At 64.6% G+C, this 57,671-nt stretch carries 53 protein-coding genes and 1 tRNA gene (2 of these 54 cut by a window edge); 24 read left to right on the top strand and 30 right to left on the bottom strand.

Going from position 1 to position 57,671, the window contains the following annotated elements:
• The 8 genes from VN706_23510 to VN706_23475 form a co-directional block, all read right to left on the bottom strand.
• Positions 1 to 126: the beginning of a GNAT family N-acetyltransferase gene (locus VN706_23510; protein ID HXT18615.1), read on the bottom strand. The gene continues 261 nt to the left of window position 1, outside the view; 126 of the gene's 387 nt are visible here — the first part of the coding sequence; it begins with the start codon at positions 124 to 126; the stop codon falls past the left edge of the window.
• 66 nt (positions 127 to 192) lie between these two features.
• Complete coding sequence (locus VN706_23505; GenBank protein HXT18614.1) at positions 193 to 1,230, bottom strand: inorganic phosphate transporter; 1,038 nt, start codon at positions 1,228 to 1,230, stop codon at positions 193 to 195.
• A gap of 28 nt (positions 1,231 to 1,258) precedes the next feature.
• Positions 1,259 to 1,876, bottom strand: a complete 618-nt coding sequence (locus VN706_23500) for a DUF47 family protein (GenBank protein ID HXT18613.1) — start codon at positions 1,874 to 1,876, stop codon at positions 1,259 to 1,261.
• A gap of 105 nt (positions 1,877 to 1,981) precedes the next feature.
• A complete protein-coding gene (locus VN706_23495) occupies positions 1,982 to 2,686 on the bottom strand; it encodes an aquaporin (protein ID HXT18612.1) in 705 nt (234 codons plus the stop codon).
• A gap of 3 nt (positions 2,687 to 2,689) precedes the next feature.
• On the bottom strand, positions 2,690 to 3,448 hold the full coding sequence (locus VN706_23490; GenBank protein ID HXT18611.1) for a metallophosphoesterase family protein: 759 nt from the start codon (positions 3,446 to 3,448) through the stop codon (positions 2,690 to 2,692).
• A 28-nt stretch (positions 3,449 to 3,476) separates the two neighbouring features.
• The gene (gene arsN2, locus VN706_23485) at positions 3,477 to 3,971 is read right to left on the bottom strand and encodes an arsenic resistance N-acetyltransferase ArsN2 (GenBank protein HXT18610.1); all 495 of its coding nucleotides are present in this window, start codon (positions 3,969 to 3,971) and stop codon (positions 3,477 to 3,479) included.
• Positions 3,972 to 3,987: 16 nt separating this feature from the next.
• Positions 3,988 to 4,956 (bottom strand): arsenite methyltransferase, encoded by a 969-nt coding sequence (locus VN706_23480; GenBank protein HXT18609.1) that lies wholly within the window; start codon positions 4,954 to 4,956, stop codon positions 3,988 to 3,990.
• A 49-nt stretch (positions 4,957 to 5,005) separates the two neighbouring features.
• Positions 5,006 to 5,341, bottom strand: a complete 336-nt coding sequence (locus VN706_23475) for a metalloregulator ArsR/SmtB family transcription factor (GenBank protein ID HXT18608.1) — start codon at positions 5,339 to 5,341, stop codon at positions 5,006 to 5,008.
• 142 nt (positions 5,342 to 5,483) lie between these two features.
• Here VN706_23475 and VN706_23470 point away from each other — a divergent pair, with 142 nt between their 5' ends.
• Positions 5,484 to 5,858, top strand: a complete 375-nt coding sequence (locus tag VN706_23470; protein ID HXT18607.1) for a hypothetical protein — start codon at positions 5,484 to 5,486, stop codon at positions 5,856 to 5,858.
• A gap of 79 nt (positions 5,859 to 5,937) precedes the next feature.
• The gene (locus tag VN706_23465) at positions 5,938 to 6,405 is read left to right on the top strand and encodes a hypothetical protein (protein HXT18606.1); all 468 of its coding nucleotides are present in this window, start codon (positions 5,938 to 5,940) and stop codon (positions 6,403 to 6,405) included.
• Positions 6,406 to 6,432: 27 nt separating this feature from the next.
• Here VN706_23465 and VN706_23460 read toward each other — a convergent pair whose 3' ends face one another.
• Positions 6,433 to 7,215, bottom strand: a complete 783-nt coding sequence (locus VN706_23460; GenBank protein ID HXT18605.1) for a rhomboid family intramembrane serine protease — start codon at positions 7,213 to 7,215, stop codon at positions 6,433 to 6,435.
• Positions 7,216 to 7,386: 171 nt separating this feature from the next.
• Between VN706_23460 and dnaK the strand changes: the two genes are divergently transcribed.
• Entirely contained in the window at positions 7,387 to 9,402 is a 2,016-nt protein-coding gene (gene dnaK / locus VN706_23455) for a molecular chaperone DnaK (protein HXT18604.1), read from the top strand.
• A gap of 513 nt (positions 9,403 to 9,915) precedes the next feature.
• Positions 9,916 to 11,511 carry a trypsin-like peptidase domain-containing protein gene (locus tag VN706_23450; GenBank protein ID HXT18603.1) on the top strand — a complete coding sequence of 532 codons (1,596 nt, stop codon included), beginning with the start codon at positions 9,916 to 9,918 and terminating at the stop codon, positions 11,509 to 11,511.
• 132 nt (positions 11,512 to 11,643) lie between these two features.
• On the opposite strand, the gene VN706_23445 is transcribed toward VN706_23450, so the two are convergent.
• From VN706_23445 to VN706_23435, 3 genes are all read right to left on the bottom strand, one after another.
• The gene (locus tag VN706_23445; GenBank protein ID HXT18602.1) at positions 11,644 to 12,078 is read right to left on the bottom strand and encodes a hypothetical protein; all 435 of its coding nucleotides are present in this window, start codon (positions 12,076 to 12,078) and stop codon (positions 11,644 to 11,646) included.
• A 58-nt stretch (positions 12,079 to 12,136) separates the two neighbouring features.
• A tRNA-Leu gene (locus VN706_23440) sits at positions 12,137 to 12,218 on the bottom strand.
• Between the two features lie 55 nt (positions 12,219 to 12,273).
• On the bottom strand, positions 12,274 to 12,852 hold the full coding sequence (locus tag VN706_23435; GenBank protein ID HXT18601.1) for a hypothetical protein: 579 nt from the start codon (positions 12,850 to 12,852) through the stop codon (positions 12,274 to 12,276).
• 140 nt (positions 12,853 to 12,992) lie between these two features.
• Between VN706_23435 and tig the strand changes: the two genes are divergently transcribed.
• The 7 genes from tig to VN706_23400 all read left to right on the top strand — a co-directional run bounded on the left by tig (position 12,993) and on the right by VN706_23400 (position 21,252).
• Positions 12,993 to 14,231: a trigger factor gene (tig, locus tag VN706_23430; GenBank protein ID HXT18600.1), complete on the top strand. Its 1,239-nt coding sequence runs from the start codon at positions 12,993 to 12,995 to the stop codon at positions 14,229 to 14,231.
• 97 nt (positions 14,232 to 14,328) lie between these two features.
• Entirely contained in the window at positions 14,329 to 14,937 is a 609-nt protein-coding gene (locus VN706_23425) for an ATP-dependent Clp protease proteolytic subunit (protein ID HXT18599.1), read from the top strand.
• Between the two features lie 213 nt (positions 14,938 to 15,150).
• Positions 15,151 to 16,398, top strand: coding sequence for an ATP-dependent Clp protease ATP-binding subunit ClpX (gene clpX / locus VN706_23420; protein ID HXT18598.1), 1,248 nt, complete (start codon positions 15,151 to 15,153; stop codon positions 16,396 to 16,398).
• A gap of 297 nt (positions 16,399 to 16,695) precedes the next feature.
• A complete protein-coding gene (gene lon, locus VN706_23415; protein HXT18597.1) occupies positions 16,696 to 19,107 on the top strand; it encodes an endopeptidase La in 2,412 nt (803 codons plus the stop codon).
• Positions 19,107 to 19,763 (top strand): ribosome biogenesis GTP-binding protein YihA/YsxC, encoded by a 657-nt coding sequence (gene yihA, locus VN706_23410; protein ID HXT18596.1) that lies wholly within the window; start codon positions 19,107 to 19,109, stop codon positions 19,761 to 19,763. Before lon ends, yihA begins: the two co-directional genes overlap by 1 nt.
• Positions 19,745 to 20,410, top strand: a complete 666-nt coding sequence (locus VN706_23405) for a hypothetical protein (GenBank protein ID HXT18595.1) — start codon at positions 19,745 to 19,747, stop codon at positions 20,408 to 20,410. Before yihA ends, VN706_23405 begins: the two co-directional genes overlap by 19 nt.
• Before the next feature lie 5 nt (positions 20,411 to 20,415).
• Complete coding sequence (locus VN706_23400) at positions 20,416 to 21,252, top strand: acyltransferase (GenBank protein ID HXT18594.1); 837 nt, start codon at positions 20,416 to 20,418, stop codon at positions 21,250 to 21,252.
• A 3-nt stretch (positions 21,253 to 21,255) separates the two neighbouring features.
• Here the strand turns inward: VN706_23400 and VN706_23395 are convergent, their stop codons facing one another.
• From VN706_23395 to VN706_23380, 4 genes are read right to left on the bottom strand one after another with little or no spacing between them, the layout of a single operon-like run.
• Positions 21,256 to 22,191 (bottom strand): hypothetical protein, encoded by a 936-nt coding sequence (locus tag VN706_23395; protein ID HXT18593.1) that lies wholly within the window; start codon positions 22,189 to 22,191, stop codon positions 21,256 to 21,258.
• Between the two features lie 13 nt (positions 22,192 to 22,204).
• Positions 22,205 to 24,115: a hypothetical protein gene (locus tag VN706_23390; GenBank protein ID HXT18592.1), complete on the bottom strand. Its 1,911-nt coding sequence runs from the start codon at positions 24,113 to 24,115 to the stop codon at positions 22,205 to 22,207.
• Between the two features lies 1 nt (position 24,116).
• Positions 24,117 to 24,449 carry a hypothetical protein gene (locus VN706_23385; protein HXT18591.1) on the bottom strand — a complete coding sequence of 111 codons (333 nt, stop codon included), beginning with the start codon at positions 24,447 to 24,449 and terminating at the stop codon, positions 24,117 to 24,119.
• 59 nt (positions 24,450 to 24,508) lie between these two features.
• Entirely contained in the window at positions 24,509 to 25,696 is a 1,188-nt protein-coding gene (locus VN706_23380; GenBank protein HXT18590.1) for an ATPase, T2SS/T4P/T4SS family, read from the bottom strand.
• A 1,061-nt stretch (positions 25,697 to 26,757) separates the two neighbouring features.
• On the opposite strand from VN706_23380, the gene VN706_23375 reads away from it, so the two are divergent.
• Together VN706_23375 and VN706_23370 are read left to right on the top strand one after the other, a co-directional pair.
• Positions 26,758 to 28,062: a hypothetical protein gene (locus VN706_23375; GenBank protein HXT18589.1), complete on the top strand. Its 1,305-nt coding sequence runs from the start codon at positions 26,758 to 26,760 to the stop codon at positions 28,060 to 28,062.
• 325 nt (positions 28,063 to 28,387) lie between these two features.
• The gene (locus VN706_23370; GenBank protein HXT18588.1) at positions 28,388 to 28,672 is read left to right on the top strand and encodes a hypothetical protein; all 285 of its coding nucleotides are present in this window, start codon (positions 28,388 to 28,390) and stop codon (positions 28,670 to 28,672) included.
• 350 nt (positions 28,673 to 29,022) lie between these two features.
• On the opposite strand, the gene VN706_23365 is transcribed toward VN706_23370, so the two are convergent.
• From VN706_23365 to VN706_23350, 4 genes are all read right to left on the bottom strand, one after another.
• On the bottom strand, positions 29,023 to 29,730 hold the full coding sequence (locus tag VN706_23365; protein HXT18587.1) for an ATPase, T2SS/T4P/T4SS family: 708 nt from the start codon (positions 29,728 to 29,730) through the stop codon (positions 29,023 to 29,025).
• Between the two features lie 566 nt (positions 29,731 to 30,296).
• Positions 30,297 to 30,575, bottom strand: a complete 279-nt coding sequence (locus VN706_23360; protein HXT18586.1) for a hypothetical protein — start codon at positions 30,573 to 30,575, stop codon at positions 30,297 to 30,299.
• Positions 30,576 to 31,913: 1,338 nt separating this feature from the next.
• Entirely contained in the window at positions 31,914 to 33,575 is a 1,662-nt protein-coding gene (locus VN706_23355) for a GspE/PulE family protein (GenBank protein HXT18585.1), read from the bottom strand.
• Between the two features lie 245 nt (positions 33,576 to 33,820).
• Positions 33,821 to 35,935 carry a hypothetical protein gene (locus VN706_23350; GenBank protein ID HXT18584.1) on the bottom strand — a complete coding sequence of 705 codons (2,115 nt, stop codon included), beginning with the start codon at positions 35,933 to 35,935 and terminating at the stop codon, positions 33,821 to 33,823.
• A 135-nt stretch (positions 35,936 to 36,070) separates the two neighbouring features.
• Here VN706_23350 and VN706_23345 point away from each other — a divergent pair, with 135 nt between their 5' ends.
• The 3 genes from VN706_23345 to VN706_23335 all read left to right on the top strand — a co-directional run bounded on the left by VN706_23345 (position 36,071) and on the right by VN706_23335 (position 40,074).
• Complete coding sequence (locus VN706_23345; protein ID HXT18583.1) at positions 36,071 to 37,597, top strand: chorismate-binding protein; 1,527 nt, start codon at positions 36,071 to 36,073, stop codon at positions 37,595 to 37,597.
• Between the two features lie 102 nt (positions 37,598 to 37,699).
• Positions 37,700 to 39,283 carry an adenylate/guanylate cyclase domain-containing protein gene (locus VN706_23340; protein HXT18582.1) on the top strand — a complete coding sequence of 528 codons (1,584 nt, stop codon included), beginning with the start codon at positions 37,700 to 37,702 and terminating at the stop codon, positions 39,281 to 39,283.
• Between the two features lie 71 nt (positions 39,284 to 39,354).
• Entirely contained in the window at positions 39,355 to 40,074 is a 720-nt protein-coding gene (locus VN706_23335) for a lipopolysaccharide kinase InaA family protein (GenBank protein ID HXT18581.1), read from the top strand.
• On the opposite strand, the gene VN706_23330 is transcribed toward VN706_23335, so the two are convergent.
• Complete coding sequence (locus tag VN706_23330; protein ID HXT18580.1) at positions 40,047 to 41,135, bottom strand: glycosyltransferase; 1,089 nt, start codon at positions 41,133 to 41,135, stop codon at positions 40,047 to 40,049. The two genes, VN706_23335 and VN706_23330, sit on opposite strands and share 28 nt — an antisense overlap.
• A gap of 41 nt (positions 41,136 to 41,176) precedes the next feature.
• On the opposite strand from VN706_23330, the gene VN706_23325 reads away from it, so the two are divergent.
• Positions 41,177 to 42,172 carry a glycosyltransferase family 9 protein gene (locus VN706_23325; protein HXT18579.1) on the top strand — a complete coding sequence of 332 codons (996 nt, stop codon included), beginning with the start codon at positions 41,177 to 41,179 and terminating at the stop codon, positions 42,170 to 42,172.
• Positions 42,169 to 43,227 carry a glycosyltransferase family 9 protein gene (locus VN706_23320; protein HXT18578.1) on the top strand — a complete coding sequence of 353 codons (1,059 nt, stop codon included), beginning with the start codon at positions 42,169 to 42,171 and terminating at the stop codon, positions 43,225 to 43,227. The genes VN706_23325 and VN706_23320 overlap by 4 nt, the downstream gene beginning before the upstream one ends.
• On the opposite strand, the gene VN706_23315 is transcribed toward VN706_23320, so the two are convergent.
• On the bottom strand, positions 43,197 to 43,784 hold the full coding sequence (locus VN706_23315; protein HXT18577.1) for a nucleoside triphosphate pyrophosphatase: 588 nt from the start codon (positions 43,782 to 43,784) through the stop codon (positions 43,197 to 43,199). The two genes, VN706_23320 and VN706_23315, sit on opposite strands and share 31 nt — an antisense overlap.
• The gene (gene dtd, locus VN706_23310; GenBank protein ID HXT18576.1) at positions 43,781 to 44,218 is read right to left on the bottom strand and encodes a D-aminoacyl-tRNA deacylase; all 438 of its coding nucleotides are present in this window, start codon (positions 44,216 to 44,218) and stop codon (positions 43,781 to 43,783) included. Before dtd ends, VN706_23315 begins: the two co-directional genes overlap by 4 nt.
• A gap of 80 nt (positions 44,219 to 44,298) precedes the next feature.
• Here dtd and VN706_23305 point away from each other — a divergent pair, with 80 nt between their 5' ends.
• The gene (locus tag VN706_23305) at positions 44,299 to 44,634 is read left to right on the top strand and encodes a PilZ domain-containing protein (GenBank protein HXT18575.1); all 336 of its coding nucleotides are present in this window, start codon (positions 44,299 to 44,301) and stop codon (positions 44,632 to 44,634) included.
• Between the two features lie 182 nt (positions 44,635 to 44,816).
• Here VN706_23305 and VN706_23300 read toward each other — a convergent pair whose 3' ends face one another.
• Together VN706_23300 and VN706_23295 are read right to left on the bottom strand one after the other, a co-directional pair.
• Entirely contained in the window at positions 44,817 to 45,377 is a 561-nt protein-coding gene (locus tag VN706_23300; protein ID HXT18574.1) for a YceI family protein, read from the bottom strand.
• Between the two features lie 96 nt (positions 45,378 to 45,473).
• Positions 45,474 to 45,917, bottom strand: coding sequence for a MarR family transcriptional regulator (locus tag VN706_23295; protein HXT18573.1), 444 nt, complete (start codon positions 45,915 to 45,917; stop codon positions 45,474 to 45,476).
• A gap of 93 nt (positions 45,918 to 46,010) precedes the next feature.
• On the opposite strand from VN706_23295, the gene VN706_23290 reads away from it, so the two are divergent.
• Positions 46,011 to 46,673 (top strand): NAD(P)H-dependent oxidoreductase, encoded by a 663-nt coding sequence (locus VN706_23290; protein ID HXT18572.1) that lies wholly within the window; start codon positions 46,011 to 46,013, stop codon positions 46,671 to 46,673.
• A gap of 135 nt (positions 46,674 to 46,808) precedes the next feature.
• On the opposite strand, the gene glmS is transcribed toward VN706_23290, so the two are convergent.
• Both glmS and glmM read right to left on the bottom strand, forming a co-directional pair.
• On the bottom strand, positions 46,809 to 48,638 hold the full coding sequence (glmS, locus tag VN706_23285) for a glutamine--fructose-6-phosphate transaminase (isomerizing) (GenBank protein HXT18571.1): 1,830 nt from the start codon (positions 48,636 to 48,638) through the stop codon (positions 46,809 to 46,811).
• A gap of 63 nt (positions 48,639 to 48,701) precedes the next feature.
• Positions 48,702 to 50,072 (bottom strand): phosphoglucosamine mutase, encoded by a 1,371-nt coding sequence (gene glmM, locus VN706_23280; GenBank protein HXT18570.1) that lies wholly within the window; start codon positions 50,070 to 50,072, stop codon positions 48,702 to 48,704.
• Positions 50,073 to 50,386: 314 nt separating this feature from the next.
• Between glmM and VN706_23275 the strand changes: the two genes are divergently transcribed.
• Positions 50,387 to 51,775, top strand: coding sequence for an AMP-binding protein (locus VN706_23275; GenBank protein ID HXT18569.1), 1,389 nt, complete (start codon positions 50,387 to 50,389; stop codon positions 51,773 to 51,775).
• 16 nt (positions 51,776 to 51,791) lie between these two features.
• Here VN706_23275 and VN706_23270 read toward each other — a convergent pair whose 3' ends face one another.
• The 3 genes from VN706_23270 to VN706_23260 all read right to left on the bottom strand — a co-directional run bounded on the left by VN706_23270 (position 51,792) and on the right by VN706_23260 (position 54,833).
• Positions 51,792 to 52,841: a hypothetical protein gene (locus VN706_23270; GenBank protein HXT18568.1), complete on the bottom strand. Its 1,050-nt coding sequence runs from the start codon at positions 52,839 to 52,841 to the stop codon at positions 51,792 to 51,794.
• Between the two features lie 76 nt (positions 52,842 to 52,917).
• Entirely contained in the window at positions 52,918 to 53,703 is a 786-nt protein-coding gene (locus VN706_23265) for a helix-turn-helix domain-containing protein (GenBank protein HXT18567.1), read from the bottom strand.
• A gap of 20 nt (positions 53,704 to 53,723) precedes the next feature.
• On the bottom strand, positions 53,724 to 54,833 hold the full coding sequence (locus VN706_23260; protein ID HXT18566.1) for an HD domain-containing phosphohydrolase: 1,110 nt from the start codon (positions 54,831 to 54,833) through the stop codon (positions 53,724 to 53,726).
• Positions 54,834 to 54,907: 74 nt separating this feature from the next.
• Between VN706_23260 and VN706_23255 the strand changes: the two genes are divergently transcribed.
• The 3 genes from VN706_23255 to purD all read left to right on the top strand — a co-directional run.
• A complete protein-coding gene (locus VN706_23255) occupies positions 54,908 to 56,146 on the top strand; it encodes a PLP-dependent aspartate aminotransferase family protein (GenBank protein HXT18565.1) in 1,239 nt (412 codons plus the stop codon).
• Positions 56,147 to 56,276: 130 nt separating this feature from the next.
• On the top strand, positions 56,277 to 57,248 hold the full coding sequence (locus tag VN706_23250; protein ID HXT18564.1) for a M48 family metallopeptidase: 972 nt from the start codon (positions 56,277 to 56,279) through the stop codon (positions 57,246 to 57,248).
• Positions 57,233 to 57,671 carry the beginning of a phosphoribosylamine--glycine ligase gene (gene purD / locus VN706_23245; protein HXT18563.1) on the top strand. Its footprint extends 878 nt past the window's final position, so the window shows 439 of its 1,317 coding nt (coding positions 1–439); it begins with the start codon at positions 57,233 to 57,235; its stop codon lies beyond the right edge, outside the window. Before VN706_23250 ends, purD begins: the two co-directional genes overlap by 16 nt.

Here is a 57,671-nt window from a genome sequence, read left to right as displayed (position 1 = left end):
GAAGACGATCGTGTCGCCGCGGTGCTCGTAGGCCACCATGGCCACCTCGTCGTGTCCCGCGACGCGCGCCTCATATCGCGACGCATCCTCCGCGTTCGCGAACGTAATGTGTTGGCTCGATTCCATTCGTCCCGCCGGTTGCCGATATCGTAGTATATCGGCGATGGCCAGTCGTCGCGCGCCAGGGAAACGCTAGAGCGGCACGACGTGCGAAAGAATGAAGTACAACACCGCCGCCATGAGCGCGGACGCCGGAATCGTCAGGACCCACGCCCACACGATCCGCCCGGCGATTCCCCACCGCACCGCCGACAACCGCTGTGTCGCGCCGACGCCGACGATCGAACCCGTAATCGTGTGCGTGGTGCTCACCGGAATTCCAAAGTGCGTCGCCAACAGAATGGCGCTCGCGCCCGCGGTATCCGAGCAGAATCCGCCCACCGGACGCAGCTTCGTGATGCGCGACCCCATCGTGTGCACGATGCGCCAGCCGCCGAACAACGTCCCGAGCGCCATCGCGCTGTACGCGCCTAGCCGGACCCAATCCGGCACCGTGTCGTTGTTCGCCAGGTAGAGATGGTGCAGGAAGCCCGTCTGGATCGCGAACTTGTCCTTCACCGATACCAGCAGTCCGACGATGATGCCCATCGTCTTCTGCGCATCATTGCTGCCGTGCGAGTACGACAAGAGCGCCGAGCTGAAGAGCTGGCCCGGACGAAACAACTTGTCCACGCGCCGCGCCGGCAGACGCTGGAAAATCCAATACACGGACGTCATCAGCGTGAACCCGGCCGCCAGGCCGATCAGCGGCGAGACGACGATGAACGACAGCGTCTCGACCCACTGCTTTCCCCACGTGATGCCGATCAATCCCGCCTTCGCGATCGCCGCGCCGGCGTATCCGCCGATCAGCGCGTGCGAGGAGCTCGAGGGAATTCCAAACCACCACGTGATGAGATCCCAGGCGATCGCGCCGAGCAGCGCGGCGAGAATCACGTTCGGCGTGACGACGTGTTGATTGATCATCCCGCCGCCGATCGCTTTCGCCACCGCGAGCGAGCTCGTGAACGCCGCGGCGAAATTGAAGATCGCGGCCCAGATCACGGCCGCGAGTGGATTCAACACGCGCGTACCCACGATCGTGGCGATCGAGTTCGCCGAATCGTGAAAGCCGTTGAAGAAGTCGAAGCAAAACGCGATCAGAATGATCGCGAGGACGTAACCGATCACGCGCGGCGCTCGGAGCGAGGAGTCGGGATCACGCGTTCTTGAGCGAGATGCTCTGCAGCACCTGCGCGACGCCCATGCAGCTGTCGATCGCCCGCTCGAGCGTGTCGTACATCTCCTTCCACTTGATCACGTCGAGCGGATCCGGCGAACCCGCGAAGAGCGCACCGACCGCCTCGTGATAGATCGCGTCGCCTTCCTCCTCGAGATGCTTGATCAGCGCGACATGCTCGTTGACGAGCCGCGGCTTGCGCATCCCGGCGACCGCTGCCTGAATCTCCCCCGCCGCTCGGCACAGCACATTGGTGAGGTGCTTCGCCGGCGGCCGCACCTCGGTGATGTGAAGCATCGCGAAGCGGCGCGCGGTGCCGTCGAGCAGATCGATCACGTCGTCCAGCCGCGACGCGAGCGTGTGAATGTCCTCGCGGTCGATCGGCGTGATGAAGCTCTTGTCGATGCGCTGATTGACCGTGGCCGTGAGGAGGTCGGCCTTGTGCTCGATGTCCTTGATCTCCTTCACGTACGTATTGACGTTCTGCACGTCGCCGAACAGCGTGTCGAGGCGCTGCGCCGTGGTGGCGAGATGCGCCGCGAGCAGGTCGAAGAGTTCGAAGAACTGGTCGTCGCGTGGCAGAAGACGGCCGAGCATGGGACTCCCTGGGGGCGTGACACGATTCGTAACGCCAACGAAGTTAGCCCCCGCCTCCCCGCCGTCCAAGCGATACACGATCGCGACGGAAACGTCGTGCGTCAGTTACGTTGCTCGCTCGTCAATCGGCCCCTCGGTTCCCGTCGGCACATGGCCCATATCCGCCGATCGCACGAGCTCATACACGCGCATGCCCGCGATCATGCCGAGGATCGGCGCGGCCCAGTAGAGCCAGTGCGCGGTCCAGATCCCCGACGCCATCGCCGGGCCGAGCGACCGCGCCGGATTGAAGCTGCCGCCCGTCAGCGGCCCGGTCACCAACGCACCGGCGCCCACGGTGAGACCGATCGCAAACGGCGCAATCGACGCCGGCGATCGCGGATCGGTCGCGACCGCCATGATGACGAACGCCAGCAGTCCCGAATATCCCATCTCGACGACGAACGACTGCGCGGTCGGCAGCGCCGGAACGGTTACGCCAAAGTCTCCGACGGGCCCCAATAGCCAGCCGAGCAGAAACGATGCGGCGACCGCGCCGATACACTGCGCGACGAGATACGCCGGAACTTCGCGCGCGCGAAATCGACGAACCGACCAGAAGCCGATCGTCACGGCCGGATTCACGTGCGCGCCACTCAAGTGTCCAGCCGATGCGACGATCAACGTCACGACGAGCCCGAACGCCGCCGCGATCCCAGCCGGCCCAAACGCGTGCGTGCGCGCCGCCACCATCGCCGCGCCCGGACCAACGGCGACGAGCGTGAACGTCCCGAGTGCCTCGACGAACGAACGACGGGCGAGTGATTGCACGCGTCAGACGCTCGGGGTCAGCTGTCCACCCGTTCGCAGAAATTCAGCGAGCTCGTTCGGCAGCGTGCTCGCGACAACCGCCGCCGCGGCGCGTTCGACGTCATATTCCACCCGGCGAAATTCGACGGTGACACCATTCGGTTCGACGCCGACGATGACGTAGCCCGCGCGCCAATCTCCATCCTTCGGCCGACCGACACTGCCGGTGTTGATGAAATGCACGTCGCCGACGACGCGATGCCACGGCTTGTGCGTGTGCCCAAACGCAACCACGTCGCCGGCGCGTGCGCCGACCCCAGCCGCCATGTTCGCGAGAAAGTCGTCCGACCGATCTTCGGTCACGTAGACCGTGTTGAGCACGTGATTCCCGTGCAGGAGCGTGATGGTCGGACCGGAGACGTGGCCGCCGTTCGGTCGCAGATCGAGGCGAAACGGAAGCGCGCCAAGAAACGCCTTCGTGCCGGCTGACGTGTTCTCCAGCGTCCACGCATATGACAGATGGGACAGTGCTTCCTGTCGCGCATCCTCGTAACGGCATCCGCAGTGCTTGTATCCAGCGGCGACGGTCGTGTCGTAATTTCCCGCGACGCCGGCGATTCCGCGCGACGCGATCATCGCGACCACTTCGTTGGGCCACGGCGCGTAGCCAACGAGATCCCCGAGATGATAGATGCCGTCGAGGTGCGCGCGATCGATGTCATCGAGCACCGCCTCGAGCGCCGGAAGGTTCGCATGGATGTCCGAGATGAGCGCGATTCGCATCGGTCGGTGCGATCAGGGTTTCGGTGATTCAGCCGAGCGGCTTCACCATGGCGACCGCCGACGCCGGACACGCCGACTTGAATTCCAACGTCGCCGCGATCTCCGGCGGCACCTCGCCGCGCTCGATTCGCTCGAATCCAAACCGCGGGAAGTAATGCTCCGCCGTCATCGTCAGCAGGAAGAGCGCGTGAATGCCTCGCGATTCAGCCTCGCAGACGAGTCGCTGAACGAGCGTTCGGCCAACGCCATGCTGGCGCCACTCCGGGCGAACCGCAACCGATCGAAGCAGCGCGTTGTCGCAGCATACCTCGAGTCCCGCGACGCCCACCAGGCTCGGACGATCGGTGTCAGCGTCTCGGACCTCGGCCACGACGAAGTTGGCGGCGTGCTGCTTCACGATGCCAGCGACGCCGTCGGTCGGCAGCTCGGCGGCGCGAAGCAGTCGCTCGATCGCCGGTAGATCGTCGAGCGTCGCGACGCGAATCGAAGCGGAGTCGGAAACGCTCGTCGTCGAAGTGGTCATCACAATATCCTCATGGTCAGGTGCAGCAGCCGTCGTCGCAACCACACTCGCGTGTACCTTGTCTTGCGCTCAGTGCAGCGAGGTTCCGGCGCGGCTTGTCGGAGCGCGGCGATCCGCCCGGCTTCGTTGCGCGGACGAACCCGCTCATGATCTTCCCGTCCACCTGATCGGCGAGCGATTCGTCCAGCCCGGTTCCTTGCAGCAGCGCCGCCGCATCGTCGCGTGTGTACACGCGCGTCGGTTCAATGCTCGCGTCGACAAATCCAACGTCGCGAAGCATCGCGATGAACTCGTTCTCCTCGAGCGCCCCGGCGACGCAGCCCGTCCACAGCGCCATGCTCTCCTTCACCGCGGCCGGCAATCCTTCGCGAACGATCACATCACTCACCGCGAACCGCCCGCCCGGTTTGAGCACACGAAACGCCTCGGCCAGCGCGCGCGGCTTGTCGCCCGACAAGTTGATCACGCAATTGGAGATGATGACGTCGACGGTGCTCGAGGGGAGCGGAATCGACTCGATGTGCCCTTTGAGAAACTCGACGTTCGTCGCGCCGGCCTTCGCCTTGTTCTCGAGTGCGAGCGCGAGCATCTCGTCGGTCATGTCCAGCCCGTACGCCTTTCCGGTCGGCCCGACACGCTTCGCGCTGAGCAGCACGTCGATGCCGCCGCCGGAGCCGAGATCGAGCACCACGTCTCCCTCGTGCAGTTCGGCGAGCGCCGTTGGATTCCCGCAGCCGAGCGACGCCAGCAGTGCCTCGGCGGGAAGGCCGGCCGTCTCCCCCGCCTCGTAGAGATCGGCCGTGATCGGATCCCACGACTCGCTCGTCGAGCCGCAACAGCCGCTCGAGTCGCCGGCGGGACCGCAACACGATGCGCCCTTCGTGTCCCCGTCAGCCACACGCTGGGCCGCCGCGCCGTAGCGTGCCTGCACCGTCGCGCGAATCGCTTCCAGCGTCATCGGAACCTTGGTCGTTTCGGCATTCATAAGTATTCTCTCAATCAATAAAATTTGATGAATCGGAGACGACAAAACCCTACTCGCAACAGGCACGGCGCGGGACCGGCAATCCGTTTCGCCGCGGCTGCATCCCGACAGCGATGTCATGCACCTCGGCCAAGGCGTTCGGCGCGATCGTGTAATACGACCAGCGGCCTTCGCGTCGATCGGTGACCAGTCCCGCCTCCTTCAGCACGCGCAAGTGAAACGACAGGCGCGACTGGGCCGCGTCGAGCTCGTCTTGCAGCTCGCACACACATCGCTCCCCATCCTTCAGCATGTCGAGAATGCCGAGTCGCGTCGCGTCGGAAAGTGCGTGAAACAACACCACCGCGCGATCGACGTCGGGTCCGGTTCGCATCGCCACTGCCATGAACGAAAATATATCAACGAAAATTGTTGTGTCAATGATGGAATTTCCACGGACACGCGGGGAGCTTGGGAGCTCACGCGTTGATCCACCGCCCGCACGAACGTATATTCGCGCTGTGGGAATTCATCCGGCCCGGTCTCGCTTGACTCTGCTGCGCCTCGTCGCGGCGACCGCGGTGCGGCGCACGTTTGCCGCACTCGTGCTGCTGGGGTTTGTCGCCGGTCTGCTGCGCGCGGCGTTTCCCGTCATTCGCCATCGCACCGCGAACGCCGCCAACGCCGAATTCGTCACCACGCAATCGGGCGTGTCGGTCGACGACGGCATTCCGTCGGTCGACGAGGCGCGCCCCATTCGCATCGGCGCACGGCGCGCGGCATTCCTGGTCAACGCCGGCTTGCCCTCGCTCGCGGGCTCCGCCGATGACGGCTGGTCGTCCCGGATGCCGGCCGATCGACGCGATGCCGCCCCCGCGAGCGTCGCGCCATCTCCACCGTTTCACCCACCGCGCACCGTCTGAGTTCGGTTCGCGCACGCAGCGCGTTGCTCGTGCGTTCTCTCTGAACTTCAGCTGCGTCGCCGTAGGCGACGGTGGGATCATGCACAATCGAAATGATGCGTTTGGGGCGTGGGGCGATGACATTCCGATTCGCCTCGACGCAGTACTTCGTACATGGCGCCGCATGCTCGAGAACGAGCTCCCGTGGCGCACCATGCCGCTCGACGACGCGTTCGGCGACGTCCGCGGCATCTTGCACGAGCTGTTCAATGAGGGGCGCCAGCCCGACGGCGTTCACCGCCGCGAGCAGCTGCGCACGGTGGCTCGCAGCCATGGCGCATTCCGGCGCTCGCAGCAGTGTACCGCCGAGCACATTGCGTACGAGGTCGAGGTGCTGGCGTGCGCGATCGAATGTGTGCTGCGCCAGAGCGGCGCCGCCGCCGGATTCGTCGAAGACGCGCTCGTCGTGCTGCGCGCCGGACTTCGCGACGTCACGCGGGACGCGATGCTCGCTTGGGCCGGCCGCGGCGAATGGACCGCGCGCTGGGACGAACATCGCGCGTATTAGCGGTCTATTAGAAAACTCTGATCGCGGTCACGCGCCCTGGTGCAGCATCCAGCGGCGCTGATCGCGGATCGAGTTCCGCGCCGCGACGAGACGCGGGTTCTCGAAGAGCTTGATCAACAGCATGCCGGCGACGAAGCCGCCGATGTGCGCCCAGACCGCCACGCCGCTCGATACATCGGGCCGCACGGTCGATAGCTCCGGCAATCCCGTCAGCACCTGCACGCCGAACCACCAGATCAGCACGAGCCAGGCGGGAATCGGAATCACCTTGAAGAAGATCAGAAAGAAGAAGAACATGTTGACGCGCACCTTGGGGTAGAGCACCAGGTACGCGCCCAACACGCCCGAGATCGCGCCGGACGCGCCAACGGTCGGCACCGGCGACGTCGGCGTGATGAGCACCTGCGTCGCCGCCGCGATCAAGCCGCACAGCAGGTAGAACGAGAGAAAGCGGCCCGGGCCCATGCTGTCTTCAATGTTGTTGCCGAACACCCAGAAGAAGAGCGCGTTGCCCAGGATGTGGCTCCAGCTTCCGTGCAAAAACATCGACGTCAGCGGCGTCCAGAGGTTGACTGCGCTGTTGTCGATCACGCAGGCCAGCCCGGGCGCGATCGGAATCGACGTGCCGAGCGGGACGCGATGCGTCAGCTCGCCAGGCACCATGCCGTAGTTGCAAATGCTGGCCACGAGCTGGAGGTCGTTCAGCCCGCCGCCCTGCACGACCAGCCACACCGCGAACATGGCGCCGAGGATGATCCACGTCATGATGGGCGTGTGGAGCGTCGGGTTTTCGTCGGACAACGGGATCATGCGTTGGGCGATGGGCGTTGGGCGATGGGCGTTGGGCGATGGGCGTGCGCCCTGACCGGATGACAGGAGGCTACCGATCAGATCAAGGTTCAGGCCGCGTTTGGCTGCCAGTTTGACGCAAAAAGCGGGTCCCGTCCTTGCCCTTACCACGGTCAGTTCGCGAGAACGCTGGTGTTTTGTCACGCCCAGCGCCCTTCGCCCAACGCCCATCGCTCACAGAGGAAATCAATGGCCGACAAAGTCATTGGCATCGATCTCGGAACGACGAACTCCGTCGTCGCGGTCATGGAAGGTGGTGACCCGATCGTGATCCCGAACGCCGAAGGCGGTCGCACGACCCCCTCCGTCGTCGGATTCACCAAAGACGGCGAACGTCTCGTCGGCCAGGTCGCCAAACGCCAGGCCGTCACCAATCCGCAAAACACCGTCTTTTCCATCAAGCGCTTCATGGGCCGCCGCGTCAACGAGGTCCAGGACGAAACCAAGCGCGTTCCATATAAAGTCGTCGCCGGTCCGAACGACGTCGCCGCCGTCGAGGTCCAGGGCAAGCGCTACACGCCGCCCGAAATCTCCGCGATGATTCTCCAGAAGATGAAACAGACCGCCGAAGACTACCTCGGCAACACGGTCACGAAGGCCGTCGTCACGGTGCCCGCGTACTTCAACGACGCGCAGCGCCAAGCCACCAAGGACGCCGGCAAGATCGCCGGTCTCGACGTGCTCCGCATCATCAACGAGCCGACGGCTGCCGCACTCGCCTACGGTCTCGACAAGAAGAAGGATGAAAAGGTCGCGGTCTTCGACCTTGGCGGCGGCACGTACGACATCTCCGTACTCGAGCTGTACGACGTCGAAGGCTCGCGCCAGTTCGAGGTCAAGTCCACGAACGGCGACACGCACCTGGGCGGCGACGATTTCGATCAGCGCGTCATCGACTGGATCGTCGGCGAGTTCAAGCGCGACCAGGGCATCGATCTGTCGAAGGACCCGATGGCGCTCCAGCGCCTCAAGGAAGCGGCCGAGAAGGCGAAGATGGAGTTGTCGAGCACGAACTCGACGGACATCAATCTGCCGTTCATCACCGCCGATCAGTCCGGCCCCAAGCACCTCAACTATACGTTGAGCCGCGCGAAGTTCGAGCAGCTCGTGGATGATCTCATCCAGCGCACACTCGAGCCCATGAAGAAGGCGCTCAAGGACGCGGGCCTCGAGCCCAAGGACATCGACGAGGTCATTCTCGTCGGCGGCTCGACGCGCATTCCGAAGATTCAGGAAGTCGTAAAGAATTATTTCGGCAAGGAGCCGAACCGCTCGGTGAATCCCGATGAAGTCGTGGCGATCGGCGCGGCGATTCAGGGCGCGGTGCTGACCGGCGAGCAGAAGGACGTGCTGCTCCTCGACGTCACCCCACTCTCGCTCGGCATCGAGACACTCGGCGGCGTCACGACGGTGCTCATCCCGCGCAACACGACCATTCCGACGAAAAAGTCGGAGACGTTCTCGACGGCGGACGACAATCAGACGACGGTCGAGATTCACGTGCTGCAGGGCGAGCGCGAGCTCGCGCGCGACAATCGCACGATCGGGAAATTCCAGCTCACGGGCATTCCACCCGCTCCGCGCGGCATGCCGCAGGTCGAAGTCACGTTCGACATCGACGCGAACGGCATTCTCCATGTGTCCGCGAAGGACAAGGCCACGTCGAAGGAGCAGAAGATCCGCATCGAAGCGTCGAGCGGGCTGTCGGACTCCGACATCGACAAGATGGTCAAGGACGCCGAGAAGAACGCGGAGGAAGACAAGAAGCGCCGAGAGGAGATCGATACGCGCAACCGGCTCGACAGCATGACGTACGAAGTCGAGAAGAACTCGAAGGAGTGGTCGGACAAGCTGTCGCCCGAGCTCAAGTCGAAGCTCGAGGCCTCGGTGGAGCGTGCACGCAAGGCGCTTCGCGGCGACGACATGAACGAGATTCGCGCGGCGCAGGAAGAGCTGAATCGCACGTTCAGCGAAGCCGGCCAGTCGTTCTATGCGCAGTCGCAGGCACAGAGCCAGCCGGGCGGTGAGCCCGGCCCGGCGGCTAGCGGCCCGACCGGGGGCGAGGGCCCAGCGGCCGGCGGTCCACAACCGGGCAATGAGGACGTCGTCGAGGCGGATTACGAGATCGTCGACGATTCAAAGAAGTAGCATTTGATTTGGCGGATACGGCCCACGCATGCGGCGTGGGCCGTATTTCGTTTTGAAAACGGCGGAACAGCGTGCGCGCGCGGACACACGCGGGCACCGCACTGACACCACGCGGACGGGAAAGTGTGTACGGCATCTCGGCCGCCGCTCCCAACGAGCCCTGAACTTGTTCGTTGCGAACGACCTCAGGGTGCCACGCGAGGCGTCTCGAGGCCGTTCCTCAGAAAATTCTGGGCTCGTTGGGCGTTTGAGGATAGAGAGTGTACGACACTCTCGCGTCGGTGCCGTGCCCGTGCAGTGTCCGTGGCGTCCGCGCCAAATGCTGTTGCAGTTTCTCGCAGCCTGACAGTTCCCATACGCCAGGCTGGCACGCGCAGTGCGCGTCTGACTGGTGGGTCGCGGGCCACCAGTGCAACTTGCAGAAGCGACCCGACGACGCCCGCCGCCAGGAAACCTCGGCTGGGCTCGGCGTGTCTTATGTGGCGTCTTTCTCAACCGGTCAGGTGACGTTCCATGAATCCGAGATATTCACGCGCGCGGTTCATCGCGGCGGTGGTGACCGCGTTTCTCTGTGGACTCGTCTTCGCCTCGGGCTTCGACCTCACGCGCTTCGGCTGGGCGCAGGGTCGAGTCTCCTCGACATCCAACAAGCCGAGTGCGGCGCAGGTCGCGCCGGCGGCGGATCTCGAGTCGGCGTTCGAGGCGGTAGCCGATCACGCGCGCCCAGCAGTCGTCTCGATCGAGACCGAGCGCTTCGCGAAGCAGCGCCCCGCGCGCGTGCGCGGCCGCAACGGCCAGCCGCTGCCGCCAGGGATCGAGGATTTCTTCCGCAACTTCGATCAGTCGCCGTCCGATCAGCCGGAGGAGGCGAGCGGCTCGGGCTTCATCGTCTCGCCCGACGGCTACATCCTCACGAACAACCACGTCGTCGCTGATGCCGACAAGGTGACGGTGACGCTCTTCGACAAGACCGTCCATTCGGCGAAGGTCGTCGGCCGCGATCCGACGACGGACGTCGCCGTGATCAGGATCGACGGCTCGAACTTCCCGACGTTGAGCCTGGGCGACGACGCGAAAGCGCGCGTCGGCCAGTGGGTGCTGGCGATCGGCAATCCGCTGCAGCTCGACTTCACGGTCACCGCGGGCATCGTGAGCGCGAAGGGACGCAACCAGGCCGGGTTGCTCAACCCGAACGGCACCAATCCATACGCGATCACCGACTACATCCAGACCGACGCCGCCATCAATCCAGGCAACTCGGGCGGACCACTGCTCAACATTCGCGGTGACGTGATCGGCATCAACAGCGCGATCGCGAGCGGCACGGGCTACTACGCCGGCTACGGCTTCGCGATTCCCATCACGCTCGCCAAGCAGGTGATGGACGACCTGATCAAGTACGGCAAGATCAAGCGCGCGGTCGTCGGCGTGACGCTGCTCGACGTCACGCCCGAAGACGCCAAGGCGGCTGGTCTCGCGCAAGTCGGTGGCGCCAAGGTCACGGGGTTCCCCGACGGCGGCGACAGTCCGGCGCAGAAGGCCGGCATCGAGATCGGCGACATCATCGTCGCGGCGGCGGGCAAGCCGGTCGATCAGGTGAACACGCTGCAGCGCATCATTCGCGGCTACAAGCCGGGAGACGTCGTGGATCTCGACGTCATGCGCTTCCACGACAAGAAGTCATTCCACATCAAGCTCACCGAGGCGGCCGATCAGCCGACGACGGTTGCGGCGAACGACGAGGAGTCGGGCGCGCCGCCGACCGCCGATCGCACGACGCCGGCGGCGAAGCAGAACGATCAGCTTGGCATCACGGTCGCTCCGGTGTCGACGGACTTCGCGCAGCAGCTTCGCCTGAAGAGCATGTATCGCAGCGGCGTGCGCGTCATGAGCGTGGCGGGCAGCGGTGCGTCGTATCGCAAACTGTTCCCGAACTACATCATCGTCGGGGAGTTGTATCCGACGAAGCGCGACATCAAATCGGTGGACGATCTGCAGGCGGCGGTGGGATCGCTCAAGCGCGGGGACGTCATCGAGCTCAAGATCGCGGCGTGCGCGCCGGACGGCACCTGCCAGACGGACGCGGTGAGCATCCAGGTCGACAAGTAAGAAATAGTACTGTTTGGCTATTAATTTTCGGGTATTACAGAAATGGAAAGCGGGGCGTCGCTACGCGACGCCCCGCTTTTTTTGTGCCACTGTCGGCGATTGTTCCCGCCGAGCGAGCCCGCTCCTGCTGTCCTACTTCATGTAGACGAACGGCTGGCCGTTGAAGAGCACCGTCAGCGTGCTGCCGGTGACCGCACCGGCGAAGATCGTCGTGCCGCCCTGGGTCATGATGAACGTGATCTTGCCGTCGGCCACCTTGTAGGTGCCGGCGCTCGCCGTCGAGCTCGTGCTGGTCGAGCCGTCGACCAGCGAGGTGTTGATGTACGAGGTGCTGTCCACCCACGTGTTGTTGGCCAGGATCACGATCTGGTCCGAGACAACCTCCTGCTGCTCGGTGAGCGTCACGATCGCGGTGTACGGCAGCGTGCGGCCGTTGGCCGTGGTCAGGTTGAATGCGCCGGTGACGTCGGCGTCGGTTTGTGGCAGCGTGAAGACGTCGGTCTGCCGCGTGCAGGCAACCGCCGCGAGTGACGCGCTGGCGATGAGAATGAGTACGAAGCGGCGCATGGCCGAGCCCTTGGGGTGAGAGGGTGGTGGCGGGAAAGTGGACCGGGAAACACAGACATGCGAGAGGGGGGACTCGAACCCCCAAGCCTTGCGGCGCTGGATCCTAAGTCCAGTGCGTCTGCCAGTTCCGCCACTCTCGCGTCAAGCTGGTCGTGGTCGTACGTGGACCCTTGGTACCGTCGTGAGGCCTGTTGCCTAGAACGCAAACCCGATGATCAGCCGCCCGGTCACTACGGCGCGATCCACGCTGGCCGAATCCCGCGCCGCGGACGACGCCAGGACGCGTTTGGCGCCAATCCCCGTCCCGATGAGGAAGTGCTGGTCCCGGCCATATATCCAGTTGTAGTCGACAATGATTCCCAAGGTCGGCGCGCTCAACGTCCGCCGCTCTTGCTCGCTGGTCTGGCCATTGAAGATGTCGACGAGATTTGCAAAGCGCGTGTACCCAAGCGTCGCGCCCACCGACGCCCCGCGAAGCACGACACCGGCCGGGTAGTATCGCCCTTTCATCTCGAACGTCGTGAAACGATTGTCGCTCACGTCGATGTACGAGCCCACGCCGCCGAGCGTGACCCCCGGGGCGACCGCCGTCTCGACCTCCAGCGTTCCGATGTCGGCCGGCAAACCGATCGGATTGAAGCCGATGTACGTGCGCGACGGAATTGGCACGAGCGGCTGCGACGACGCCTGTACCTGCGCCTGAACGTACGACGCCGGTGCGACGATCGCCGCCGTCACGAACACGAGTGCGCCCATCAGACTTTTCAAACGCATGCGGTAACCCGGAAAAGGTCGGTACGTTGGCAGGCCCAACTATACACGGGCCGTATAAAAAGGGGTCCTCAATAATAGAAGCGGACACGAACTACCGGGCACGATGTCTCGCGCCTATCGGCTCGTTAGCTTTCACCTCCATGAACATCGAAATCACGCCCAAGAAGACCGACGGACTCGAGCGCCTGATCGAGGTCAAGGTGTCCGTCGAGGCGGTCCGCGATGCCGAAGACCAGGCGGCACGCCGGTACGCCACCAGCGTTCGGCTTCCCGGGTTCCGTCCGGGCAAGGCGCCGCCGGCCATGGTCAAGAAGCGTTTTCGCGATGCGATTCGGCAGCAGGTCATCGAGACGCTCGTCCAGGAAGCGTTTCAGGAAGTGATGAGTCGTGAGCAGCTGAAGGTCGCCGCGCAGCCGCACATTCACGATCTCAAATTCGAGGAAGGCCAGCCGATGTCCTTCGAGCTGCACGTCGAGGTGCGGCCCGAAATCGATCTCGCCCGCGTGCAGGGATTCAAGTTGACGCGCGCCCAGAGCGCGATCACCGACGAGAACGTGCGCGAGCAAGTCGAACAGATGCGCGAACAGAAGGCGGCGTGGATGCCCGTCGAGGACAAGCCCGCGCCGGGCGACATGGTGCGCGTGCAGCTGGCGACGGCGGAAGAGAACGGCGAGTTCCCAGAGGCGCGCGAGTATCCGCTCGTCTTGGGCTCCGGCCAGGCGATTCCCGGCGTCGAAGAGCTCATCATGGAGCTCACGCCCGGAGCGAGCGCGGAGAAATCCGTGCGCTGGCCCGACGACTTTCCCGACGAAGCGCAGCGCGGCAAGACGAAGCCCGTGCGCGTCAATCTGCTCGAGGTGAAGCGCAAGGCGCTGCCGACGCTCGACGACGCGTTCGCGCGCGAAGTCGGCGACTTCGAGTCGCTCGACGCGCTGCACACCACGGTGCGCAAGGATCTCCAGGAGCATGCGTCGCGCGAAGCGGAAGCCGCGGTGCGCCAGCAACTCGTCGACCAGATCGCGGAAGCCAACCCGTTCGGCATTCCGCCCAGCTGGGTCAATCAGCTCATCGACGGGTACATGCAGGCGTATCAAGTTCCTGAGGAGGATCGCGAGAAGTTCCGCCAGGAATTCCGTCCCATCGCCGAACGGCAGGTGCGCCGCGATCTCATCGTCGAGACGGTTGCCGAGAAGGAAGGTCTCAAGGCGACGGAAGCGGACATCGACGATCGCGTCGCCGAAGTCGCGAATCAGCGCGGGGCCGATCCGGGTCAGGTGTATGCGTCGCTGCAAAAGGCGGGACGCCTGCGCGAGATCGAGCAAAGCATCACCGAAGAGAAAGTCTTCAAATGGTTGATGGAGCGAAACACGGTGGAGTAGGGCGTGGAGTAGTGCCGGCCAAGCACCTGTTTTCCAATCATTGATTCCCGACTATCGACTACCCCTTACCGAGATGCCCACCATTTATCCTCCATATGTGATCGAACGCTCGCCGCGCGGCGAGCGAAGCTACGACATCTTCAGCCGCCTGCTGATGGATCGCATCATTTTCCTCGGCACGCCGGTGAACGATGACGTCGCGAACATCATCATCGCGCAGATGTTGTTTCTCGAGGCGGACAATCCGGATCGCGACATTTTCCTGTACATCAACAGCCCGGGCGGCAGCGTGTCGGCGGGGCTCGCGATCTACGACACGATGCAGTACATGAAATCGCCGGTGAACACGATCTGCATGGGACTTGCGGCCAGCATGGGCGCGTTCCTGCTCGGCGCCGGCCGCAAGGGCAAGCGATCGGCGCTGCCGCATTCGAGAATCATGATTCACCAACCGTCGCAGTCGGGCGGCGGCGGCACGGCGTCGGACATCGAGATTCAAGCGAAGGAGATTCTCTACCTCCGCGCGAAGATGAACGAGCTCCTGAGCAAGCACACGGGGCAGTCGATCGAGCGCATCGAGCGCGACACCGACCGCGACCGGTATCTGTCCGCCGAGGAAGCCAAGGAGTACGGCCTCGTGGACAATGTGATCACGCATCGCGGCGAGATCGTCGAGCCGAGCGCGCTGGCGGCCGTCACGAAATGATCGGCATTCGGAAGCCGCGAATCGCGGGCTCATTCCCCGATTCGCGGCTCCGTTTCCCGACCTGGAATAGATCGTCTCTTGCTTGGCTCGTGTCGGGTCCTTAACTCTTAGACAGACCCCACCCTGCCGGGCTCTTCCCTTCCCCGTGGTGGTATCCCGGACGAACGGATATCGGCCGCTTGGGCAACCGCATCACCTGTTGAGTGAGCTGTCATGTCGCACGACAAACACCTGCGTTGCTCGTTCTGCGGAAAGTCAAAGGACTCGGTTCGGAAGTTCATCTCCGGTCCGTCGGTCTACATCTGCAACGAGTGCATCGCTCTCTGCAATGAGATCCTTGCCGAGGACGAAGAGCGCGAGGTCGCTGAGGCGATCACGCAGGTTCCGACGCCGCAGGAAATCAAGGACACCCTCGATCAGTACGTGATCGGGCAGGAAAAGGCCAAGAAGGCCCTGTCGGTGGCGGTATACAATCACTACAAGCGCATCAATTCCGCGTCGCTGCGTGACGACGACGTGGAGCTCGACAAGTCCAACATTCTGCTGATCGGTCCGACGGGCGTCGGCAAGACGCTGCTCGCGCAGACGCTGGCGCGCATCCTCGACGTGCCGTTCACCATCGCGGACGCCACGACGCTGACGGAAGCGGGCTACGTCGGTGAGGACGTCGAGAACATTCTCGTGCGGCTGCTCCAGGCGGGCGACTTCAACGTCGCCGAATGCGAGCGCGGAATTGTGTACATCGACGAAATCGACAAGATCGCGCGCAAGTCGGAGAATCCCAGCATCACGCGCGACGTGTCGGGCGAAGGCGTGCAGCAGGCGCTGCTCAAGATTCTGGAAGGCACGGTAGCGAGCGTTCCGCCGCAAGGCGGCCGCAAGCATCCGCAGCAGGAATACATCCAGATCAACACCAAGGACATTTTGTTCATTTGCGGCGGCGCCTTCGACGGTCTCGAGAAGATCATCGAAGCACGCACGGGGCGTCGCGCGATCGGCTTCAACAAGGCCGCCGACGAAGCGCGCACGCCGATGCAGGCGAAGAATCCATTCGCCGAGGTGGAACCGGACGATCTGCTGCGGTTCGGCCTGATTCCCGAGCTGGTCGGCCGTCTGCCGGTCGCGGTTGCGCTCGAGGCGCTCGACGAGGATGCGCTCGTGCGTATTCTGCGGGAGCCCAAGAACGCGCTCACGAAGCAGTACGCCAAATTGTTCGAGCTCGAGGAAGTGAAGCTGACGTTCGAGGACACGGCGTTGCGCGCGGTGGCGCAGAAGGCGCTCAAGCGCGGCACGGGCGCGCGCGGCTTGCGCGCCATCCTCGAGGAGCTGCTTACCGAGGTGATGTTCGATCTCCCGACGCGCGAAGACGTCGAAGAGGTCAAGGTCACCGAGAGCTCGGTGATGAACGGAACGGCGCCGCTGCTCGAGATTTCGCCGCAGCGGAAGAAGAAGGAAGCGTGACCTTCGAAAGCCCCGGGCGAGTTGCTCGGGGCTTTTTTTATGAGGGTGTGTACCGCGTATCGAACGGCGCGACCAAACCGCACCGTTGTCATCCCGAGCCGGAGCGTAGCGAAGGCGAGGGATCCAACGTCCCGGTCGCGTGGCCGGCCAATCCGCCGGGACGCCAGATTCCTCGCTGCGCTCGGAATGACACGCGCTCAGGATACACCATGGCCAGCCCGACGAGCGGCGTGCGGAAGGGGGCCGGAGCACAGCCTGAACGCCCCGCACTCCGCGAATCGGTCGTATCTTTGAGGTATGCCTTCCGCGCCCGACCACACCCCCGCCACACCGGATTTCAAGCGCCTCGCTGTCCTGCCGCTGCGCGACGTCGTCGTGTTTCCCTACGTGGCCATGCCGCTGCTCGTCGGACGCCAGGCGTCGCTCGGCGCCATCGAAGCCGCGGCGGCGGAAGGCGGCATGCTGTTTCTCGTCACGCAACGCAGCGCGGACACTGAAGAACCGGCGGCGGGCGATCTGCATCGGGTCGGCACCGTCGCGCGCATCGTGCAAGCGACGCGGCAGGCCAACGGTACCGCGCGCGTGCTCGTCGAGGGATTGTCGCGCGGGCGCGTGTCGCGATACATCCCCGGAGCGGGTATTCTGCGCGCGTCGATTGCCGACGAACCCGAGCAGGAGATCGAGGATCCCGAAGCACTCCAGATTCTCGTGCGCCGCGTGCTCGCGCTGTTCGAGGAATACGTGTCGCTGCACCGGCGCATTCCGAACGAAGTCGTCGCCCTCGTGCAGGGCGCGGACTCGATCGTGCGGCAAGCGTACGGTATCGCCGCGCATCTCGCGGTGCGCGTCGAGGTGCGGCAAACGCTGCTCGAGGCGCCTACGATCACCGCGCTCTTCGACGCGCTGAGCCAGGTGCTCGGCAGCGAGACGGAGCTGCTGCGCCTCGAGCGAAAGCTCGACGAGGAAGTACGCGGGTCGTTGTTCCAGAATCAGCGCGAGTTCTATCTGCAGGAGCAGCTCAAGGCCATTCATCGCGAGCTCGGCAACGACGAGACGGACGACGTGCTGGAGCTCGAGCGACAAGTGGAAGCCCGCAAGCTTCCCGACGCGGTGAAGACGCGCGTGCTGCGCGAAGTGCGCAAGCTTCGGCGCATGTCGCCGCTCTCTCCCGAGTCGACGGTCGCGCGCAACTTCGTCGATTGGATCGTCGCGCTGCCGTGGACGGAACGCACCGACGACATCCTCGACGTCGCGCACGCGCGGCGCATCCTCGATGAGGATCACTACGGTCTCGAGGAAGTGAAGGATCGCATTCTCGACTACATCGGCGTGTTGTCGCTGGTCGAGCGCATGGAAGGACCGATTCTCTGCCTCGTCGGGCCGCCGGGCGTCGGCAAGACGTCGCTCGGCCGCTCGGTCGCGCGCGCGCTCGGCCGCAAGTTCGTGCGGATGTCGTTGGGCGGCGTGCGCGACGAGGCGGAGATTCGCGGGCATCGCCGCACGTACATCGGATCGATGCCCGGCCGCGTCATTCAGGCGATGCGCAAGGCCGAAGTGGTGAATCCGGTCGTGTTGCTCGACGAGATCGACAAGCTCGGCACCGACTATCGCGGCGATCCGGCGGCCGCCTTGCTCGAGGTGCTCGACCCCGAGCAGAACCGGGCCTTTAACGATCACTATTTAGAGGTTGATTACGACCTGTCGCAGGTGCTGTTCCTGACGACGGCGAACTACCTGCCGCAGGTGCCGGAGCCGCTCCGCGACCGCATGGAGATCATTCGCCTGTCGGGGTATCTCGATCAGGAGAAGTATTCTATCGCGCGGCAATTCTTGGTGCCCCGCCAGCTGCGCGCGAACGGGCTGGATCCGGCGACCGTCGAGTGGGACAGCGACGTCGTCCCCTCAATCGTTCAGGGGTACACCCGCGAGGCCGGCGTTCGCGAGCTCGAACGGCGGCTCGGACGCATCGCGCGGAAGCTCGCCCGCAAGCGCGCGGAGCACCGCGCGGCAGTGAGTACGGCCGCGAGTACGCCCGCGAGCACCGCCGTTCGGGCGTCGGACCTCAAGGACCTGCTCGGCATTCCCCCGTACGATCCGTCGCTCCTCACGCTCGAGGCGAAGGTCGGCGTCGCCACCGGCCTCGCGTACACGAGCGTCGGCGGCGACGTGCTCGAGATCGAAGTCAGCGTCATTCCCGGCCGCGGCAAGCTGAATCTCACCGGCACGCTCGGCGACGTGATGAAGGAGTCGGCGAGCGCCGCGCTGAGCTACGCGCGGCAGCGCGCCGGAGCGCTCGGCATCGATCGCGATTTTCACAAGAATCGCGATCTGCACATCCACATTCCCGCCGGCGCGACGCCGAAAGACGGACCGTCCGCGGGCATCGCCATCGCGACGGCGATCGTCAGCGGGCTCACCGGCATTCCGATTCGTGGCGACGTGGCGATGACGGGCGAGATCACGCTGCGCGGCCGCGTGCTCGCGATCGGCGGCCTCAAGGAGAAGGCGGTGGCGGCGCATCGCAACGCGATTCGCCACGTCATCATTCCGCATCAGAACTTGCGCGACGTCGAGGAGCTGCCCGAGGAAGTGCGCACCGCCGTGACGTTCCATCCCGTGCGATCGATGGACGAGGTGCTGGCGATCGCGCTTGCGCGGACGGCGTTCGAGCGCGGTGACGCCGACGCACCCGCCATCGCGCCGAACTGATGTCGGACGACTCGGACGACGCCCCAGTCGCGGGCACGCGCGATCCGCTCGTCATTCGCTCGCTCGAGTTCATCGGCGGCATGGCGAGTCTGGGCGGCTGGCGTCCGGAAGTGACGCTGCCCGAGATCGCCTTCGCGGGACGATCGAACGTCGGCAAGTCGTCGCTCCTCAACCGTCTCATTCATCGCAAGAAGTTCGCGCGCGTCAGCAACACGCCGGGACGCACGCGCGAAGTGAATTTCTTCAAGGTCAACGACGCGTTCGTGCTCGTCGATCTGCCGGGCTACGGCTACGCGCGCATCTCGAAGGAACGGCGCGCGGAGTGGAAGCCGCTCATCGAGAGCTATCTGAGCTCGAGCGCGCAGCTGCGCGGCATCGTGCTCTTGCTGGACGCGCGTCACGATCCCACCAACGACGACCGGCAGATGCTCGATTTCCTGAGCGAGCTGGGTGTGCCGACGATCGTCGTGCTGACCAAGATCGACAAGCTGCGCCCGGCCGAACGGCGGCGGCACATGACGGAGATTTGCGCCAGCGTCGGACTCGATGAAGAACAAGTCATTCCGTTCAGCGCGGTGACCGGCGAAGGACGTCCGGATCTCGCCGAAGCAATGAGCGCACTCCTCGAGCAGCCCTCGTGGAAGGCGACGTCGTGATGCGCCGTTCGACGCTCTCGGCGGCAATGGCTCTCGCCGCATGTGGCTCGCAGCCGCCGGCCACGCAATCGCCGCCGGCACTTCCACCGGCGCGCGTCACGCGCGACTCGATGAGCACCGCGCTCGTGCCCCCGGGCTATGGCACACTGCACCAGGACGACATCTCGATCATTCTCCAGCCGAACGGCGTGCGCGTCACCGCGCTGCCGCTCGATGAGTCGATCATTCGGCTCCTCGCGCCGGACAGCTACCGTTCGATGCGCTCGATCCTCGAGGCAAAGCGGCAGCAGATTGCGCAACGTGCGCAGCTGCGTGGCATTCAGAATCCGCGCGTGTGGTACGTTCGATTTTATGGATTGACCCCCGACGCCCATTTCGTACCCACGGACTTTTCAATTCTTTCCGGCGGGCGCGAGTATCGCCCGTTCGACGTCATTCCGATCACCGGCGGCTTTGGCGATCAGCGGCTGCAGCCGCGCGACACCCAGGCCGGATTATTGTTGTTCGAGGAGGGAGTCGACGTCACGCAGCCGCTCTCGGTCACCATGGGCGCCGAGCGTAACACCGACTGGAGTTTGGACGATATCCTCAAGAAGCTCGATGCCGAGCGCGCCAGTGTCCGTGCGCGTGCGGGCGCACATCCGTAACCGCCATGCCCTATCTTCCACTTCGCAAGATCGCCGACTCGCCGACTCGCGGCGCCGCCGCTGAATGGCTCGAGTCACTCGCCCACCAACTCGCGGACGACGCCACCGATCGCGCCGAGTTGTGTCGGCGAACGCTGACGTCGCTCTACTATCCGGAGTTCGCGGAGAATTGGGAAACGGCCATGGCCGATCCGAAGCTGGCGGCGCCCACGCGGCTCGCGCTGGCGGCGATGGACCCGCGCCACGTCACCCTCGAGCCGGAATACTACGGCGACTGCGACGAAACACGCTTTCAACGGGTGAAGCCGTTGCTGTGGTTGTGGTACTCGTTCGACCGCAGCCCGGTCGGCGGACAGAACGTGTGGCTCGGTGTCGAGCTGCGGCGCGTCCTGGCACGGCACATCTTCAAGCGCTGCGGCGAGAACTTCAAGGCGTTTCACAACGTCGAGTTTTCGTTCGGATACAACATGGAAGTCGGCGATAATGTCGTCGTGCATCGCCAGGTCCTGCTCGACGACCGCGGCGGCATTCGCCTCGGCAACAACGTTTCGATCAGCGATTACGCGAACGTCTACAGTCACACGCACAGTATCGTCGAGCAGCGCGAGGTGACGAACGCGTGCACGGTGATCGACGACGGTGTCCGGATCACGTATCACGCGACGGTGCTGGCGGGCGTTCACGTGCACGAGCAGGGCATGGTCGGCGCGATGGCCGTCGCCACGAAGGACGTACGGCCGTATCACGTCTACGTTGGCATTCCCGCGAAGAGCGTTCGCGTGAAGCCGAACGCGCCGCAATCGGGGCACGTGCTCAAGACGGCGAGCGAGCGAAGCAGCTAGCGATCACCCAACAAGCTCGAGGCCGCGCGCGCGGGTCACGAGCTCGGCACCCGATGTGGCGTCCACGATTCCAAAACCGCCGCTGTCGTCCAACCAGCAAACAACGCTCGCGTCGGGCGCGAGAGTCACGCGCTCGATCTCGTCGGCTGTGGGACGTACGCTGACGCGCGGCAGCGACGGACCGCTGACGACGGTGATGTGCCCTTCCCGGCCGCCGACGATGAGGACGTTGCCGTCGTCCGAGAGCGCGGCACAGGACGCGCCACGGACGATGGTCGAGTCCCACACGCGCTTCGCCGTTTCCACGTCGAAAACCTTGAGCTCGTCCCAGTGAATGAAGAAGTATCCGCCCGTTTCGGACAGGCCGGTGATTCCACTCATGTAGGCGAGTTTGGAACCGTCCACCGGACCCTTCGTGGACGTGACGCGATTGCTCGGCCGGTCCCACAGCATCCAGTTCAGCGAACTGCGAAGCGTGAATCGATTGCCGAGCGGCGCTGCGCCGAAATCGTCAAACGCGGCGGGTTTGACACCATCCACACAGATCGGATCGGCGACGAGCGCTCCGCCATCGTCCGGCGACCAGATGAATCCATTTCGTCGGACGTCGATCGTCGCGTAGGCACGCTCGCCGAGGATGTGCGCGCGTGAAATCGGCTGCGTCGAGGTAAAATCATCCTCGCGCAACCAGTCGGCGGTTCGGCGAACGGACACCGTACCGGCTTCGTCGCTCGTGAGAATCGACGCCGCGTCGGCGGAGAACGTGAGCGTGCGTACCGCGCTCGACGGAAAGGCGCGGAATGCGCGCGTCGTTTCGCCGTCGATCCGGAGCACGACACCATCGCGCGTTCCCACCCACACCACGAACGACGACGCGTCGGAGAAGGAACGCGGCTCGAAGACGATGGCGGTGACTCGGCCCGCAAGCGACGGGATCACGATGCTCGTGGCGTCATGTTTTCGCGAAGTAATAGGTGTGCGCCGTCGTGATGTTGGGCTCGTCCGGATCGAAATCGAAGGTGCTGTACCACGACGGATGATGTCGGAGACTCGTGAAGTTCGTGTTGTAGTGCACGAACGTTTCGCTCGTCGGCCATGTGCCGTGGTCGTTCATTGCCGGCGTGTCGGCGAGGGCGCCCGTGAACCTGAATGACGCAGTGAGCAGGTTCGCCCAGTTCTCGGAACAGTTGACGTAGACGAATCCGCCCACCTTCGTCACCGATGGCGCGTAGTAGCGATAGCAGCGGAGGAGATAGCCTTGCAGTCCGATCGTATCGACCGCAGCCGCATAGTGGGCTCTCACCGTGTCGTTATGGAATTCACCGACGGTTCCAAAATTGACTCCGATGCCGTCGCCGTTCATTCGCGTGAACGCGTCCCTGATGGTCAAGGCACGCGCGACCGTGTTCGCGGGATAGTACTGAAGCGCGATCGCCTGCGTTCTCGCGTTCGCGTAGTTGAGGCGGCCGACTGCATTGACGCGGACGAACGCGCGTTGCCGGCCTTGCTTCAACGCCTCGGTAAAATCAAGCGGATCATTCGCTGGTCCAAGTAGCCAGTCGAGCTGATTGCGCGCCAGCGCGTGGGGATATCCGAACGTGTACACGCTGATCGCCCGGCCCGCATTCAGCGCCAACGCCTGCACCTCCTGATCGTCTTCGACCCATGCCGTCAGCCCGAGGACGAGGCACTTGTGCATGCCATAGCCCGGGTGCGGATTGTTGAACATGACCGCGTCGACGTCGCCATAGGTCGCTCGCACGTTCTGCCAATGGGCCGTGAGCGTCGCGTCGAATGACGTCGTCCTCCGAAGGAGGTTTTTGGCCAGCGCGGCGGCGAGCAGCGCGCGCTGGTTCTGCCCGTTCTGCCTGGCGCCGTCCGTTCGTCTCCGAATCATCATGTTCGTGCTCACCGCGGCGGGATCGGTGACATCGTACTGTGTGGCGATGATCCAGCGAAATCCCGGATTGCCGAGCGCGCTGCTGAATTTGTCGGCCAGCGCGACGGCGTACTCGTACGACGTCCCTTCGCCGACGATGAGCATTGATTTGAACGCGAAACAAAACTCGAGGACGACCGTTGCACCATGCCGCACCGAGGAGACAATGACCTGGTTGCTGGCGCGGGATTGAATCGTGACTCCTCCGTAACTTGCTTCGTCGGCGACCGCCGTCTTCCACCCGTCGACTCCGTCGATCGTGAGCCGACAAAATGAGTCGCCGGGAATGTACCCGACAAACAACGGCGTGACGCCGAATTGATGCTTCTGGATGCACGGCAAGACCACATTCGCCAACTCGACGCCCGGGGTGGCGGCCACCGTCGCGCCGAATGCCGTCGTGACCACCGCGTTCGCCGCATCGGCTCCGTCGAGCGTCGTCCAACGATTGACGCTGAGCTGCGCGCTCCACGCGACGGGCCACGTCAGCACGGTGCCGTCCGGCTTGCGCGTCTTGATGCGGGCGGTGAGTGTGAACGTGCCGCCGACCTCGACGGAGAGCGGAGTGATCGTGGTTCCCTCACCGCCCTGATCCTCCTCCGCCTCGGCGGCGACGGCGCCGGTGGTGGTCTTCGTTCCTTCCCACCGCCATCGCGCGTCGTCGAGTTGGACCTTGACGTCTACGTCGGCGAAATCGGCCGCTGAATCATACGCCAGCGTGACCTGCCCTTGATCGTCGGTACGAAGGCCGGCCGCCACCACGACTCCGATCGTGACGGTGACGTCGACTCCCACCAGCGCCGGCACGTTGTTGTTGTACTTGCTCAGCACCGTGATGCACAGGTAGCCACGCGCCGCTGGGCACACGTGAATGGCACTGCCGGGACCGGGCGGTGGCCCTCCCGCGGCGGTCACGTACGCCATGCTACCGCGACGCCATCCGCTCGAGGGTATCGATCTTCACCGCGGCAGACAGCTCGCGATCGCGGATGACAGGTGCGAGCAGAGGGTCGTCCACCGGATCGGCGCCGAGCCGCAACACGAGCAGGCAGAATCGGGTGATATGGGCGGTGACGAGGAAACCCATCGAGCGCACCTTTGGCGTTGCCGAACGCAGCAGCGCGAGCAGCTCGTCGTCCGTTTTGCCCTCGAGTACTTCCGGCATGTCCACTCGTGCGCGCGCGATGACCTTGCGAAGGAATTGCTCCCACCGCTCGTTCTCGAACACCTTCAGCTGTTCGCGGCGTATGACCAGCATGATTGAATTTGTCGAATGCGACTCAGAGTATAATAAATGTTCGCGCCAGCGCGGGCCACCTAGAAAACTCTCATCACGTCATCCACGGGTCCGGCGTCGCCGCCGGCCAGGAGCTCGACGATCTCGCGCAACGACGCGCGCTCGCCGGGAAACGCGAAACGGGCGAGCGCGTCTTCGATCGAGAGCCACGCGTGGCCTTGGTGCTCGCTGCCGATCGTGACCGGCGCGTTGGCGACGAATGCCGCGAAGACGACCGCCAGCTCGACGGCGCCGCGTTTGCGCAGATAAAACGGCTGCACGCGCACGACGTACAGCTTCTCGATCTCGAGCCCGGCCTCTTCGCGCACCTCGCGCACGGCGGCTGCCTCCGGGGTTTCGCCGGGCTCGATGTGACCGTGCACCGGCTCCCACGCCGTGGGGCAGCGTGTGTCCAGCGCGCGCTGCAACGCGAGCACGCGCCAGCCTGTCGGTGCGGCGTGAATTACGAACACATCGATCGTACCGACTTCGATCTTCGTCATGGGCGGAAAACTACCGCTGCGACGTCGCCGGCGCGCGACTGCCGAATCGAGATCGTCGCGCAAGTCGAACGTCCCACCGAGGTCGATGAGCCCTTTGATGACCTCGCGAGGAGTTTCGGCAACGGCCATCGGCGTGTCGTCCGGCGTTGCAACGCGCAGAACTTCTTCAACCGTCGTTCGCCCGGCGTTCGCGTGCGCAATGCCCGACCTCCAGAGCGAGCGCATTCCGTCGGCGCGCGCCGCGTCGGCGATGCGCTCCGTCGGCTCGCCGGCCGCGACGCGCCGCTCGAATTCCGGTGTGCCAATGAGCACTTCGACGAGCGCCAGGCGGCCGTGAAATCCCGTTCCGCCGCATGCCGCGCACGCGTCGGCCGCGCACGTGCCGGCTCCATGGCAGGTTGCGCAGATACGCCGCACGAGCCGTTGGGCCAGGACACCTTTCACGGCCGTCGCGATCTTGTAGCTGGCGACGCCGATGTCAATCAGTCGCGTGACAGCGCTCGGCGCGTCGTTCGTGTGCAGCGTCGACAACACGAGATGTCCGGTGAGCGACGCTTGCAGCGCGATTTCGGCGGTTTCACGATCGCGAATCTCACCGATCAGCACCACGTCGGGATCCTGTCGCATGATCGAGCGCAGCGCGGTCGCGAACGTCAGTCCCGCCTTCTCGTTCACTTGCACCTGAACGATGCCCGGCAGCCGATATTCGATACCGTACTTTGCCAATTTGCCGGTGGACTCTGACGGGTCCCTATCCGATGAGGGGCTACCTCGACCAAAACCTCACGCTCGGCCAAGCTCTCGTCCGCCGGCGTCACGAACTCGGGCTGAACCGTACAGCGGCGGCACGGCGACTAGACGTGGAGTACATCACCCTTCGCAGGTGGGAAGGCGACCAAAAAACGCCTATCGCTCGAATGTGGCCCCGAATCGTCTCTTACCTTGGATACGATCCAGGACGAATCCGGAGGCGGGTCCGCCGACCGTTGGTGCGTCGCACCAACTAGATCGCACTCGTTGGCCTGCAAACTTGGCGAAGCATTGGCCGTCCTGACCTTATCCTACGAAAGGCTATTTCTCAAGAAGCCTGACCGTTGGCCAAGCCCGTTTTTGGCGTCGGGACGGGCTTGATCTCAACCGCACCAACGCAGCCCGAGAGCTGGATCTCGAGTACATCACCCTTCACAGGTAAGAGTGCGACGAGAAAACGCCCATCGCAGCGATGTGGCCGCGGATTGTCTCATACCTTGGATATGACCCCGGGAGGATTCGGCGACGCGGGAGGTCCTCAGCGACAGTTGGGCAGCCGGGTTGTGAGGAGGCACCAGTGAGCTGCTGGTAGTTCGTGTCGCATACCGAGACTCTGATTGTCGAAGGAGACGCGAAGGCCCGATACGATTTCCTAGTGGGACAGTGAAGCCCATCCCGTCGCATTCGCGAACGAATCAATCGCTCACAAGCCCGGCGCAATACGAAGGGCCTCTTGCGCGAATCTGATACGCTCAATAATATACAAACTGTAAAACGCAGGGCGCCGCCGCCCAGCCGCAACCGGCAAATGCGAGCGCCCGAGTGTCGCGGTCTGATGGCGCGATCCTCCTCCGAGGAGGCACGCGCCATTCGCCGATCGCGCTGCCGGTATCTGCATCCTCTGAATCGCGGTGTGAGACGTTCATCGCTCTGAGGAATTGCTTCTAAGACAACCGGAGATCAAACCAATGCCCCAACGACCGCCTTCGCCTAGGTCTCAATCGCCGAGATCTTCACGCACGACCTCCAGGCACATCATGAGTGTTCTGGTGTTGATTGGTCTTTCACTTGCAGCGGCTTGCAGCAACGACGGGACGCCGAATCCAATTTCACCGAAATCGCCGGCTTACGCTCAGTCGGTCGGACGAGCGAAGTCACGAGGCATTGAGGACGTATTCCTCGATGTTGAGACAACCATTCCCGGGTTTGGTGGATTCTTCATCGACTCTGCAGGCGACGTCGAAGCGTTTGTCTCCGACTCTTCTCGTAATGTCCAGGCCGCGAACGCCGTTCGGAGTTGGTTCACGGCGCATCACGACCTATTTCAGCGCAACCCGAAGGCCCGCATTCTGCTGCGAAAGGGGAGCTTCGGATTCAGCCAGCTCGTTGCCTGGCAACAGGCGGTCGCCATGGGCACGCAAGTCGCCGACGAGATTTCCCTCATTGATGCTGACGAGTCTGTCAATCGAGTCACAGTTTGGGTCCGGAGCCAGGCTGCTGCGGACCGACTCCCTCTAGTCGCTGATCGTCTTGGAATTCCGCGCGAGGCGTTGCTGGCCCGAGTCGCGGACTTACGAGTTACCGCGACGACCCAAACAACCGACGCGCATCGCCCGACGAGTGCTGGGTTTAAGATCAAGTACAATTTCAGCCCGGACACCACTGAGGCGTGCACCATGGGCTACAACGTGAATGTCAACGGCGAACGATACTTTATCACCGCCAGTCACTGTCAGCGGAATTTCACGGGCGGGACCGGCATGCAGTGGTATCAGACTGACGGCACCCAGCTCGGCTCGACGGCTATCAATCCGGCGTGGGCAACGACCGGCTGCACAGCGGGAGCCCTCGTTTGTCGAATGACTGATATCGCGCTCGTGAAATACTGGCCCTTCTTCACCTCGCTTGACTCGACGGCGGCAGAGACGAGCGTTGTCGGCAATGGCAGCAATTCAGGAAATCAGACGATCGGATCCTACTATCGTCTGGCATCGTACTTGGGCGATAGAGTCATTGGCGACACTCTCTATAAGACGGGCTTTGCGTCTGGAACCACGAAGGGTCCGCTAATCCAAAGCTGCGCGATAACCCCTCCGGATGCAGTCTTTCACGAAAGCGTTACATGCGCCAGTATCGTTCAGGCGAACGACATCGAAGGGGACAGCGGCGCGCCGGTGTACTATTTCAGATTTCCGCTCGCGGGCGACGTTCGAGTCGCCGAGGGCGTGGCATGGGGCAAAGGTACCGTTTTGGTGCTCCAACACCCGCAGGTCTTCCTCTACAGCCCGTGGCCCATCATGCAGTCCGATCTCGGCGTCACCATGACCCTGTGGCCGCACTAGGGGGACCAGGATCACTAACCTATCACGAGACTGTCTGCGCATGACCCGGCCTCAGCGTTCGTCACGGCTTCGTGCGCAGACAGGCGCGCCCATGGGCAAATTGGTTTCTTATGTAGATCGGAGCGCCGTCGGTTGCGGTGCGCGCCGAGCGTCGAACTATTCTCGCAGAGGTCTGATCGTGCTGTTCGCAAGCTTCTGCGCGTCGTCGGCTTGTCAGTCAGTCAGGCACGGCGAAGGCAGCGAGGCGTGTTCGAATCCCTTCTCGCTCGCGGCCAGCCTTGCGCCTCCGCGTCTGCCGGTTCCGACCCCAGCGACGACGGGAAGAGTGACCGTCATTGGTGTGGTGATCGACTCCGCGTCGGGGCGTGGCATTCGCGGCGCGTTCGTCAACTTCGTTGGTGAGGGCGGCAATTCGCACGACACGGTGTTCGGGCGCGCGGACATCGCCGGCGCATTTACGGTCGCGATTCTGCCTGGGCCGTATGCGGTGAGCGCGGGGAGCGCCAACTTTCGCCTCTTTCAGAGTCCTTTTCAGGGACGTTCTCCCATAGACACGCTTCGCATTTTGCTCCGACGCTCGTTGCCAATCTGTAGGGTTCACCTCGATTGAGGTCATGCACCATAGGCGGTCGGATTAGAGGCCAAAGTGACCGCGGCGGCGATTGACGCCAAAACCAAACGCTCGCCCCGTTCGCGCAACGCTTCGGCGTGTACCCGAACCAGATCACCGAATAGCGCGGCAAGTCATCGCGAGCACGCGGATGGGATTGGCGGCGACGCGAGCGACGCGAACCCCCGATCCACACGAAGGTGCTGCTCGCGAAGATCGAGCAGCGGGCGCTCGAACTAGATTTTTTGTCCAGCGCGCTCGGTCGCGAACGCGGGTCGAGCTGAAAGCGATGATTCATCGCGAGGACGACAGCGCGGGCGCCGTCCGCAACATCTACCGCCCGCGACATTTTACGATCCGAATCGCACGTGTCGAATAGGACGATTTCGCCAATTCGATAGTCGCGCGATCACGGCGTCTAGGTCATCTCGTAGCTCGAGGTTCGGCAGCATCCCCGTCTGTTGGCGCAGGTCTCCTGGTAGCACCTTGGCACTGCTGTCGGGAGTCGCAACGCGTGTCACCTCGTCGAGGGTGGTTCGGCCTGCCATCACGTGGGATTCTCCAGACTGCCAGAGCGACCGCATGCCGTCGGCGCGCGCGGCGTCGGCGATGCGCTCCGTCGGATCTCCGGCCGCGACGCGCCGCTCGAACTCCGGCGTGCCGATCAGGACTTCGACGAGCGCGAGGCGTCCGTGAAAGCCTGTTCCGCCGCACGCCGCGCACTCGTCGCTCGCCCGGTTTCCGGCTCCGTGACAGGCCGCGCACGTTCGCCGCACGAGCCGTTGTGCCAGCACCCCTTTCACCGCCGTGGCGATCTTGTAGCTCGCGACGCCGATGTCGATCAAGCGCGTGACCGCGCTCGGCGCGTCGTTGGTGTGTAGCGTCGACAACACGAGGTGCCCCGTCAGCGACGCTTGCAGCGCGATCTCGGCCGTCTCGCGATCGCGAATCTCACCGATCAGCACCACGTCGGGATCCTGTCGCATGATCGAGCGCAGCGCGGTCGCGAACGTCAGTCCCGCCTTCTCGTTCACTTGCACCTGAACGATGCCCGGCAGCCGATATTCGATACCTTACTTTGCCGATTTGCCGGTGGACTCTGACCGGACCCTATCCAAAGAAGGGCTATCTCTCGAATAATCTGACGCTTGGACAAGCCCTTGTACGCCGCCGGCAAGAGCTTGGGGTCAACCGGACAGACGCGGCTCGGAAGCTTGAGGTGGAATACATCACCCTCCGCCGATGGGAACGGGACGAAAAGACGCCGATCGCCGGGATGTGGCCGAGGATCGTCTTGTACCTTGGATATGACCCTGGCCGGATTCGGCGGCGGGTACGATCCGGGACAACTCCCACCATTGCCGCGAAAGCATCGACTCAGACTTTGATCGGTGGGACTGAGGCATACCGCCAGCTTGCCAGACGATGTCGAGAAATGGCTTCAGCGGATCGACCTCGGTGACATCCCGCGGAGCGACCAACCGCTGGCTCTGCTCTCGGGGAATGGCGCCGGACCGAACGACGAGCGTTATTCGACGGCGATCCCAATCAGCTCGATGCGCGTAACAACGTTGCTGGCGGGGACTCCTCTCCACGCCACCCGGCGACGGTTCCGAAACCGGTTCTAATCGACGTGCCCAAGCACTGCGGCTGGTGGCGTACGGAATGCGCGCATAAAGGGCACGATCATCCCTGCGGCAGAAGCGCCAAGCACCACCGCCACACCAATCAGAGAACCGAAAACCTGGACCTCGCCAACCTCACGATGCAAGCTGCGCGCAACCGGCCAAAGCAAAGCACTGACCGGGACGGCGAGGATGCAGCCGAAAGCCACATATCGAACGACCCGCGCCACCAGGAAGTCGCGTATATCTCGCGTCGTCGCTCCGAGCGCGATCCGCACCGCGAGTTCATGCGATGGTCCGGCCAAATGCACCGAAAAAGCTCGGTGGGCACATCCGAGCGCCCGCGCCCGTTGCACTTCTCGCTCATCGAGGATCGCCGTACCGCTGTTACAGCATGTCGAAATAGCGGATCTGTTCCTTGAGACTCGCAAAACCCGTTCGGCATTCTTTGAGCATCCTCTTCACGCGCCCGTCCGATAGCTCTCTCGCTACCCTGGTGAAGACTGTTGGCGCGTCTCGGGTTTCCTTGACAACAGCTACGGCGACCGAATCGCCGAGAAGCTCGAACCGTACCGGGTGGGGGCGTTTACCACCCCGCCTGATCCCGTACGCCTTGCGGATGATGAATTCGGCCCGCTGAGCGCGATTGGCTTGCCGTGTCTGAACAGACAAACGATCTCAGACTCGTACCGACGGTAAGACGGCACTGTCATACGCGTGCGCCTCGAATGTTCCGCCAACAAACGTTAGCCAGAAGTGTCCGCGACGATCCCTGATCGCTGGCCGCGGGTAACCAGGCAGCGCCGTGTTCGAGCCCTCGTGGAGTGTGGACCCTCTCGACACGGTGATCTGGCATGCTCGACATGAAGTCTTCTCGACGTTGGCCACACTCTGTCCGGCGGCATGTGACGAGTTTGTCGCTAGACATGCGATGCATGCCGTCGCAGCGGATAGCCGTCGTCGGTACATGGCGTATTGAGTTTGGGAACTCGCGTAGAGCAGGAACCGCACGTCATCGACGCGGCTACCAGCACTATGGGAGTGGAGTTCGGACGCGCCCCGCGCAACTAGCCGGGCAAGCGTCGCGTCGCTTGGCGAAGATGCCATACGGCGACGCGACGAGGAGCTGACAAGTTCAACAATCCAGCAAGTTGACCGGCTCCGTCGCCGAACGGAGACCCATACTGCCGTGCGGCGCGAGGATTTGCAAGAGAGAGCTGTGGGACTGAAGAGGCGATCTCAACCGAAACAGCACTAAATCCGTCGCAACTAAGTCAGACGGCCGACGAGCCAGCAGTACATACTCCTTTTATTAAGATAGATTTAATATTCAAGCACGCTTTGCAGAGCTTTAATATTCAAGCGCGCTTTGCGGAGCTGTTTGTCTGCGGTCGCGGTCGCCACAGTCATCCACGCGACAACGGAAGGGATTCAGGCCCTTGCGGGGAGCGGTCATCGGTACCAGCGCTTCGGACGATTCGTCGGACTCGTGTTGGCCATGCAAAGGCTCTCACGCGCTCGGACAGGGCGTATCGAGCCCGCGCTGCAACACCGCACACGCGAACCTTCGATTCTGACGGTATCGTCGGACCACCGACACGTCCACCATTCCAACCTCAATCCTCGTCCGTCGGCCGAAAGCTATTGCGCAGGCTTCGCCGCCGGACGAGCAACGTGTCCAGATCGTCGCGCAAATCGAATGCGCCGTCGAGATCGATGAGCGACCGAGCCGCCTTGGGCTCAGACTCGGGACGGGGCAGCGGTACGTCGTCTGGCGATGTCACACGCATGACTTCGTCAAGCGTCGTGCGGCCTCCGTTCGCATGCGCCACGCCGGACGTCCAGAGCGAGCGCATTCCGCCCGCGCGCGCGGCGCCCGCGATGCGCTCGGTAGACTCGCCTGCCGCCACGGATCGCTCGAACTCCGGCGTGCCGACCAGCACCTCGACGATCGCGAGGCGTCCGTGAAGCCTGGTGCCGCCGCACACGGCGCAATCGGCGCCCTTGGCGTTGCCAGTGCCGTCGCACGTATGGCACGCGCGCCGCACGAGCCGCTGCGCGATCACGCCTTTCACCGCGGTCGCGATCTTGTAGCTTGCCACACCGATGTCGATGAGCCTCGTCACCGCGCTGGGCGCGTCGTTGGTGTGCAGCGTCGAGAGGACGAGATGCCCCGTGAGCGACGCCTGAATCGCGATCTCCGCCGTCTCGCGGTCACGAATCTCCCCGATCAAGACGACGTCGGGGTCCTGGCGCATGATTGAGCGCAGCGCCGTCGCGAAGGTGAGCCCCGCCTTCTCGTTCACCTGCACCTGAACGATCCCAGGTAACCGAAATTCGATCGGGTCTTCCACCGTGACGATGTTGACGCCGCGCTCCTTGATGCGCCGAAGCGCCGCGTAGAGTGTCGTTGTCTTTCCTGACCCGGTGGGTCCGGTGACGAGAATCAACCCTTCGCGCAACTGCAGCAGCTGCTCGATGCGTTGCAATTCATCGCCGTGAAAGCCCATGCCGTCGAGCGTGATGACGGCCGAGCGGCCGTCGAGCACGCGGATCACGACTTTCTCGCCGTGCGACGCCGGAAGCGTCGACACGCGCAGGTCGACCGCCACCCCGTTGATCGCGACACGCGCTCGCCCGTCCTGCGGCCGCAAGCGGTCGGCGATATCGAGCCCCGAGAGAATCTTGATGCGCGACACGAGCGCCGGCCCGACGGCGCGCGGCAACGTGCGCGTGAGTGCGAGCACGCCGTCGACGCGATGCCGCACCGCGATTCCCTGCTCTTCCGGCTCGATGTGAATATCGCTCGCACGCGCCGCGATCCCGCCCGCGAGCAGCGAGTCGACCAGCGCCGTGATCGAGCCGCCGGTTTCGTCCGTCGGATTCGGCGGCGCCGTTTCGAGTTCTCCAGCGAGATGCTGAACCTCGGTCACCGATAGCGCTTCGAGCTCCTGCGAGACGCCCATCCCGCGATACAGCTCCTCGATCCGCCCAGCGATGTCGGCGGCATCGGCGACGACAAGGCACACGCGGCGCCCCGTGGCGAAACCCAGCGTGCGCTCGCAATCGACGTCGAGCGGATCGGCGGTCGCGACGCACAGATCGCGCTCGGTGGCGCTGAGCGGCACGACGTGAAACCGCCGCGCCCACTTCTCGGGCACGAGCGACACGGCATGGGCCGTGGCGCGACTCAGGTCGGCGACGGGAAGATTGTACCGCCGAGCGATCACGTCGGCGGGCGAGGGTTTTGGAAGCGGGATGGGGGCGCGAGATGCCATGGCCCGACGATAGGCGCGAAGGGCTCTCGGCGCGCCATCATTTCAGTGCGGACCGTGTCTGCGCGACGCATACGCATCCGAACTCTTGACTACGACAAGGTCTGACAGAATCTGACACGGTCTGTGAACAGCAGCGGAGTGGCCCGTTACATCAGAGTCCACATGCTGCTGAAGGTTTCCAGACCTTGTCAGATGTTGTCGGAACTTGTCGTCGTTCAGCGGTTTGTCCGACCAACACATCTCGCTCAAAGAATGCTCCACAAGTCCCGGCTGACATCGACATTGAAGGTCCATCGTCCATTGCCGCGGAGTCCTCTCGCGACATCGATGCGCACGAGATTGAACGGCAGGATGTACGCGGCGCCGATGGACGGGAAGAAGTGCGAGCTTCGCGCGCAGTCCACTCCCGTCGAACCCACGGCGACCGAGCCGGATGCGGCCGACACTAGCGGCGGCTCCCCGACACAAGCCTGCGGCGCGTCGCCAACCTCCACCCCATGCACATACGGCGCAATCGTCGCCCGCGACGGCACGCGCCCATAACGCCCCAACGAGAAGCCGATGAATGGTGCCGGCAACTGCAGCTCGACATGCTCGGAGTATCCGACGTCCGACACGAGCGAGTGAAAGTCATACCCGGGCGCCGACACCGGACCGCCGAAGTACACGAGCTCCGGCACGATCGGTTCGGCGCGCCGGTCCTTGAAGACGCGCGCGAGTGTCGTCGTCGTCGCCAAGCGCAAGTCGCCGAACGCGTGGTCGGCGGTGACGACCGCTGAGGCACGCCCCGAATGCTCATTCGCTCTTGGAAATACCGCATCGCTTCGCTCCACCGGAAAGCGACCGCGCAAATCGATTCTGGCGCCGAGCATCGTTCCCGCGAGCCACTCCTGCGACGGACGATTGAGCTCGAGCTCGACCCGACGAACATGCCGCTCTTCGAACGTCAACGTCGGAATGAACGTCCCGCGGACTGGCGACGCATGAATGCCGAGCGGCGACTCGATCCCGTACGACGCGGTGAGCCGCGGGTCGAAGCCCATCCAGGTCGTCAGGTCCGCCGTCAACCCAACCGCGCGCACCAGATACGGATCGGTGTAGTCGCTCGCGAACTCCTGCCCCGCGATCGAATTCACCACCGTCGACCGCTCGGCGACATCGCTCACGTCGCGGAAGTCTCGCATCGCGAACGCGTGCACCGCGAACCCATCGGGCCGCGTCAGGCCGATACTCGCCGCCCCCTTGAGCATCTTGTCATCGATGCCGTATCGCGCGCGTACCGTCGCCGAGAGACCGGTCGCGAACGGCTGCGTCAACCCGGCGCCGACGCCCAACCCTTCGACGCGATCGTAGCGCGCGAAGTCCGAGATGTTGCGCGCCGACAGCGAGGCGCTGCGAGTCGTCGCCAACGCGCGCGCGCGAATGAGTCGCTGCGCTTCTTCCTGTACCTGCGCGATGTCCGATTCCGTCACCGCGGTCACGTCGGCCGGCAGCGAATCCAGAATCCGCCCCGTCCACTTGTGCGCCTTGATATCGGCGGGCGAGGACACGATCTCGGGCCCGGTAAACAACACGGGCGCCGGATCCTGATTCAACTTGTAGTCGCTGATCTCCCAGCGGCCGTTGATGATCCCGCGCGCCGGAAAATCCAGCCACTCCCCGCGCCGTACGATTTCGATTTTCTGCTCGCTCGGCAGCCAGAACCGGCCGCCAACGAGTCGATTCTCGAGCACCACCGAAAGCTGCTCGAGCGCCTTGTCGAGCAGCGCCGACTTCGTAAACGTAAAGTCCATGCGCGCGACCTGGCCGCCGTCGGGCTCGATGTACACCGCGCCCGCGACGCGCGGCTGCCGATCGTCCTTCGGGCGCACCTTGATCTGGTACACGCGAATGCGCCGCGAGCCCGTTCCAATGGCGAAGCTGTCGGCGAGCGCGTAGTCGTACTCGCGAAGCCCGACCGGCGACAGCGGATGCGGCACGTCGGCCACCTCGTCCCCGTCGCCGATGCGAATGGTGTTCGGGAAGTTGTTCTGGACGATCCCCAGGTGGTCGGCGTGGTACGCGATGTCCGTCGGCATCAGCAGGGTATCGCGACGCCCGATGATGCGCTGCTTGCTCAGGTTGGGCGCGCGCCAGTAGACTTCGAGCTCCAACTCGTCCGACTTGATGATCTTGGGCGGCGTGCGCAGCCCTTCGCCCAGCTGCGCCAGAAAGGTGACGTAGCCGTGCGCCGTGGCGCGGTAGTCCTTGAGGCCTGTGTCGGCGAGCTGCTCGAGACGGCGCTGCGTGGCGCCTTCGACGAGTGAGCGGCTGCGCGGATCGTTCCACGTCTGCGCGCCGGCAGTGGACGGTCCGCGCATCAGACTTATCAGAACAACCAACCAGTACGCGGCGAAGGATCCTCGAGATCCACGGCAGGAGCCTTTTGCCGCGAGGAATCGATGCATGATTTGTGAATTTCGCCGGGTGACCGGAACCGAGCAACCCGCCGCGCGATGAGTCTCGCCGAGTTCGTCACGCGCGCGCGGTCGGCGGCGGGAGCCGGCGACGCGACACGTACGCGCCTGGTTCCCGTGTGGCGCGACGTATTGCTCGATACCGAAACACCGGTCGCCGCGTTCGCCAAGCTGCGCCAGGGACCGTTCGCGTTTCTGCTCGAGTCGGCGCCCGCCGGCGGCGAGACGTGGGCGCGATACACCTTCATGGGCGCGTCACCGCGCGCCGCGTGGAAGCTCGAGGAAGGCGTGGTTCGCGATTGGACGCCCGAGCGTGGCTGGCACAACGAGCGCCGCCCGGACGATCCGCTCGCCGACCTCGAGGCGCTGCTGCGCGACGCCGATCCGATCGACGTGCCCGAGATTGGCGAATTCTGGAGCGGCGCCGTCGGCTACTTCGGCTACGACGTGGCGCGCGTCATCGAGCGGCTGCCCGCGCCGCCCGCGCGCGGACTCGACGTACCCGACGCGCTCTTCGTGTTCACGGACGCGCTCGTGATCTTCGACAACCTGCGCTCGCAGGCGCGCGTCGTGGCCGCCGCGCGGGTGGCTGCCGGCGCCTCGGACGAGGAATTGCGCGCCACCCACGACACGGCCCTCGAGACCATCGACGCCACGATCGCGCGGCTCCGCGGGCCCTCGGCCCTCCAGCCCCTCGCGCTCGATCCCGGCGCCCCAGCCGCGGAAGGCTCATCAGTATACGATAAAGAGGATTTTATCAATGACGTCGAGCGGGTGCGGCAGTACGTCATCGCCGGCGACGCGTTCCAGGTGCAGGTGGCGCGGCGGATCGACGTGCCGTTCGACTTCTCGTCGACCGATTTGTATCGCGCGCTGCGCGTGATCAACCCGTCGCCGTACATGTATCACCTCGTGCTCGACGGCGTCGAGATCGTGGGCAGCTCGCCCGAGCTGCACATCCGCGTGACCACGCAGGGCACCGTGACGCTGCGGCCGATCGCCGGCACACGCCGTCGCGGCCGCAGCGCCGAAGACGACGATCGCATGATGGCCGAGCTGATCGCCGACGAGAAGGAGCAAGCCGAGCACCTCATGCTCGTGGATTTGGGCCGCAACGACATCGGCCGCGTCGCGAAGTACGGCTCGGTGTGCGTGAGCGAGCTCATGGTGGTCGAGAAGTATTCGCACGTGCTCCATCTCGTGAGCCAGGTCGACGGCGAGCTGCGCGACGGGCTCACCGCCATGGACGCGTTTCGCGCCAGCTTCCCCGCCGGCACGCTCACGGGTGCGCCGAAGGTGCGCGCCATGGAAATCATCGACGAAGTCGAGCCGCAGCGTCGCGGACCCTACGGCGGCGCCGTTGGATACATCAGCGCCGGCGTGAAGCGCATGGACCTGGCGATCACCATTCGCACGTGCGTCATCGCCAACGGCGTCGCGTCGGTGCAGTCTGCCGCCGGCGTCGTCTACGACTCGATTCCGGAGCGCGAGTTCCTGGAGCACCAGAACAAGGCGCGCGCGCTGCTCACCGCGATCGGCCAGGTGCGAAAGTCATCCCGAACGTAGCGAGGGATCTAACGTCCGGGTAGAGGGTCCGGTCGCTCAACCGGGATGTTGGATCCCTGCCCTTCGCTTTGCTCGGGTTCGGGATGACATATATTCGAGGCAATGACCTTCAGGCTCGTCTCCCCCGACGGCTCGCAATCGTTCGACCTGCGCGACGGCTCCGTCCAGGTCGTCGGCCGCGCACCGACGAGCGACATCCCGGTCATCGATCCGACCATCTCGCGCCGGCACGCCGAGGTCGAGTGCCGAAACGGTAGTGTCACAGTTCGCGATCTCGGTTCCAGCAACGGCACGTTCCTCAATGGCGCGCGCATCGAAGCCGCGACGGTCGGCATCGGCGACACGGTGACGTTCGGAAAAGTCGGGTTCAAGCTGCAACAGCCGGTCGCGGCAACTGCACCCGCCGTGTCAACCGCCGCGCCGCCCGGTGCAACGATCGTTCGCCAGCTTCCCGTACGCGATCCGAGCGCCACGATCGCCGGCATGCAGTCCCCCGGCAACGTGCCGACGGGCCAATCCGCTCAACACACCGATACCGACAAGAGCCGCCAGAAGCTCGCCACGCTGCTCGAGGTTTCGAAAGGACTCGGCAAGGCTGCCGACATCGACACGCTGCTCGACAAGATCGTCAGTTACGCGTATCAGATTCTCGAGGTCGATCGCGTCGCCATTCTGCTGATCGACGAGACTGGAGAGCTCGCGCCAAAGATCGCGCGCGACAAACGCGGCGGCGATACGACGCGCGCCGTGCCGCAGTCGATCGCCCGCAGCGCGCTCAAGGACAAAGTCGCCATCCTCTCGGACAACGCCGGCGAGGACACGCGGTTCGGCGGCCAGTCGATTCTGATGCAGCAAATTCGGTCGGCGATCTGCGTCCCGCTGATTGCCAGCGAAGACAAGTCGCTCGGCGTGCTGTACGTGGACAACGTCACGGCGACGCATCGCTTCAGCGACGAGGATTTCGAGTTCTGCATCGCGTTCGCCGGCATCGCCGCCGTCGCCATCGAGAACGGCCAGTTCGCGCAGCGCATTCAGCGCGAGTTGCTGACGCGCAGCAACTTCGAGCGATTTTTCACGCCGCAGCTCGCGAAGAAAATCGCCGAATCGTCTGAGACGATGAAGCTCGGCGGCGACAAGCGGCCAATCGCCGTGCTCTTCACCGACATTCGCGGCTTCACGGCGATGTCCGAATCGATGCGCCCCGACGACATGGCGTCGCTCCTCACCGAATATCTCACCGAGATGGTCGAGTGCGTGTTCCGCCACGAGGGAACGCTCGACAAGTTCATCGGCGACTCGGTGATGGCGCAGTGGGGCGCGCCCATCGGCGGACCGGACGACGCGGACAAGGCGATGGCCGCCGCTCTCGAGATGATGCAGGAGCTCGCCAAGCTCAACGAACGGTGGCGCGCGACCGGCCGGCCGCAGCTCGTCCACGGCATCGGCCTCAACTTCGGCGAGGCGTTCGCGGGCAACATTGGATCGGAGCGCCGGCTCGAGTTCACGGTGATCGGCGACGTGGTAAATACCGCGGCACGATTGTGCGCGGCGGCGGAGGGAGAAATCCTTCTCTCCGAGGATTTCCGCAAGCGACTCGCCACGCCGCCCGAGCTCGAGGAGTGCCCGCCGATGGAATTCAAGAACAAGAGCCAACCGGTCACGGTGTATCGCGTCGTCGCCGACTGATGTCGGACGAGCGCGAACGTGACGAGCTGCCCGACGGTTTTGTCAGGTTCAGCGTAGGCGGAGCAGAAGTCGTGTGCGCGCCGCATGTCGCCGACGGCGTTCGTACCGTGCTCGCCGGCGGAACACTGTATCGCTACGCACAGTCACATGTGCATGCCCGCGCGCTCAGCGGACGCGGCGTGGTGTTCGCGGTTCCGCTCCCGGGCGACGTCGAGCGAATCGTCGTGCGACACAACTGGCACGGCGGCCTGTTCGCGGCGTTGACGCGCGATTGGTTCCGCTTGCCGACACGGGCGCCACACGAGCTCCTGGTGAGCGAGCAGTTGCGCGCGCTCCACGTTCCGACGCCCGCGATGCTCGGCTACGTGATCTATCATTCGGTCGCCGGCCTCGTGCGCGTGGACGTCTTCTCGCGCGAAGTTCCCGACAGTTTCGATCTCGCCGAAGTGCTGCGCGCACCCAACCCCGCCGACGTCGTTCAGGCGTGGAGCGCGACACGGCAATTGGTGCGCGCTCTGGCCGCCGCGGGCGCTCGACACCATGATCTCAACGTGAAGAACATCCTCCTGCAGCGCACCAACGGCAGTGGGTTCGCGGCGTACGCGCTCGACGTCGATCGCGTGCAGTTCGACGACGACCGCGACGCCGTCAACGAAGCGAACATCGCGCGCCTCATGCGGTCGGCGCGCAAATGGCAACAGGAGCTCGCGGCGCCCATTTCGGACAGCGAGCTGCGCGATCTCGAGGCCTTACTGCGGCGCCCTCAACCCGCGCCGACGACGGCCTCGTAAACCGCGATGGTGCGATCCGCCATGCGCTCCACCGAAAACTCTGCCGCGCGCGCTCGTGCATTCGAGCGCAGGCGTGCGGCGAGCGCGCCGTCGGAAAGCAGTCGGACGATCGCGGCGCCGAGCGCGTCGGAATCTCGCGGCGGCACGAGCAATCCGCACTCGTCGTCAACGATCACCTCCGGTATGCCGCCCGCCGTTGTCGCGGCCATCGGCAGACCGAACATGAGCGCGTCGAGCAGCACCGAACCCATTCCCTCTTCATTCGAGCTGAGACACGCGACGTCGGCTGAGGCGAGAATCGCGTCGGCATCGGTGCGATATCCTGCCAATCGCACCGCGTCGCGAAGTCCGAGTCGCAGGATCTCGGCCTCGACGTCGGCGCGCAGCGGTCCGTCGCCGACGAGCAAACCCTGCGCGGCCCGGACCGACCCGGCGACGTGCGCCATCGCGCGAACGAAGTTGAGCGGATCCTTATGACCGACGAGCTGCGCGACCTGCACGACGAGCACTGCGTCGCTTCGAATTCCGAGCGGCGCGAGCGCCTCGCGAGCGACGGGCGTCACGCTGCGGTGGACGTCGACGCCGTCCGGCACGACGTCGATCCGCGCGCGCTCGATGCCATTCGCCGCCAGCACACGCGCGACCGCGTCCGAGATCGCGATGATGCGATCCGCCCGGCCGTATTTCCAGCGCGTACCCGGATTCTTCCGCGGCGCAAAATCGACCCGGCGCGACACGACGAGCTTCGCGCTCGTACCGATCGTGGCGAGCGCGCAAAGGGCAACAGCGTGCGCGGTGTGTGCGTGCACGATCGCGATGTTGCGCGATCGAATGAATCGGCGAAGCCGCCACGCGGCGGCGACGTCGAGCTCCGAGCGCGGCGACGCCTCGACAACGTCGAGACCCGCCGTTCGCGCACGCTCGATCAGTGGCTCCCCCGCGCGGGCGGCGATCACGGGCACGTGACCTCGCCGCGCCAATTCCTCGGCGAGCCACAGCGCCTGGCGCTCGCCGCCACGCCATCCGCGCTCGGTGTCTACGTGCAGCACGCGCATCGTCATCGCGCGCAACTTCCGCGGTTCCGACGCGGCACGCAAGGTCGATGACGCGCACGCCGCCTTCCATTCGGCGCATCATCGTCGTCGCCCTCGACAATCTCGGCGATCTGGTCTTCGCGTCCGCGCTGATGTCCCCGCTGCACGACGCCTTCCCACACGCGACCATCGACGTCTGGGCAAAGGAGTACACTGCCGACGTCGCGCGCCTGCTGCCGCACGCCGGCGACGTCATCGCCGCCGACCCGTTCTGGGCCGTCCCGGCGCATCGTACGCGACCGCCCATTCAGCGCATGCTCGCGAGCATCGCCGAGGTGCGCCGGCGGCGATACGACGTCGCCATTCTCACCGGCGCACCGTGGCGAACCGCGGCCGCCGTCGCCATGGCGCGAGTCCCGCGCCGCATCGGATTGGCACGCCGGCACAATCAGTATTTTCTCACGGAGGTTCTGCCCGCCGAAGATATCGATAAGCCGGTCCTCATCGAGCAAGCGCGCTTGCTCGAGCCGCTCGATATTCGATCGACACATCCGGCATACCGGCTCGACATCGCGCGGCTCGGCGCACTGCGCGACCGAATCGGCTCGCGCCTGCCCGAGCGTTTCGTGGCGCTCCACCCATTCGCGAGCGCGCGCGACCGTTGCGTTCCGCTCAGCGAGTGGGCACAACTGGCGTTCGCGTTTCATGGCCGCCGGATTCCGACGTTGTGGATCGGTACGAGCGCGGAGCTCGATGAGCTGCGCCGATCGCACACGCATCCCAGGGGCTTCTACGCCGACATGCTCGGCGATCAGTCGCTGGCGGAGAGCGCCGCCGCGTTATCGCTCGCGTCGATGTTCGTGGGCCATGACTCAGGCCCGCTGCACGTCGCCGGTGCGTTCGGCGTCCCGGTCGTCGGCATCTTCGCGCCGGGCCAACCAAAGCGAACATTCCCGCAGGGTGTTGGCCCGTGGCGCATGATCGCGCGGCCGAGTCCCGTTGGGATTTCCGCCGGCGACATGCTGCGCGAAGCGGACGCGCTCGGGGTATTTTCCATCGCATGATCGATGTGCCACTTCGCCGCGTTTGCATCGTCATGATGAGCGCGGTGGGCGACGCCGTGCACGTCCTGCCGGTGATCAACGCGCTCAAGCGACATCAGCCGAACGTCCACCTCACCTGGGTGCTGCAGCCCGGGCCGGCGATGCTCGTGCGCGGCCATCGTTCGGTCGACGAAATCATTCTCTTCGAGCGCGCCGCCGGCTGGCGCGCGTTTACGGATGTCCGGCGCGAGCTCGCCTCGCGCGAGTTCGACCTCGCGATCAATCTCCAGGTCTACTTCAAGGCCGGCATCGTCACGAGTTTTACTCGCGCTCCGGTGAAGCTCGGGTTCGACCGCGCGCGCGCGCGTGATTTCAACTGGCTGTTCACGAACGTGAAGATCCCGCCGCACGCGCCGCAGCACGTGCAGGATCAATATTTTGAGTTTCTCACGGCGCTGAACGTTCCTCACGAGCCCCTCGAATGGGACCTCGGGCCGTGGCCGTCCGAGCGCCCCGCGCAGACCGAGTTCTTCTCGCGAATCGAACGCCCGGCGGCGTCGATCGTCGTCGCGACGAGCAAACCGCAAAAGGATTGGCTGCCCGAGCGCTGGGCCCAAGTGGCGGATGCGCTCTATCACGATTTTGGAATGCAGCCGATTTTGGTCGGCGGGCGATCACCGCGCGAGCTGAACGCCGAGACGATCATCCGCGCCAACTCGCGGCACCCGGTTCACTCGGCGCTCGGCAGCGGACTCCGAAACCTCGTCGGCATTCTCGACGGTTCGGCACTCGTGCTCGCACCCGACACCGGACCGCTGCACATGGCCGTCGCGCTCGACCGTCCGGTGATCAGCTTGATGGGCTACACGAACCCGAAGCGCACCGGCCCCTATCGTCGATTTCACGATCTCATCGTCGACGCGTACGGCGAGCCCGGAGAGGATTATCCAATCAGCATGGAGAATCGGCTCGATCGCATGCCCCGCATTTCCGTTCGCGACGTGCTCGATACAGTCGAACGGTGGCGCGACCGATATCGCGCGCCTCAATCCGTCTCGAGCGGACCGAATTCGTAGCGCAGTCCGAGGTTTCGGAACAATGCGACGAGCCGGTTGAGCGCGAGCCCCATCACGGCGAAATAATCGCCGTCGACACGCTCGACGATCGTTGCCCCATAGCCCTGAATGCCGTAGGCGCCCGCCTTGTCCATCGGCTCGCCCGTCGCGATGTAGCGCTCGATCTCGCCGTCGGACAGCGCGCGAAACGTGACGCCCACTTCTTCGAGCCCCGAGAGCATGCGCCCGTTCCACCGCGCCGCAACGCCCGTCATCACGATGTGTGAGCGTCCGCTCAAGCGGCGCAGCATCGCCGCGGCCTCGGCGCGATCGCGCGGTTTGCCGAGAATATCGCCGTCGACGACGACGATCGTGTCGCTGCCGATGACGACGGCGTCGCTTTCGCCGATCGCCGCCGCCTTGCCGCGCGCCAATCGCTCGGCGTGATCGCGCGGCGTCTCGCCGGCGATGTAGGATTCGTCGATGTTGGCGGGAATGACTTCGTGTGCGATGCCGACGAGCGCGAGCAGCTCTCGACGTCGCGGCGAACCCGAGGCGAGAATCACGCGAGGCTTCATCGTTCCAGCCACAACGTCACCGGTCCGTCGTTGACGAGCTCCACCTGCATTGACGCTCCGAATTCCCCGGTCTGAACCTCGAGCCCGCGTTCGCGCAACAGCGTGACGAATCGCTCGTAGAGCGGAATCGCTGTCTCGGGCCGCGCGGCATCGACGAAGCTGGGACGCCGGCCCTTGACCGCGTCGCCGTACAGCGTGAACTGCGAGACGACGAGCAGCGCGCCGCCGACGTCGGCGAGGGCGCGATTCATCTTATCGTCGTCGTCGGGGAAGATACGCAGGCCGGCGACCTTGTCGGCCATCCACTGCAGCTGTTCGTCGCCGTCAGCGTGGGTAAATCCCACGAGGAGGAGAAACCCTCGACCGATGCGACCTGTTTCTCGATCGCCGACGCGCACCGCCGCGCGCGAGACGCGTTGTAGGAGAACACGCATGGCCGGAGAATCTATCGCGGCGGGAAGATCGGCCGTACCGCTTGCGTTTACGCTCCGGGTCGGTAATCGTCATCAACACAATGTCAGAACCGTCCCGCCGCGAGCAGTATCGTATCCAATACCCACAGGCCGAACGACCGACCCTGGAGATCGGGCGCCTCTTTTATGAGGTGCTCGACTGCTCCGAGGGCGGTCTTCGTTATGAGGTTCGGCTTGGCCGCCCGTTGCCGGTACCCGGCAGCCAGATCAGCGCCACGTTGGCGTTCCGACGTGGAGAAGAGTTGGACATCGTCGGCGAAGTGCTGCGCGTCGGCGCGGATTTCGTGGTGCTGCATCTCGAGCCGCCTCTTCCCTATTCGGAGATTCTCGCGGAGCAGCGGTATTTGCGGGCGCGAGGCTATCTGCTGAAGGGCTGATCGTGGCGGACAACAACGGACAATGAACAACGACCAGATCTGACCACACCTGACACGATCTGTTGAACGGTGGTGTACGCTGAGGTACCGCGATCCCTCGTTCTCTCGGATCTGGTCAGATCTTGTCAGACGTGGTCGTTGTCTTTTTCTTGCCGGCGCGACTGCGTCAGACGTGGTCCCGTCTACGCGGCAGCGGCAGCCACCTGCCGAACAATCTCGACATCGATCGAGAGCTTCACCTCGTCGCCGACGGCAACGCCGCCCGTCTCGAGCGCCTGGTTCCAGGTGAGGCCAAAATCCTTTCGATTGAGCTTGCCGGTCGCCTCGAAGCCCGCGCGCTCGTTGCCCCACGGATCGCGCCCGCGCCCCTGCAGCGAGACGTTGAGCGTCACTTCCTTGGTCGTGCCGCGAATGGTGAGGTCGCCGATCAGGCGGAACTCGCCGGTAATGTCGCCTTCGACGCGCGTGCTGACGAAGTGGAGCGTCGGATGGTTGGCCACGTCGAAGAAATCGGCCGAACGAAGATGGTTGTCGCGCATCTCCTGGCGCGTGTCGATTGAGGCGATGTCGACCGTGACGTCGACCGTGGACTTCGCCGGCGCGGCCTCGTTGAGCTCGATCGTGCCGCTGACGGTGCCGAAGCGGCCGCGGACGGTCGCGAGCATGAGGTGGCGAACGGCGAACGCGACTTCGGCGTGTGTCGGGTCGATGGTCCAGGTCGAAACGGAGTTGTCGGTGCTCATGATGCCCTCCCAGGCGAGTACAGCAGTGAATGACACATTTCTAAACGTTTGTTATAACTCATCTTCATATATGAACTACAGGCGCAAAAAGAACACCTATGCCAGCGCTTTCAACATGCGCTCGAACGCTTTGCGATCGGCCGCCGAGACGGCGGACGCGAACGTCTCGTGCAACCGCGCGATCGCGGCGGCGCCGGCCGCCTGCCGCTCGCGGCCCAGATACGTGATCTCGGCTTTCACCGAACGCCGGTCACTCGGACATGCCACGCGCTGCACCAGCCCGTCCGCCTCCAGCCGATCGACGAGCTGCGTCATGTTCGATCGCACGCAGCTCAACCGTCCAGCCAGCTCGCTCAGCGGCAGCGGTTCGCCGGCGCTCACGAGCTCGCTCAGGACCGAGAACTTGGGTCCGGACAGATCGGCGGTCTCGAGCGCCGCCTCGACCTTTTCCTCCAACGCGTGCGCCGCGTGGAGCAGGGCGAAGATCGTCCGGTCGGACGAGCCTGCCGTTTTGGTCGGCGCCGTGCTGCGTTGGTTCATGCATGAATTATATAGTTCAGAACTGAACTAGTCAAGGGTCGACTTTCCGGCGATGCACTGAGCCGCGGTACACTCCTCGCCATGCGCCCCCGCATGACTCGTCAAACCGTCAAATTCCTCGTCTTTGGCGCCTCCCTCCGCGCCAACTCCCTCAACGATCGGCTCGCTACCCTGGCCGCGACCATCGTCCAGCAGCAAGGCGGCGCCGTCGACCGCGCCCGCATGGGCGACTTCGACTGCCCGCCGTTCGACGGCGACGTCGAACGCGACGCGGGCATTCCCGACCCCGCCCGAGCACTCTGCCGACGCATCACCGACACCGATGCCTTCATCATCGCGTCGCCCGAGTACAACGCGTCCATGCCGGGACATCTCAAGAACGCCATCGATTGGGCCTCGCGCTTTCGGCCTCAGCCCTTCAACGGCAAGCAGGCGCTGCTCCTCTCGGCCTCACCCTCGATGATCGGCGGCAATCGCGGCCTGTGGGCCCTCCGCATTCCACTCGAGCACCTGGGCGCGCGCATCTACCCCGACATGTTCTCGCTCGCGCAGGCGCACGAAGCGTTCGGCGACAACCATCGCCTCAAGAACGACGTGCTGCAGCAGCGGCTCGAGACGACGATCTCCTGCTTCATGGACCTGGTCGAGGCCGCGAAGCACTACCCCGCCCTGAAAAAGGAGTGGGTCGAATTCCTCGGCGAACGTCCCGACGCGACGATCGATCGCGTCGAGACGAATTCGACGCAGGCGGCTTAGCGCTGGGCGTTGGGCGTTGGGCGTTGGGCGTTGGGCGTTGGGCGTGAAAATCAAAAGGCGACGGAGATAAATCCGTCGCCCTTTGCCGTTCCGCCCATACGCCCATACGCCCATACGCCCATACGCCCATACGCCCTATTCGACCGTCACCGACTTCGCCAGATTCCTCGGCTGATCCACGTTCAACCCGCGCTTCACCGCGATGTAGTACGCCAACAGCTGCAGCGGGATCACGGTCAGAACGGGATACAGCATGTCGATCGTCTGCGGGACGCGGATCTCGTGATCGATCATGCCTTCGAGCACCGGCTCGTCCTGGCTCGTGATGCAGATGACTTTTCCACCGCGCGCTTTCACTTCCTGAATGTTCGACACGACCTTGTCGAACACCGCGTCGTGCGGCGCGATGAAGACCACCGGCATCTCGGAGTCGATCAACGCGATCGGACCATGCTTCATCTCCGCCGCCGGGTACCCCTCGGCATGGATGTAGCTGATCTCCTTGAGCTTGAGCGCGCCCTCGAGCGCGACGGGGAAATTGTACCCGCGGCCGAGATACAGGAAGTTCGACGCGTTCTTGAATTCTTCGGCGATGCGCTCGATCTCGGCCGCCGTATCGAGAATCGTTTGAATCTTCCCCGGCAGCGCCAGCATCGCCTCGGCGACTTCCTTGCCCTTGACCACCGACATCGTGCGCAACCGCGCCAGCTTGAGCGTCAGCAGCGCCAGCGCGATCACCTGGCTCGTGAACGCCTTCGTGGACGCCACGCCGATTTCCGGACCGGCATGCAGATAGATGCCGCCGTCGTCTTCGCGGGCGATCGTCGAGCCGACGACGTTGACGAGTCCCAGCGTCTTGGCGCCCCGCCGCTTGGCTTCGCGCATCGCCGCGAGCGTATCCGCCGTCTCGCCGGACTGTGAGATCACGACGGCAAGCGTCTTGTCGCTGACAATGGGATTCTTGTAGCGGAATTCCGACGCGTACTCGACCTCGCAGCGAATGCGCGCCAGCTCCTCGACGTACATCTCGCCGATCAACCCCGAATGCCAGCTCGTGCCGCACGCGGTGATGACGATCTGATCGATCGCCAGCAGCTCCTCGCGCGTCAGATTCAATCCGCCGAGCTTCGAGAAGCCTTCGTCGATGACGAGGCGGCCGCGCATGGTGCTCTGGATGGTTTCGGGCTGCTCGAAGATTTCCTTGAGCATGAAGTGATCGAATCCGCCCTTCTCGATCTCGTCGAGCGACCAGTCGATGCGGCTGACGCCCTTCTTGATTCGCCGGGCGTTGAGATCGAGCACCTCGTAGCCGTTCTTCGTGAGGATGCCCATCTCGCCGTCGTCGAGATACACGACCTGGCGGGTGTGCTGCAGAATCGCCGCCACGTCGCTCGCCACGTAGAACTCGTTCTCGCCAAGGCCGATGAGCAGCGGACTCCCCCTGCGCGCGCAGACGATCTTGTTCGGATCCTTGCTCGAGATCACGGCGATGCCGTACGTCCCCTCGACGAGGTTCAACGCATCGATGACCGCGTCCTCGAGCGGATCGCCGTCCATCGCCGCCTCGATGAGATGCGCCAGCACTTCCGTGTCCGTCTCGGACTTGAAGGTGTGGCCCTGCTTCTGGAGCATTTTCCGCAGCGCACCGTAGTTCTCGATGATGCCGTTGTGCACCACCGCGATCTCGTTCTTGCAGTCCGTGTGGGGATGCGCGTTGCATTCGTTCGGCGCGCCGTGTGTCGCCCATCGCGTGTGCGCGATGCCGACCGACCCATGGATGGGGCTGCCATTCACGAGGCTCTCGAGCATCGAGATCTTGCCCTTGGCTTTCCGCGTCTCGAGCCCGTGACCATTGCTCAAGGCGATGCCCGCCGAGTCATAGCCGCGGTACTCCAGGCGCTTGAGGCCCTCGATCAACATCGGCGTCGAGTTCTTGGATCCGACGTATCCGACGATTCCACACATAGCGTGAGTTCCTTCTTCGGGTGTACCGCGCTCCCAGGCGCTCCCAGGCGCTCCTGGGCGATCTTAGGCGCTCAGAGCGTCGAGCGGTTCGCGTGAGCGGCGAACCAGTTCCAGCGCGGCTTCGTTGGTCGGTGCTTCGGCTATTACTCGCACGATTGGTTCCGTTCCGGAGGGCCGCACGTGCACCCAGCGGTCCGGCCACGACAGGCGCAACCCGTCTTGCGTGTCCGCGGAGGCGTCGGAGAACGCTTTCCGCAGCGCTGCGTACACCGTGTCCAGGCTTGCGTCGGGACGGTCGAGCTTGTCTTTCACGATCACATAGCGCGGCAACTCCGACACGATCTGCGACAACGGCTTGTTCTCTTCGTGCAGCAGTTGCAGCAGGAGGGCCGCCCCGATCGGCGCATCGCGGCCGAGATGGACCTCCGACAGAATGACGCCCCCGTTGCCTTCACCGCCGATCGGCGCGTGTTCGTCGCGCATCCGTACGGCGACGTTCACTTCGCCCACCGGCGCGCGAATGACCCGCACGTTCGCCGCCACCGCCACGTCCTCGACGACGCGACTCGTCGAGAGGTTCGTCACGACCGCGCCCGAACGATGCTTGAGCACCAGCCGCGCGGCGAGCGCCAGCGTGAAATCCTCGCCGATCGCCTTGCCGGCGTCCGACACGAGCGCCAGGCGATCGACGTCTGGATCGACGGCAAACCCGATCGCCGCGCCGGACTCGAGCACGAGCCGTTCCAACTCGCCGAGGTTTTCCGCGATCGGCTCCGGTGGACGCGGAAATCGGCCGTCGGTCTCCGTGTTGATCGCGGTGACGGTACAGCCAAGCCGCTCGAGCAGTTCGGGCATGATGGCGGCGCCGGCGCCGCGCACACAGTCGAGCGCAACGTGAAATTTGCGGCGACGAATCCCCTCGACGTCGATGTACGGTATCGATAGGACACGTTCCAGGTGTCGCTGAATCGCACGATCGTCGCGCTCCACACGACCGAGCGTCTCCCACGTCGCGAAGGGTACGCCGCGCTCGATCGTCGCGCGCATCTCCGTGCCTTCCGCGGCTTCGAGAAACAATCCCGACGGCCCGATGAACTTGAGCGCGTTCCATTCGATCGGGTTGTGGCTCGCGGAGATCATGAGTCCACCCGCGGCGTGATGGTGTTCGACGGCGAGTTGGCAGGTCGGGGTCGTCGTAAGGCCGATGTCGATCACGTTGCAGCCCACCGACTGTAGCGACGACAAGACGACGGCGTGAAACATCGGCCCCGAGACACGACTGTCGCGCCCGACGACGACATTGTTGCCGTGCCCGCGTCGCGACGCCCAGGCGCCGAACGCCGAGGCGTATCGCGCGACGACTTCGGGCGACAGCCCCGCGCCGACGCGCCCACGAATACCCGACACACTCACCATCAGCCCATCGTTCGCCATCCAGCCTCCAGAGTTGTGAGGGAAAGCTAACGGTGTGAGGCAGCCGTCATCCCGAGCGAGCGAGCGCAGCGAGCGTGAGCGCTCTCTGTCATCCCGAGCGAGCGAGCGCAGCGAGCATGAGCGCCCTCCGTCATCCCGAGCGAGCGAGCGCAGCGAGCAAGTCGAGGGACCCCCGTCCCGACGGAGGAGCCATGCGCAGCGCACCGCTGAGAAGGGGATCCCTCGACTCCGGCGCTACGCGCCTCCGCTCGGGATGACGAAAAGAGGGCGCGCTACGCGCCTCCGCTCGGGATGACACAGCTACTTTTGTCCCCATGCCGGACCCGTTTTCTCTCCTCCCCCTCGCAATCGCCGCGCACGGCGGCCGCATTGACGAATTCGACGCGCAACAACTCGTCGCCGCAGGCGTCACGCTGCTGCAGCGAAGCGCGCCACTCGTGCGCGCGTTGACGGCCAAGCGAAGTGCCATTCTCCTCCCCACGACGCCCGCGTTTTTTGTGGCGCTCGCCGCGTCCGAAGGCCGCGGCGCGGTGCTCATCAATCCGCTCGCCTCGCGACACGAAGCGGCGCACTGCGTCGACGACGCGAACGTCGGCGCCGTCTTCACGAACGCCGCGCTCGCGCCGCTGCTGCCACCGAACCTTCCGCGCGTGTTGCTCGACGATGCGCCGCGCAGCGCCACGTTCTCGTCACCCGACGTCCAGCGAACCATCGATCTCGGCTCGCATCAGGGATTGGCCATCGAAGGCGATACCGACGTCGCGGGCAGCGACGACGAAGCCGCGATCGTCTACACCTCCGCGATGCGCGGCACGCCACTCGGCGCCATTCTCTCGCACCGCAGCCTGTTGTCGAATGCGCGCGCGACGATCGTTGCCGGGGAACTCACCGACGCCGACGTGGCGTTGGCGCTCTTGCCATTCTCGCACCTGTTCGGTCTGACTGTTTCCGCGAACGCTCCGCTGCTCGCCGGCGCTCGCGTCATCACGATGCCGCGATTCAATCCGGGCCGCGCCGCCGAACGCATCGCGGCGGGCGAGATCACGGCCGTCATCGGCGTTCCCGCCGTCTTTCGCGCGCTGCTCGCGGCGCTCGAGCGTCTTGGCCGCGGCGCGGGCGCGCTCCGCCTAGCCATCTGCGGCGGCTCGCCGCTCTCGACGTCGTTGCAGGAGCGCTGGTCCAACGCTACGGAGGTCGAGCTTCGGCAGGGCTACGGTCTCACGGAAGCAGGTCCCGTGTGCCTCTTCAACGCCGTCGATCGGCCCAACGCGCGCGGAACGCTTGGGCGCCCGTTCCCAGGCGTCGACGTTCGCATCGACGACGGCGAGATCTGCGTGCGCGGTGACAACCTCTTTTCGGGCTACGTCTCGCATGGCGACGCCGGCCTCTTCGTGCAGGACGGCTGGCTGCACACGGGCGATCGCGGCCGCATGAATGCCGACGGCACGGTGACATTTGAAGGCGTCATCAAGCCGATGTTCACTCGCAACGGCTTCAACATCTATCCGGCGGAGATCGAGCGCGCCGTTCGCGAGCTGGCCGGTGTCGATGCGGCGATCGCAACTGCGACGCCCACGGATGAGGACCGCGAGCCGGAGATCACCCTCGAGGTGCGCGGCTCGGTGACCGAAATGGCCGTGCGCCAGTGGTGCTCCGAGCGGCTCAGCCTGTACAGGCAACCGACGTTTGTACGAGTTTTATAATTATCATTTTATAATATCACATCTTGGCCGCGATGGCCCGCAACGCGGCGTCGAACGTCCCGCGGCCATCCAGCCACGGTTGCCAATACCGCGCGAGCAAGGGCCGCATGCCGTCCATGTCGTTGGTGCGCTTCCAGAAACCGGTGCGCTCGCCGAACGGGATGTAGCCGGGGATCAGCGCCGCCACGGTCTCCCCCGCGGTATAGAAGATGAACACGTGCGTGGGATCGCGTCGCATTCGTTTCCTCTCGGCACGCGCCTGGGCTTGAAAGTGCGCGAACAACGTGTCGTCCATCGTGTGAAGAACTTCGTGAAAGAGCGTCTTCAACCCTGCCGCACCGTACGCCATGGGATCGAAGGCTCCCATGTTGATCCGGCTCGGCTGAGTCGTAGTGTACGCGCCGGCCCAACTGGTGTACTCGGAGACGTCGACGCGGACTGGCGCATCCGGCCAGCTCGTAGCGAACGCGCGTGCCTCGCGCGCCGCGGCGGCGTTGCCATATCGCGCGAGGTATGGGCGCACTGACGCAATCCACGCCGAGTCTGCCGCGCGATGACGCGGCCACCACAGGACGCGATACACCGGCATCGCCTCGGCAAGCACCGACGTGAGCTCTGAATCCAGACGCGCGTCGGCAAGCGGCGACGACGCACCGAGATCGGACAGGCGATCCGTGATCGCAACGAGTGTCGTATCGAAGAGGATGTCGCGCTGGGCGAATGTCCGGTCGTAGTAGTTGAGCGCACGATCCCACGCTCCACGCTCGCGAGCGGTTAGCGATCCAATGCCGGCCGTGTCGGCCGCAGCGCGGCGAGGTCCCTCGCGGCCGGAGTCCAATCCGCGTCGCCCGCGCGCCGCTTCATAGAGAAAGTGGTGAAGGTTGACCCACGGATTCACCCGAAAATCGAACAGGGGGTCGGGCATCGTGACGCGTGCAACCGAGGATCCGGTCAGCCCCCGCGCGCGCCGCACCGCGCACGCGCCGAGCCCGATGAGCGCCGCCACGATCGCGAAACGCGTCACACGCTCGGCGCGCGATACGATCGAACGCTGTGAGATTCGCATGCCTCGATCACCCTCGAAGAGATGATCGGACGTTACGCATTTGGCGATCGGTGCGATTGAACGAAACGGAAGGTCGTCAACCCCGCGCGAGAAACGCCGACGGACTCTCGCCGACGAGCGCGGTGCAGTCGCGCACGAGATGCGAGTGATCCGCGAATCCCGTTCGTGCGGCGATCGTGCTCCATGTCGACCGCGGCTGCGCCAGGCGAATCTCGAGCGCGGCATGAACACGGCGGATGCGCAGAATGCGACGCACGCCGATCCCGACGTGCGCCGAGCTCCATGCCCTCAGGCCGCGGTCGCTCATGCGGAACTGTGTCGCGATCGCGCGAACGTCTCCGGACTGCTGCCGCGCCAAGGTCTCGAGCAAGCGTGCGCGATGATCGAGTGGGCGTCCGTGTCCGGCGAGCCGCGCGATCACTCTCGCCAGCTCGTGCGCGATCTGTTCCGGCGACCGCCCGTGGAACCGTTCCGCCGCCCCACGCTCCGCAGGGGGAACCATCGAGTCGAACGGTGTCGCGCGATCCGTGAGGCTCGACGCGTCAACGCCAAAGAGTGCCGGCAACGAGCCAGGCCGAAGACGAACACCGACGGTCAGTTGCCGGCCGCCCAGGTGGATCCGGGCGTGTACCCGCCGTGCGCCGACCACCACCAACCGGTGACGATCACCCCGTCCGTCATTGAGCAAACTATAAATGAGATGCGGAGCATCGTCGGCCACGACTGTCCAGTGGTGCGTCGCTCCGACGTCATGGCGCGTCGAGTCAATCCAGAGGAGCTCGGCGATCGCACCGATGGATGGCGGCGCCGGAATGATGCGCGTCGTCGCCCGACCGCGTCCGCCCTGGTCCAGCGTGATCATCTCACTCGCGCTCCGCCGTGTTACGCACGATTCGGGACGGGATACGTCGCCGTCCGCGGCAGCAGTTGCAGCTCGCCGCGCTCGGCCGCGCTCACCACGGCGTCGACCACCGCCGGATCGAACTGCGTACGGCTGCAGCGGCGAATCTCCTCCACGGCCATCTCGAGCGACATCTCGCTCGCGCGGTACGGGCGATCGCTCGTCATCGCGTCCAGGGCGTCAGCGGCCGCGGCAATGCGCGCCTCGAGCGGAATCTCGTCCGTGCTCAACCCGTCGGGCACGCCCCGGCCGTCGTAGCGCTCGTGATGCGAACGCACGATGTTCAGCGCGTTCGGCGTGTCGCCCAGGAGCGGCGCGAGAATGCGCCAGCCGAGCACCGGATGTGTCATGATGTGCTGATACTCTTCGGGCGTCAGACGATCCGCCTTGTTCAGCACCGACTCGCGCACGCCGATCTTGCCGATGTCGTGCACGTGGCCGCCGAGCTCGATCTGGCGCAGCATCTCACCGTCCAAGCCCATCGTCTGCGCGATGATGCTCGAGTACTGGCTCACCCGGATCGAGTGGCCGCGCGTATAAGGATCCTTTAATTCCAGGGCCTCGGCGAGCGACTGTACGCTCGCCAGGAAGAGCTCCTCGAGGCGCCGCGCCTGCACGGCGACGCGCTCCTCGAGGCTCTCGCGATATGCCCGGAGCTCGAGCACCATGCGCCGCTTCTCGAGCGCCTGCGCCACGCGGGCGCGGACGTCCTCGAGCTGGTACGGCTTGATGACGTAGTCGGCCGCGCCGATTGCCAGACAGTTCACGGCGATCTCGACGTCAGCCACCGCGGTGATCATGACCACGGCGACATCCGGAAAGCGCGAGCGGATTTCTCTCAGCAGCGCGAAGCCGTCCATCTTCGGCATGCGCAGATCGCTGAGCACGAGGATGGCCGGATACTTCTCCAGCTGCTCGAGCGCCTCGACGCCGTTGCCGGCCTCGACGCACTGGAAGCCGTCGCTGCGCATCAGGTGCACCATCACCTGGCGAAGTCGCGGCTCGTCGTCGACGATGAGGCAATACGGCAACGCCGCGCCTGATTCGGCGGCCGAACCGGCAGCGGTGATGCTCGAAGCGGAAGCGTTCATGACGTTCGGTTCGGTTACAGCCAGGGGTCGAGTGGGGTTAATTTCCACATACCCCAAGCAAGCAGAGTATCGGCATGACCCGTGTTTTTGATGACGATCTCGTGCCTGGTTTTGGCACCCGCGCCATTCACGCCGGCCAGCGGCCCGAGCCGCTTGCGGGCGCGATCATGACGCCCGTGTACCTCACGTCGACGTACGTCCAGGATGCCCTCGGCCAAAACAAAGGATACGAATACGCGCGGGGCAAGAATCCCACCCGCGAAGCGTTCGAGCGAAACATCGCGGCGCTCGAGAACGGCCGCCATGGGTTTGCGTTTTCGAGTGGTATGGGCGCCATCGATTCCATCATGAAACTGTTTCGGGCAGGCGATCACATCGTTTGCGCCGAGAACGTGTACGGCGGCACGTTCCGCCTGTTCGACAAGATTCTGCAGCACATGGGGCTGTCGTTCAGCTACGTGGATACGCGCGATCCGCAGCGCATCGCCGATGCGATGACGCCGACGACGCGCGCGGTGCTGGTGGAAACGCCCAGCAATCCGCTGATGCGCCTCACCGACATCGCGGCCGCCGCCCAGATCGCGCACGATCAGGAGGCGCTCCTCATCGTCGACAACACCTTCGCCTCGCCGTATTTCCAGCGCCCGCTCGATCTGGGCGCCGACATCGTCTTCCACTCGACGACAAAGTACCTGAACGGCCACAGCGACATGATCGGCGGTTGCGCCGTCGTGCGCGACGACGATCTCGCGGCCCGCCTGCAGTTCATCCACAACGCCGCCGGCGCGGTCGCTGGTCCGTTCGATGCCTGGCTCGCGCTGCGCGGCACCAAGACGCTGCACCTTCGCATGCGGCAGCACGACGTGAACGGCCGCGAGATCGCGAAGTGGCTGGCGCACACCGTCGGCGACGAAAACGTGTTCTACATCGGCCTCCCGTCGCATCCGCAGTACGAGCTGGCCAAGCGACAGATGTCGGGGTTCGGCGGCATGATCAGCGTGGAGCTGGGCACGCGCGAGCGCGCCGCGCACGTGCTCGATCGCGTAAGAGTGTTCGCGCTGGCGGAATCACTGGGTGGCGTCGAGTCCCTGATCAGCCAGCCGGCGGGAATGACGCACGCGTCGGTGCCGCCCGAGCGACGTGCCGCGATGGGGCTCTCCGACGGCTTGATCCGGCTCTCGTGCGGGGTCGAGGATACACCCGATCTGCTCGCGGATCTGGAGCAGGCGTTCGAAGGGCTGCCGGGAACCGCGAGTCGCCAAACGGGCGCCGGGAGAAAATCGCGCGACACTATCGGCGCGGGCAGCACGTAGTGTCATCCCGAGGAGCGAAGCGACGAGGGATCTTTCGTCTGGGTAGAGCGGCTGGTTTCTCCTGTCAGGCCCCTCTATCATGACGCCAGATTCGTCGCTTCGCTCGGAATGACACCAGCCGGGATTCCCGATGCCCAGAACTCAACTCGTCCAGATCTCGTCCCGCGCCTGGGAGCACCCCGCCGACCGCGCGGCGCTCAACACCCTGCGCGCGATCCCCGGCTTCGATGAAGTCGTGCGCAAAGTGGCGTCGTTCTTCGGCGAGCGCGGCGTTCGGCAGCTCTTTCTGGGCGACGCGGTCAAGGTCACGGCGGGGCAGCGGCCGAAGCTGAACGCGATGTGGACGGAAGTGCTCGAGACCCTGGATTGGCCCGAGCGCCCGGAGCTCTACGTTACCCAGACGCCGATCGTGAACGCCATGGCGGTCGGCTTCGAGAAGCCGTTCGTAGTCGTGAATTCAGGAATGCTCGAGACGCTCACCGACGAGGAGCTGCGCGCCGTCCTCGGCCACGAGCTCGGGCACATCATGAGCGGACATCCGACGTACACGACGATCGCGATCATTCTGCTCTACTTCGGCGTCAGCAACCTGCCGTTCCTCGCCGCGGTCGCCATCCTGCCCTTCCAGCTCGCGCTGCTCGAGTGGTATCGGAAGAGCGAATTCTCCGCCGACCGCGCCGGATTGCTGACCGTGCAGGACCTGAACACGGTGATGAGCACGGAGATGAAGCTCGCCGGCGGGCGCGAGTTCGGCGACACCCTGCGCGTCGAAGAGTTCATTCGCCAGGCCGAGCAATACGAGACCGGCGGCGATGCGTGGGACACGGTGCTCAAGATCATGAACACCGTCATGCGCACGCACCCCATGCACACGGTGCGCGCCGCGGAGCTCATGCGCTGGCATCGCGCCGGCGGCTACGACAAGATTCTCTCCGGCGACTACCTGCGCCGCGGCCAGAACGATCACGATCAACCGCTGTCGGAAGATTTCGCCGACGCCGCCGGCTATTACGGCGAAAAGACGCGCGAGACGATGAACACGTTCAAGGACAGCATCAGCAAGGCGCGTGATGCGGTGAGCTCGGCTTGGCGCAAACGGTAAAGGTACTGATCGTCGGCGGCGGCGGGCGTGAACACGCGCTGGCCTGGCGCCTGCTGCACGAAGGTCGATACGAGATCCTCGCCGCGCCCGGCAATCCGGGCATCGCGCAGCTCGGCAAATGCGTTCCAATCGGCGCCACTGAGGTCGAAGCCCTCGTCGCACTCGCGCGCGACGAACATGTCGCATGGACCCTCGTGGGCCCGGAAGCGCCGCTTGCCGCCGGCATCGCCGACCGCTTTCGCGCCGAGGGCCTCGCCGTGTTCGGCCCGACACAGGCCGCCGCGATGCTCGAGACCTCCAAGGCGTTTTCGAAATCTGTAATGATCGAAGCCGGCGTTCCGACCGCGCACGCGACCACGTGCGAGACGCTCCATGACGCCGAGCGCGCGATCGCCGAGATCGGCGCGCCGCTCGTCGTGAAGG

The organism is Gemmatimonadaceae bacterium, from assembly GCA_035606695.1.
Taxonomy (GTDB): Bacteria; Gemmatimonadota; Gemmatimonadetes; order Gemmatimonadales; family Gemmatimonadaceae; genus JAQBQB01.
Note: the sequence above shows the minus strand (reverse complement) of the source record. Positions and strands in the feature narration are given on the sequence as shown.

Bases quoted from the DNA above. Each gene is read 5' to 3' on its own strand.
- yihA (HXT18596.1), top strand. From the start codon at position 19,107: ATGTCGGACGACTCGGACGACGCCCCAGTCGCGGGCACGCGCGATCCG.
- VN706_23475 (HXT18608.1), bottom strand. From the start codon at position 5,341: ATGGCAGTGGCGATGCGAACCGGACCCGACGTCGATCGCGCGGTGGTG.
- VN706_23390 (HXT18592.1), bottom strand. From the start codon at position 24,115: ATGGCGTACGTGACCGCCGCGGGAGGGCCACCGCCCGGTCCCGGCAGT.
- VN706_23355 (HXT18585.1), bottom strand. From the start codon at position 33,575: ATGGCATCTCGCGCCCCCATCCCGCTTCCAAAACCCTCGCCCGCCGAC.
- VN706_23270 (HXT18568.1), bottom strand. From the start codon at position 52,841: ATGCGAATCTCACAGCGTTCGATCGTATCGCGCGCCGAGCGTGTGACG.
- VN706_23445 (HXT18602.1), bottom strand. From the start codon at position 12,078: ATGCGCCGCTTCGTACTCATTCTCATCGCCAGCGCGTCACTCGCGGCG.
- VN706_23460 (HXT18605.1), bottom strand. From the start codon at position 7,215: ATGATCCCGTTGTCCGACGAAAACCCGACGCTCCACACGCCCATCATG.
- VN706_23265 (HXT18567.1), bottom strand. From the start codon at position 53,703: ATGATCACGCTGGACCAGGGCGGACGCGGTCGGGCGACGACGCGCATC.
- VN706_23375 (HXT18589.1), top strand. From the start codon at position 26,758: ATGAGTGTTCTGGTGTTGATTGGTCTTTCACTTGCAGCGGCTTGCAGC.
- VN706_23315 (HXT18577.1), bottom strand. From the start codon at position 43,784: ATGAAGCCTCGCGTGATTCTCGCCTCGGGTTCGCCGCGACGTCGAGAG.
- VN706_23490 (HXT18611.1), bottom strand. From the start codon at position 3,448: ATGCGAATCGCGCTCATCTCGGACATCCATGCGAACCTTCCGGCGCTC.
- VN706_23345 (HXT18583.1), top strand. From the start codon at position 36,071: ATGAGTCTCGCCGAGTTCGTCACGCGCGCGCGGTCGGCGGCGGGAGCC.
- VN706_23450 (HXT18603.1), top strand. From the start codon at position 9,916: ATGAATCCGAGATATTCACGCGCGCGGTTCATCGCGGCGGTGGTGACC.
- VN706_23480 (HXT18609.1), bottom strand. From the start codon at position 4,956: ATGAATGCCGAAACGACCAAGGTTCCGATGACGCTGGAAGCGATTCGC.
- VN706_23250 (HXT18564.1), top strand. From the start codon at position 56,277: ATGCCCAGAACTCAACTCGTCCAGATCTCGTCCCGCGCCTGGGAGCAC.
- VN706_23350 (HXT18584.1), bottom strand. From the start codon at position 35,935: ATGCGCGGACCGTCCACTGCCGGCGCGCAGACGTGGAACGATCCGCGC.
- VN706_23330 (HXT18580.1), bottom strand. From the start codon at position 41,135: ATGACGATGCGCGTGCTGCACGTAGACACCGAGCGCGGATGGCGTGGC.
- VN706_23325 (HXT18579.1), top strand. From the start codon at position 41,177: ATGACGCGCACGCCGCCTTCCATTCGGCGCATCATCGTCGTCGCCCTC.
- VN706_23275 (HXT18569.1), top strand. From the start codon at position 50,387: ATGCCGGACCCGTTTTCTCTCCTCCCCCTCGCAATCGCCGCGCACGGC.
- VN706_23320 (HXT18578.1), top strand. From the start codon at position 42,169: ATGATCGATGTGCCACTTCGCCGCGTTTGCATCGTCATGATGAGCGCG.
- VN706_23435 (HXT18601.1), bottom strand. From the start codon at position 12,852: ATGCGTTTGAAAAGTCTGATGGGCGCACTCGTGTTCGTGACGGCGGCG.
- glmM (HXT18570.1), bottom strand. From the start codon at position 50,072: ATGGCGAACGATGGGCTGATGGTGAGTGTGTCGGGTATTCGTGGGCGC.
- lon (HXT18597.1), top strand. From the start codon at position 16,696: ATGCCTTCCGCGCCCGACCACACCCCCGCCACACCGGATTTCAAGCGC.
- tig (HXT18600.1), top strand. From the start codon at position 12,993: ATGAACATCGAAATCACGCCCAAGAAGACCGACGGACTCGAGCGCCTG.
- VN706_23400 (HXT18594.1), top strand. From the start codon at position 20,416: ATGCCCTATCTTCCACTTCGCAAGATCGCCGACTCGCCGACTCGCGGC.
- glmS (HXT18571.1), bottom strand. From the start codon at position 48,638: ATGTGTGGAATCGTCGGATACGTCGGATCCAAGAACTCGACGCCGATG.
- VN706_23465 (HXT18606.1), top strand. From the start codon at position 5,938: ATGCACAATCGAAATGATGCGTTTGGGGCGTGGGGCGATGACATTCCG.
- VN706_23255 (HXT18565.1), top strand. From the start codon at position 54,908: ATGACCCGTGTTTTTGATGACGATCTCGTGCCTGGTTTTGGCACCCGC.
- VN706_23290 (HXT18572.1), top strand. From the start codon at position 46,011: ATGACTCGTCAAACCGTCAAATTCCTCGTCTTTGGCGCCTCCCTCCGC.
- VN706_23305 (HXT18575.1), top strand. From the start codon at position 44,299: ATGTCAGAACCGTCCCGCCGCGAGCAGTATCGTATCCAATACCCACAG.
- VN706_23295 (HXT18573.1), bottom strand. From the start codon at position 45,917: ATGAACCAACGCAGCACGGCGCCGACCAAAACGGCAGGCTCGTCCGAC.
- VN706_23385 (HXT18591.1), bottom strand. From the start codon at position 24,449: ATGCTGGTCATACGCCGCGAACAGCTGAAGGTGTTCGAGAACGAGCGG.
- VN706_23500 (HXT18613.1), bottom strand. From the start codon at position 1,876: ATGCTCGGCCGTCTTCTGCCACGCGACGACCAGTTCTTCGAACTCTTC.
- VN706_23300 (HXT18574.1), bottom strand. From the start codon at position 45,377: ATGAGCACCGACAACTCCGTTTCGACCTGGACCATCGACCCGACACAC.
- VN706_23340 (HXT18582.1), top strand. From the start codon at position 37,700: ATGACCTTCAGGCTCGTCTCCCCCGACGGCTCGCAATCGTTCGACCTG.
- clpX (HXT18598.1), top strand. From the start codon at position 15,151: ATGTCGCACGACAAACACCTGCGTTGCTCGTTCTGCGGAAAGTCAAAG.
- VN706_23260 (HXT18566.1), bottom strand. From the start codon at position 54,833: ATGAACGCTTCCGCTTCGAGCATCACCGCTGCCGGTTCGGCCGCCGAA.
- dtd (HXT18576.1), bottom strand. From the start codon at position 44,218: ATGCGTGTTCTCCTACAACGCGTCTCGCGCGCGGCGGTGCGCGTCGGC.
- arsN2 (HXT18610.1), bottom strand. From the start codon at position 3,971: ATGACCACTTCGACGACGAGCGTTTCCGACTCCGCTTCGATTCGCGTC.